The organism is Natronolimnobius sp. AArcel1 (assembly GCF_011043775.1).
GTDB lineage: Archaea > Halobacteriota > Halobacteria > Halobacteriales > Natrialbaceae > Natronolimnobius.
Genome location: NZ_JAAKXY010000005.1, coordinates 115,343 through 172,557 on the forward strand (window position 1 = coordinate 115,343; position 57,215 = coordinate 172,557).

Here is a 57,215-nt window from a genome sequence, read left to right on the forward strand (position 1 = left end):
GGAAGCTGTACACGACTGGGTACAGAAAGCAAAGCTACAGCCGGCCAGCAACGCGAATCCGGATCACGTTGCGCTCGACGACACGGTGGTCCGAATCAACGGCCAACAGTTCTAGCTGTATACTGCGGTCGATCCCGACGCACCCAATTTCCTGCACAGACGGCTGTTTGTGACGACTACGACGGCATTGACACAGCAGTTCCTGTGAGAACGTCGTGAGAAACACGACGTCGATGACGCCCATCATCTAGCGACAGCACTCCAGCGAATCGGGCTCCGATTTCGACCCGAACGACACGGAAATCGGAACGCTACCGAACATGTCTTTCGAAAGGTAAAATAGCATATCCCTCGTTGTATAATGAGTTTATCCACACCTACCTATCAACCATTTGTACTGGGTGCGAGTGTCACGCACTACCCCGTATCAAAGATCACACCAGAAACTACTGATCGAGCCCTGATTTCGACGGCCAGACCACAGGTGCTATTTTCCTCACGGTCGAAGTGTGGCTGTGTCCGTATCGATCCGGAAGGTCGCAATGGTCGTCATCCTCCTTGCTGTCGTGGGTGGAACCGCTAGCCTGTTCGTTGGCGATGTCGACCCCGCGACCCCAGAGGTGGCTTCGTTTGACGATACCGTCACCGTGGGACTCACACTCGAGTCCGAACGGAGCCTCGAGGACGATGTGGCCCTCCCACAAGCCCAGGTGTTTTACTCCCAGTATGAGTACGTTGTGGGGTACTACGGTATCGAAACGTTCGTCGAGGACCGCCGCCAGGAGGGTCACGAACAGCGATTCGGGTATCCACTCACGGTGTACGTGACTGATTACGGTGACAGCACGCTCGAGTTGGACGATGACGGCTATCCTGTGGTCGATGAGTCTCCGCCATGGATCGATGCAGAAGACGCCTGGTTCGTTGTTGGCAGCGATGCACAGACGCCATCGGGTGATACCGTGCTCTCGTTTGCCGACCACGAGGATGCAACGGCGTTTGCAGACAGCAACGGGGGCGAGGTCTACACCTGGGAAGAAACGCTCGAGCAGTCGTTCGAGACCGACGATGCAGCTGCCGTTCGCGACCAGATCGACGAACAGCACCGCGAAGGCGACTCGATCCGCGAGACGACGACTTCGGCAGTTGACCGACCAGTGTCACTCACCGTTGGCGACGATGTCGACACTATTCAGGAAGGAATTGACGAAGCACCCGAGAATACCACCGTGGTCGTTCCTCCGGGAACGTACGAGGAAACGATCGAAATCAATCGGTCGATCACACTCGAGGGAGATGGCTCAGCGACCATCAGTGGCGACGGGAACGGCTCGGTCGTGACGGTGACAGAATCAGCGGTCGGAATCCGAAACCTCGAGATCACTGGTGTCGGGACGACAACCTCTGGGACGGAAGACGTTCCCGGTGACCCGGTCGATGAAGACGACTGGGATGATCAGTTCCAGGTCCACTACACTGGCGCTGATGCCGGTATCTCAGCACACGTCGCACCTGGCCTTGCAGTCGAGGATGTCACGATAGAGACGCCAGCAAACGGAGTCATCACCCGCGAGAGTCCAGAGATGGTCGTCCGCAACACGACTATCGAGGGCAACGAAGAGTGGGAAGATGGCTTTGCTGGCGTCATGGCGTTTGGCTCGCCCGGCGTGATCGAGGACTCGACGTTCGTCAATGGGAGAGATGCAATCTACGCCTACCGATCCGAAGGAACCGTTATTCGAGAGAATACCTTCGATGAGAGCCTGTTGGGAGTGCATCTGATGCACACGGATGGCGCGTTACTCGCCGACAATCGCATGACGAACGTAATCGACACGGGAGTCTACATCATGACTGGCCCCGAGCAGAACGCAATCGTCGGAAATGAGATTAGAGGATCCGAGACCGGGGCCTATATTGGTGGCACAGATTCGTACGTCGCTGAAAACATCTTCGAGGGCAACGATGTCGGGCTGGAACTTGCCGCATCCAGCTCGCTCTATGAGCAAAACGTCTTCGCAGGGAACCAACTGGGAGTCAACGAGCGGGAACTGCTCCCAACGAACCGCGTCCTCGGCAACGACTTCCTCGAAAACGACGCACACGCCGATGCTGGCTCCGGACCGCTTCGGATCTGGTCACACGACGACGAGGGCAACTATTGGCAGGGCGGAACCAGCATTGCAGATGGCGACCCACCCTCGAGATCGTACTCACCGACTGACACAGTCGATGGGCAAATGCACCGAACTGATGGCGCAATAACGCTCGGCCGGGGACCAGCACTCGATGCTCTCTCTGGACTCGAGGAATCCGTCTCCGGAATGCAAACAGGAAGTATTACCGACATGAACCCAACCTGTGAACCGAACAACCCGGAACTGATCGAACAAACCGCGCAAGCAGACCGCGCCTGGACCTGTACAGGTACGCTCGCGACCGACGTTGAACCATAACCATGACAACAGAGACACCCCTACTCGAGGCATCGGACATCGACTTCGCGTACGGAGACGTCACGATTCTTGAAGACGTCTCAGTCGCGGCCCACTCCGCAGCCGTGACAGCACTGGTCGGACCAAACGGAACCGGGAAAACGACACTCCTGCGGACGCTTGCCGGCCTCCAGGAACCCACAGATGGGACCGTGACGTATCACGGCCCTTCGAGCGAGCGAACAGTTGGGTATCTGCCACAGCACCCACAGTTTCGGCCAGGGTTCACCGTCAGTGAAACACTCGAGTTCTATGCCTCACTCGTCGGCGGAGACCAAGAAGCCGCCTTGCACCAACTCGAGCGTGTTGGGCTTGCAGACGCCGCTGAGCGGCCAGTCGAGGCACTCTCTGGCGGGATGACGCGACTTGTCGGCATTGCACAGGCAACGATCGGTGATCCGCCACTCATTGTCCTCGACGAACCGGCTTCCGGACTTGATCCAGGGATGAGCAAACACGTCTTCGATGTTGCCAACGAACTCGCCGAAGCAGGTACCGGGGTGTTGCTCAGCTCACACGATCTCGAGCTCGTCGATCGAACAGCCGACCAAGTGTTTGTCCTTGATGAGGGCTCCGTTGTCACGCGTGGACACCCGAATACATTGTGTAACCAACTCGGTGTTGACTCCCTTCAAAACGTCTACGAAGAGTTGATCGCAGGCGACCTTCGGAGCGTTCGTGTCCAAGGTGAGACTGCATGACTGATACGTCCTCGGGAACCAACCAACCATCACCGTCGGATACCGGAGCTAACAGTGTCGAATCGGACGACTCCACAACGCACGCAGCATCGGCGTTCGGGCCGACGACGTCGACCGAGCGGATCAAACGGGTTTTCATCCGCGAACTCAGAACCGTTGCCCGAACCAGAACCTATCTCATCCTTGGCCTGGCACTCACCGCCGTCCTGGTCGGAATCGCATGGATCGGCGGCGGCATCGAAGCCGGCTACGTCCCGACCGTTGTCGACCTGTTAACCCCACTCGAGTTGCTCGTCCCGATTGTCGCTATCGCGTTCGGCTACCGAGCAATCCTCGGTGATCGGCGTCGTGGCGAACTTGACGTACTCGAGACGTATCCGCTGACGCCTCGAGAACTCGTTGTTGGCGTCTATACTGGCCGGGCTGTTGGCCTACTGGGTACGGTGGTACTTGCGCTTGGACTCGTCGGCGGAGCAGTCGTCGTTGGTCGTGCAGAGCCACTTGGACGCTACGCCTCACACGCCGGTGCTGACTCCCCGCTGCTGTACGCCCGATTTGTCGTCCTCACCGCGCTGTTTGCACTGTCGATGCTTGCGGTTGCGCTCGCTATTTCGGCGCTCGTAAGCGGGACGCGAAGCGCACTCGCACTGGCTGTCGTCGCGCTCGTCGTCCTCCTTGTTGGACTCGATCTTGCACTTGTGTATGGGCTCGCAAGTGGCTATATCGGCGACTCCTCGCTTATTCACGCACTCGCAGTGAGTCCACTCAGTGCATATCGGGGACTCGTCTTCGAGACGACGGTACTCACAGCAACAGGAACTGGGCCACGGGCTGCTTCACCCGCAGCGAGTCTGCTCGGTCTCACCGTCTGGACCGTTGGCTCACTGGCGATCACGATGTGGGCAGTCAAACGCTAAGTGTCGGTTTGGCTACGCTGTGAACCCTATTCGCGCTACATTAACGACATGACGAGGTCGTGGTCAACATCGTCGTGGTCGTAGTGGTCCCCGCCGTACTCCTCCTGGAAGGCGTCTGCATCATCGCTCTCCGAGAAACCGATCATCGAGGCCCCCATTGCGCCTTCGACCTCACTGCCGACGACTAGCGTCAGTTCGTTTACTGACGCAAAATCGTCTGCGTCGACGTGGCTCGAAATAGTCGGCGTCTCGCTATCGGAGTCAACCTCATACTCGACGGTCGAATAGTCCGTGATGTACGTTGCGAGTGGCTCGTACTCGTCTTCGTGGTCGAACGTGTGCGTGTACGTACACAGCGAACTACAGAACTGTGCTGGGCGATCCTCGCCAAATAGTTCCTCGGCATCGTCGTAAAACGCCTGACCGACTGGTCCGGGGTGATCAACGATCGGCATCGTACAGTTATCGCAGTTCGGTCCATCCTCGATTGCCATCGGGTCTGGGGCCTCCCCGTCGCCGTCACCAAGACACCCAGCAACTGCCGTCAAACTCACAGCTGCCGATCCGAGAAGAACTGTCCGACGCGAGACGTGCCGATCAGTGGGGCTGCTGCCAGAGCCATTCATAGGAGGTATTGCTCGCCGAGAGCCTAAGGAATTGGCGAAACCTACAAATTGATGCAAAAAAGGTGAGACGATCACCACTCAGGGTTTGTCGTCGGGGGTATCCCACTCGAGAAGCGGTGACTCCGAATTCCCACATTCGGGACTGCCACAAACACCGGCATCGGCACCGGCCTGTTCGACACCCGGTGCAAGTCCGTTGATCTCCCAGTCGGCGGTATGACCTGTTGTACTCTCGTGCTCCGCAAGTGCAACGCGTGCATCTCTAAGCGTCGAGAACGACTCACGAAATCCACAGTCAGTACAAGTGACGACGATATTTTCCGTTCCCATACAAGATGTGTATCGGAGTCCGACGAAAGAGTATGGTTGCACTCGTCGGCGACGGTTACAGAGATACCAGGAGAAAGCCCACGGCTTTAGCCGTGTGGATGGGTCTGTCACTGCTGAATTAAATCATAATACCGTAGCACACTTGCAATTCCAACGTTTACAATCCATTCTGCCAACATATATCATGTGAGCGACCGGCCACAACGGACGAACGAATACATTGCCGAAGCCACCACCGAGCGGTATCGGCAGTGCGTGTTCGAATGGTTGGCCGCCCACGCCCACTTGTGGAACCAGATCACCTACCGACGCCGACAAGCATACTTCGCCGAAGACGGTGACGTCTGGAACGCCGAATACACGGACCTCTACGATCAATACGCACCGATACTTGGCAAAGCCACGTGCCAGCAAGTCACCCGCAAGAACAGCGAGGCGTGGCGGAGCCACTTTCGCCTTCTCGAGAGATACCACGACGACTCAGACCCAACGGTCACAGAGAAACCCAACCCACCAGGATACTGGGGCAATCGCAACGACGGCTACGAGCTACACGGCCTCGTCCGGAACGACCTCTATGACCTTGATTGGGGCGAAGACCGGAGTGCGCTTGAGTTCGGCGTCGGTGAAACACGCCGCAGACTGGTTGTTGGAACAGAACGTCGACACGGTGTACGTTGGCGATCTAACCAATGTGTTAGACACCCATTGGTCGGCAGAAGTGAACGAGAAGACACACGCGTTCTGGTCACACAGACAGTTGATTGATCGGATCGAACTCACGATGGGAGACGTCGGAATCAGCGTCACCCAAATAAGCGAACGCGATTCGAGTAGCGAGTGTCCCGAGTGCGGAAGTGACGATGTCGTTCGGGATGGCGACGAGTTTCGGTGTCATGACTGCAAGTTGGACGCGCATAGCGATATTGCAGGGGCGTGGAACCTGCTGCAAACTGAGGTTGGGCCGATGGCGCGGCCCGCCGCCCTATCTGCTGAACGCGACAGGGACGCACCCACCGATGGGACGTACTGGGAGTGGAATGGACACGATTGGACACCCACCCGTTTTGGGAACCAATCGTGTCCGCTTGACCAAACTAGCGTCGGCGAGCCCGCAAGTTCACAGCTGGGGTAATCTACTGGCCGGATTGCCCACGGAGGAATCCCACGAATTCAGTCGTGTGGAGGACGTCAAGTTGTCAGGTACACATCTGGGAGAAACGTTATTTCACCGAGAGGTTGCAAGTTTTAGTAGTTGTGCTGAATACAGAGCGCACATTTTGTATAGTAAGCGTGTATCACGTGAGTCGCGATTTCATTTCGGCGTCTTCAATGAGGGAGGGTATGTTTCGCGAATCACTCATGCCGAGCAAGTTATGAATCGGTAGATGGTTATTAGCAAATGTGAATATAGGAGAAGCTATAACTGCCGTAGCAATCCTGTGGGCCGGAATCATACTGATAGCGTATTCTATCAAACTATTTCGAAGAATAAGAGTGATTAAAAATTCAGACGAAGTGTCCATATCCGAATCTATCCATCGAAATGATATCGTACAGATCGGTGGGAAAGTGCACGATTATGAGGAGTTGTTGAAATCACCAGTAGAGAATCAAGTATGTGTTGCATATGACTATACTATTTCAAAAAGTACGCGGGACCACGCAGATCCAGAAAACGACATATATTGGAAGGATTTAGAGGAAGAAAAAGAAATCGTCGATTTTATCCTTGAAGATCATACCGGAACAGCTCATATACAGACGGATGGTTCCGAGGTTTCACTCACACATGACTCGAGACACACAACTTCTGATTCATCCTCAGCCACGACTACTGTCACAGGGGACCCGATTCCGTTTGATCTGATGAAATTCGATTTTGATGATAGGCTACGATTTAAAGAGGGTACAATAAAGCCAGGTGACTGGATATTTGTCATCGGAAAATTCGGTGATGGGGAAATGAAAAATGGCCCAGTGATTGATTCGAATTCCAAGGAGATAGTGTACATTTGTGATAAAGATGCAAAAAATGAGATTGGCAATTTACGAACACCGGCAGTTACGGGGTTCATATTTGGCTCAGTTTTCATACTCTTCTTAGCCACATATATTATTTTGGAAGTATTATAGTGATGTTCAGCATCATGGAGAGCTATATTATTTGAGTTTAAAAGTTAGTATTGTCTACAAACCCGAGTTCCTCATCCGTTTCAGAAAGCGACTTGACATCCTCCCCTCCCTGAGGAGCGGGGCTTTCTCCTTGGTTCACCGTAAACGAGCTGTTGCGATCACGCGGTTTCTCTCGACCGAAACGTACAGACCCGTGGTCGCTGTTTCCACCGTATGGCAGAAACTGTTGCTGATCTCCGAAACGAAATCCGCCAAGCCGTGGGACGGTACGAACGAATCGAATCAACCGCGTTCACCAAAGAAGCACTCGCCGCAATCTGTGAGGCGTTTGGAGCCGAAATTACGGACTCGAGATTACCACCAAAATCGGAGATGCGATCCACTATCCTGAGTGAAATAGACTCCGCAAACACGGCCAGTCCGGACACCCTCGAGCGATCCTTCCGGAAAGCAGAACTCGAGGCTATCAGAGACGCACTGCAAGACGAGTGACTGGACGATATTAGATTCCGTTCTGTTAGTGAGCGTTCCGCCTCGAGAATCGGTTTAACGACTGTATAGGTAACCATTGGGAGCCGAAACCGTGCTCATAATGCAACCATCGACACACCGAGACGACCGACTGGAGACTGCCCTCGAGCCACCAGCACAGACGACCACCGGATAACAGGGTGACCGTTTCAAACGCATTATGAGCCGACATAGCCGCGGACAGAACGCAAAGACGCGATCGATCCAGAACAGCGTACAGGCCCTGCTGGTGCTCGCCGGTATTGGACTGCTTGTCGCCGGACTGGCACTCGCTGCAAGCGGTGCCTCGATCAACGGTGCAATGAGTACCGTTAGCGAGGAGTGGGGCGACTCTGAGAGTACACCAACGGAGTCACCGGCGGACGACGACGAAGATGCTGACGCCGACGAGGATACCAGCGAAGACGACAGCGGCGACAGTGACGATGGAGCGGATGACAACCAGGAAGACGACACCGACAGTGGCGACGACGAACAGGAACAAAGTGACCCCGATGAAGACGAGGAGGATGCAGTTGACGACGGAGATGAAGACGGGGACGAAAGTGATGCAGACGATAATGAATCCACAACCGATACCCAGACAGTAACGACGGTCATCGAAGACGACTCCGGTGACCCGCTCGAGAACGCCACCGTGGCGGTCACTGGAACAGACAATGTCAGCAACGAAAGCGACGTCAACGACGATGGTGAAGCCGTCTTCGAACTCCCTGATGGCGAGTACGAACTCACGGCGATGGCTGACGGCTACGAAGACGCCGATGACGATGTCGAAATTGATGGCGAGGATGAGGTCGTCGTGTTGACGCTCGAGGCCGAAGACGCAGATGAAGACGACAGCGATGACGACGAACAGGAAACCGATGATGATGACGGTGAGAGTGACGACGATGCGGATGAAGACGACTCGAGTATGCTCACAGCGCTCGTCGTCGACGATGATGGAGACGCAATCGATAACGCGACCGTAGACGTCGACGAGGGCGGACTGTTCGGTGAGAGCGAACGTGAAGACGTAAACGATGATGGCGAAGCCGTCTTCGAACTCGAGGATGGGACGTACGAACTCACAGCAACTGCAGGTGACTACGAGGACGCCACAGACGAAGTCGAAATCGACGGCGATGACGAGGTTGTTGTGCTGACGCTCGAGGGCACAGAGGAATAACAGTTGCCGATTTCGGTGAGCTGAGCCATCAGCGAGTGATTCCAGCCCCTGTGTTGGATGCAGGGCGCGAATTGGGTAGCGCTACGCAGCGACTCTACGCTTTTTCCTCTTTCAACTGGAACTGGATACCACAGTGAGCGGGTCTGAAAAATCCTCGAGGTTTGTGAGTGAGTCGGCTGAGCGGGCGTTCAGAGGTCGCTAAACGCCTCTTGCAAGATGTAGTAAGACTGTTTCCGGCGCTCGTGGTATGGCGGCTCTTCCCATGTCTCCCAACTGAACTCGACTGCGGAATCGAACGTGAGTGTTCCGTCTTCAATTGCCGAGAGCGAATCCGTGATATTGAGGTTGGATTCGAGGTCGGTTGCGTCGCCGTCATCATCGGGATTGAACGTCACCGCAGTGAGAGAGATGTGGTCGATGGATCCACCGATGAACTCGCCCATCTCGAGGTCTTCTTCCCAGAAGTCAGCGATGACCTCCCGCTGGCTTGGGTCCCCGAAATTGAGGAGAAGCCACGGGAGTCGGATCTCGATCATGTTTTCTTCGGGGGTGACACAGACGTCCGTCAGTGAATCGAAGTCGTCGCTTGCTGGGTCGCCATTTCCAAAGTGTAGGGCACCAGTATCATAGCTCTCGAAGTCAATCGTTTCGCCCGTGCTCGGGATCGTGAGTTCCTTGTTCAGCGCGAGTTGTATATCATGGAACTCACCGGTGTCTTTCTCGCCAGCGTACTCCTCCTGAGGGAGCATCTCGAGTTGGTCTGCGTAAAAGTAGTAGAAAATGTCGTAGTAGGCGTCAACAACCACTCGAGAGTCGTCTGGACCGGAGAGGTGAACGAGAAAGTCTACTCCGTTGTTCGTCTCGAGATCCGTGTTGTATGGGATTGTCGTGTTTCCCTGGTTGGGGATTGTGTCAAGGAGAACAAGCGTGTTCATCGCGTCCCAGTCGACCTCGGACCCGAGGTCCTCGTAGTCAAGTCGGAGGGACAGATACCGACAGTCCGCAGCCGCGGTAAGCCGAGTCAGTGTTCGACCCGCGTCGTACCCATCGTCGAGTGAAACAGGGCTGAACGCGTCGCTGGCCGTGTCGAGGGGAGTTGCACTCTCCCACTCTTCAGGGTCTCCGGAGAGCGTGATCATGGAATCTTGATCCTCACCAGGATCGAACGTCAGGACGCCAAACATCTGCTCGTTGGTTTGTACGTCAGACCAGAATGGACGACGATACGGGTCCATGTAGTCCATTGTGTTCCAAGTGCGCTTGAACCACTCATCCTGCCACGTGAAGACGAGGCCGCCAAGCGTCTCTGCGTCGACGATCTGTTCGTAGAGTTCGACAACCATCTCACCCTGCGTGCGTTCGTTGTGCCCCCCTTGGTGAAACCCGTGGACGTGTGTGTGTGCGTTCTCCCTCGCGAAGAGGGAATACCGAACTCACCGATGAGAACAGGATAGTCGTTTGCCCCAACGAGGTCCTCGAGGTAGCCCCGATAACTACTTTCCTCGCCGGCGTCCGTGACGTAATTGACGTACTCCGGTTCGTGATTCAAAAAATCCGGGTAGTAGGGGTAGACATGGTATGTTGCGAAAAGACCACGATCGAACTCGTCAGTCGGATAGATATGATTAAGCGTGATGCTCGAGAGATCTTCCGTCTCAGAGGGTTCAGCAGGCTGGTCTAAGTGGTCCGTTGTCGGCCAGTTTGTGAAACTCAGGGGGCGTAGATCGCCGTATTCCTCATATTCGTATGTCGCCGTATCATCCATCCGTGCAGCTAACCAGTGTTCGAACGGTGTCGCGTCTTCCGTCTGGATGAAGGTCCCGTCGTACTCACCGAGGTCATCCCCATGCGTTTCGTCCGTATCGTAGACTACTTCAGGGTCCCATTCGATGCCAATGATGTAGCCGAGGACATATGGTGACACGTCGGCTTGGTACTCTCCACTCGCGTGTCCAGCTTCTGCGGGCAGAGACAGATTCCCGTGAACCGCGTCAATAATGTGTTGGATCCCCTCTCGGTGGTCGTCAATAATCGCAGAATCGAACGCATCACGTTTCTCGTGCAGTGTCGCTTCAGTGATCCAGTTACCGTGCAAGAGGAAGAGGGGATCCTCGTTACTCTCGTTATGTTCTGCTAACGCCTCGTAAAACACCGGTGGGTGAAGGGTATATGTTCTGATGACATTAGCGTTCATCTCCGAAATTCCGTCCAGCCATCGACTGTATTCCGATTTGGAGATTGCTGCCTCGCCGGGAAATCGCCCGGGTTTCGCCATACCGAGGTTTACGCCATGAGCGAGAACCTCTTGCCAATCTTCGTCATCTCGTCTTACCAGAAACGTATCGTCAGTCACTCTCGACTCGAGGTTCTGTGGTTCTGGTGGTGGCGACATGTCAGCACAGCCGACAACAACTGATCCAAGAGAGGCTGCCCCGACCATTTGAAGGTACTCGCGACTATTCATATCCTATTACAGTAATTGAGATAGAGGCATAATTATTGCGCATATGCCGCTCAGACCCCAGTATAATGGCCATCGAGTATTTCATAAAGTAATTAATGTTCGTAAAGAGTTACTTCGAACACAACCCATAATTGACTCACTACTCCCATGTTAGATCAAGTCAGCTAGAGGTCACATTCACACGCTGTACTTGTCAGCTAGAAGTTGTCATGTGTGAAGAGGTTCTGCAGTTCATAACTAACAAAATATCAATTAATCAAACTACGCCACATTCTTTGCTAGTGTTGGAATGTGAAGACGGGTCAAAACTCATCGGTCGCAGCACAGCCACGAAAAAGCGGACGTGAGTCACTCCACAGTGACGCTCTTCGCGAGGTTCCGTGGCTTATCGATCGACCGCTCGAGAAGCGTCGCAGCGTGATACGACACCAGCTGTAACTGGACGTTCGCGAGCAGCCCTGCCCAGACGGGGTGCGTGTCGGGAACCGACAGATGTGCGTCGGCAACATCGACCAATGGAGACGTAGCAGGGCCAACAGCGACGATCGGTGCCCCTCGAGACTGTGCCTCGATTGCGTTGGTTTTCGTCTTCTCGTCGGCGTCACCAGTCGAGACGGCAAAGAGCGGTGACTTCTCGGTGACGAGTGCGAGCGGGCCGTGTTTGAGTTCGCCCGAAGCGAATCCTTCGGCGTGTTCGTAAGTGATTTCCTTAAACTTCAGTGCACCCTCGAGTGCGACCGAGTGGCTGAGGCCGTTGCCGATGAAGAAGTAGGACGTGCTGTTCATGAACTCACGAGCAAGCAGGCGCGCTTGAGACGTTTCGAGGACGGTTTCGACGTGCTGTGGGAAGTCCTCCAACGTCTCGAGGAGTTCTTCGGAATCGTCGACGGGAGTTGCCTCAGGCACGTCTGCAGCAAGCCGCTGGGTGAGCAGCGTGAGCGTGACTGCCTGCGAAGAGTAGGTTTTCGTCGCGGCGACGCCGACTTCCGGGCCAGCACGGATGTAGATCGCGGTATCGGCTTCGCGTGCAGCAGTCGATCCCACGACGTTCGTCACGGCAAGCGTCTGTGCGTCGTGGCTGGCGGCCGTCCGAACGGCATCGAGCGTATCGGCGGTTTCACCACTCTGGGTGACGGCGATGACGAGCGTTGACTCGTCGATGGGGCCCGCCGAGGTCTCGTACTCGCTTGCACGAATCACAGCAGTCTGGAGTCCCGCTGTGCGCAACTGCTGGCCGGCGTACATCGCCGCATGGTAGGACGTCCCGCAAGCGACGAACTGAACCGTGTCAATATCTGCAAACTTCCCTGGCTCGAGGTCGTCGAACGAAACCGTTCCATTCTCGATGCGACCCTCAATGGTGTTTGCAAGCGCCGTCGGCTGGGAATGAATCTCCTTTTCCATATAATGGTCGTACTCGCCTTTTCCGGCATCGTCCGGGTCCCAGTCGACGGTATCGACAGGACGCTCGACAGGCGTTCCACCGAGATCGGTGATCCGGTATGAATCAGGCTCGAGAACAACGAGATCGCCATCCTCGAGGTAAATCACCTGATCCGTGTAATCGAGAAACGCCGGGACATCACTCGCGAGGAACCACTCGTCATCGTCGAGGCCGAGCACGAGTGGGGACCCCTTCCGTGCTGCATAGACGCGCTCTTCGCCGTCGACGAGCGCGGCAATGGCGTAACTGCCCTCGAGTGTGTCGATGGCCTTGCGGATTGCCTGCTCGGTACTGGCGCTATCCTGGCGGTACTCGTCGATGAGATGCGGAATAACCTCAGTGTCAGTATCGCTGTGGAACTCATGTCCCTGTGACTGCAACTGGGCTCTGAGTTCGTCGTAGTTGTCGATGACACCATTGTGAACGACTGCGACGTCGCCGGCAGTGTCCGTATGCGGATGGGCGTTTTCGTCAGTCGGCGGCCCATGCGTACTCCAGCGAGTATGCCCGATTCCGATATTGCCACTCGGTCGGGTATCGAGCGTTGCTTTGAGGTCTGCAACCTCGCCGGAGGTCTTGTGGACTTTCACGCCCGAACCGTTCTGGACGGCGATCCCTGCTGAGTCATACCCCCGATACTCGAGGTTCTCGAGGCCCGAGAGCAGTGTCTCAGTTGCGTCACCGTGGCCAATGCGGGCGATGATGCCACACATTAGTGAGCTACCTCCGTCCGAGAGACGGCTCCGGTGATCCAATCGGTGCGGTTCGGGGTCGACATCCAGCGTAGGGTACTAGGTCGTGTCATTGCTGTCACCTGCCCGCAGCCGTCGTCTCTGAGACGGGCGGGTCGCTACCTATCGCAAGGCTCGTCGCTCCCATTACTATATGAGAGATAAGCAGGATGCTATAGGGTGCAATAGACGGTTTCAGCCTGTGCAAGTCTCGAGGGACAAGAACGAATCAGACACGGCATACTCACGGCAGTCGGGACAGCCACTGCATAGACCACAGCCCGCTAAACAGCCGTTCGGGTAGCTGAAATCTGCAGTTGTTCAGCGTGCAACTGACTCGAACAGATGGGTCACTAAGATACGACTCACCGACAGTTAGTAGTACACAGATGTCGTAGTACAACATAGTATGTCTAGTAGTACTCGAGACCCAGAGGTCGTCCGCGTCTCGCAGAAGGGACAGGCAACGATTCCGAAGACGCTCCGAGAGAAGTTTGGGATCGATACTCCCGGCGAGGTGTTCATTTACGAAGAAGATGAGCGAATCATTGTTGAACCAGTCCCGTCACTCGAGGAACTGAGCGGAATTCACGCCGATACCGATCGCGAGCGTGGCGACGTGCTCGAGCAGGTTCGCGAACTGAAAGATGAGGACCACCAGCGTGAAGCGGCCCGTGCTGACCGACTCCGACCGGCTGACTCGGAGGATGAATGAGCGAGCGGTACGTCTTTGACACCGAAGCGATCATCGCATATCTCTACGATGAGCCAGGTCGGAGCATCGTCGAAGAGTATCTTCGAGACGTTCGTGACGGGAATGTCGAAGGATTGCTGGCAGAGACCAACGCTGGGGAAGTACTCTATCTCGTTGCACGCTTTGAAGGAGTCGACGACAAACCCACGACAGACTCACTTCGGACTGCCGATCGCGATCTCCGCGCGCTCGAGCGGTGGGGGATTCAAATCAAACGAGCTGACTGGCGACTTGCCGCCGAGGTGAAGGCGGATGGCCACATCTCGTTCGCGGACGCACATGGCGTTGCACTCGCCTACGAGACGGATGCGACACTCATTGCCGGTGCTGATGACGACTTTGAGATGCTTCCAATTGACGTCGACGTAGTCCGGTTTCGTGAGGATGGCGTTTGACATCCTCTCACGATTAAACTCGTGGGCCTTCTCGCCTAATCTGTTTGACATCCTCCCCGCGCTAAAGCGCGAGGATTCCCGACCGCGTTGGGATATTAAGGTTCGCGGTTAGCAACCTGTTCTCGTGGGGCGAAAACACCCTCACTACGGTCGAACAGGTGAACCGCTGGCTGTGCCAACCAGCCGTTATCCCTATCACCGCCATCCGTGGCGAGACTCGGGAGTACCTTTTGTCGAATGTTCTCCGCGCCGTTTACGTCTGCGTTCGCAACCGTATCACACTTTTCACACACGTACAATCCGCGTTCGACGCGCTGATTGTCGTCGGTGTGGCCACACGCCGAACACGACTTCGACGTATCGCGTTCCGACACCAACTCCATGTCGATGCCCTCGGCTTCCGCCTTGTAGTCGAGAAGCGTTGTGAAGCGGTTAAACGCCCATCCGTGCAAATCCAAGTTGCCGTGGTCACCCCAATTCCGAGGTTCGCCGTTCTCGTTGTCCTCTCGGATACCGCCGAGGTCGCCAACCACGAGTGTTCCGATATCTCGTTCGACGCACTCCTCTACGATTGCTTTCGAGAGTGCGTGCAAGAAGTGCGTCCGACGGCCCGTTCGCTTACGGTCAAGACGTGTAGCCTCTCGGGACGAGGAATCGTCGCACCTGGCCTTCTTCTTCGTAAAGTAGTATTCGTCCTCTTTGAGTGCGCCACCGGGGTACAACACCGCTTCGCCGCCGAACGAGACAGCGGCGAAGTTGCAAATCCCGAGATCAACACCACCTACTTCTTCACCCGGCGGTTCCGGGTCGATAGTGGTGCGACAGACGAATTGAAGTCGCCACTCGTCGCGCTTGTAGACGGCGCGAACCTGTTGAATGTCCCACTCGGTCAGGTCAACATCAGAGCGGGTCTGGTACTCACACAGGACGAAGTCTGACCGGTGTTCTTTGAGATTACGGCCTTTCGAGAGGCGGACACGGGTGAACTGTGCGTCGTGTTTGAAGCCAGCCGCTTTGAACGACACAGTTGAACGCGGGTGGGAGTCTCCGTTTTTGCGGTAGCCGGGCGGTCGGGCACGATCGTCGTCGTTCCGACGCTTGCCGAACCAGCCGTTGAACGCTTCAGCGAGTTCTTCGAGAACGCGCTGACTGGATTGAGAATGTAAGTCCGTGTAGCGTTCGTGACCTTTGAGTTCGGCTTTGAGTTCTCCATCATCGGGAATCTCGCCCGTTTCATCCCACTGTTCTTGTACGTAGTAGCGACCGACGTTCCAGAGTTTTGAGGCGGCCCATCCGAGTTGGTCGAGGTCGTCACGAACCTGTTGCTGGTTCGTAATCGTCGCCTCGAACGTTCGGACGGTTCGACTCATTTTCTGGCTCCATAACCAGTTATGAACGCTGATTTCTTAATAGTGTCGGTTGACGTGGAATATCCGACAATGCTACTGTCGGTGGAGTGTGTCATATAGTGACGGCGTGTATCCTCGCCCTGAAGGGCGAGGTTTTGCGCCTGCTCATCACATAAGCCAAAATGCCGAGACGGTTATACTGTTGTATAGAGTACGTATAGCTATGAGCACCGATAGACACTCTGTGCCGGTATCGCTCCCACCGGAATTGGTGAAAGAACTTGATTCGCTTGTCGAGGACGGCGTGTTTAGTTCACGGTCCGAAGCCCTCCGATATGGTGCCCGCCTCATCGTTCGCGAAGAACGACAAGCACGGCTTCATGACCAAACCGACGGTGAGGCGCGTGAAGAGGTTAAGAAACGCTTGGAGCGAAAGCGTGTATCTTGATACCGATCCCATCCTTGCGCTCCTGAAAACCGGCGCCGCGGGAGAGTTGCGACGGAAATACGACCGACTCACTGTCTTCGACGCGGTCCATCTTGGGACTACCTACACGCTCGAGGAGCCAATTGTGTCGACCGATACGCTCTACCCAGATATTGAGGAAGTCAGCCACGTCGATCCACGTGACCTCGAGTGATGGCACGTCTCAACGGTGGTCGTACAAACCGGAGTACTCACCACGAGGTGCGGAAAATTGCTTCTGCGAAGCGACAGAGTGTGACATCCCGATGGAGGGATCCCACGATTTCAGTCGTGAGAAGAAGTCAAGCCAGCGGGTTTTCGGATTCGTCCGATTGATCCGACAGCTCTTCGTCGTCCATTGGTGGGGTGGATTCGGACAGGACGATAATGTTCTCCCGGCCGATCGATCGCTTCTCGATCGTGTCATCAGCGTGCATCTGCGAGCAGATCCGACTGACCTTCGACTTCGACCAGCCGGTCTCGTCCGTAATCTCGTGTTGACGGATTCGACCGTGGTTTGCGACTAACAATCTGACGACTTTTCCTTCATCGCTCAGGAATTTTGGCGGCGTCTCGGGTGAGAGTGTGTGTTCGTACCCCTGATGATCGGTCGTGTCTGCGCTGTGTGTCTGTGGCGCATCATGATTTTCCGAGTCGCCAGCGGGAGCATCGGTGTCGGTATCGGTGTCCGAGCGAATCGAACTGTCCGAACCCACATATGCACGGTCCGATGCACTCTCCAATAGGCGGAGGACGACGAGTCCGCCAATGAAGAGGAATAAAACCGCGAGCATGGCACCCTCCCAGGACGACGTGACGTCAGACAAGTGCAACCAGGTCCACGAGCCACCGAGGATCTCGGTGGGCCATGCAATGATCGCGTGTACGTCGTGCTGGGGGGTCGTCACCGGAATTGACTCACGGTGGGTTGTGAGGGCGATTCCGGCGTCGGTTGGGACGGTTGAGGCCATGTGATATCGCGGTTCTGTTGCGGTCGACGGATCAGGTAGGGGTGGATGGGGTGGTGGAACCGTCGACCGCACTCGAGACGATGCCAGAAACCCACTTCATTATAGAGCACTACAACCGGGCTTAACAACAGTTTAAATCCCTGCAACCGGGTGTGATTGAATTCTCTCGAGAACGGCACCAAGCGCGCCTCGAGGCGCCTATTTCTCGCCGATGTAGCCGCTGCAACGGTTTATTCGCGCTATAGTAAACGGCCCCCATCGGGTTGGTGAGAGTCGAGGCACGCCCCGGTTGCGGGTGTCCTGCAACCAACACTCGCTGTCACAGGCAGTCTGTGGCGGCTACGCGACACGGGCATGTTCACTATGACAACGACACTCACCAATTCGGACACTCGAGCGGACGACGGAGAGCGCGACCAGACCGCCCGCGAATCGTCAGCCGGCGGACGAACGCTGACACACACTAGCGAGGCAATCTCGCGCGAAGCGACTGTCTGCGTCGTTGGCCTTGGCTACGTTGGCCTCCCGCTTGCAGTCGGGTTCGCACAGTCGAACTACCGCGTGATCGGCTTCGATATCGACGAGAACACCGTCGAAACCCTGCAGTCGGGTATCGATACGACGGGAGATCTCTCAAACGAGGCGGTCCGTGATGACGACATCTCGTACACGACGAATGCGGGCCAGATCGCCGAGGCCGATTACGTCATCATCACCGTCCCGACGCCAATCGACGACGACGAGCAACCGGATCTCAGCTACGTCGAACAGGCCGGACGAACCGTCGGCTCGAGAATGGACCCTGGAACGACTGTTATCCTCGAGTCGACCGTCTACCCAGGAACGACTCGAGAGGTGCTCGTACCGGCGCTCGAAGCCGCTTCCGACCTCACCGCAGGCGAGGACTTCTTCGTTGGCTACTCGCCAGAACGAGCAACCCCGGGCGACCCTGAGCACGGCCTCTCAGACGTTATCAAGGTCGTCAGCGGCCAGAACGAGAAAGTGCTCGAGGATGTGGCGACGCTGTATGAGTCAGTTGTCGACGCGGGCGTCCATCGTGCGCCCTCGATCGAGGTCGCTGAAGCCTGTAAGGTCGTAGAGAACGCCCAGCGCGACGTGAACATTGCGTTCGTCAACGAACTCTCGATGGCGCTCGAGCGACTCGATGTTGACTCGCACGCGGTGCTCGAGGCAGCAGGGACGAAGTGGAACTTCCACGACTACCGACCGGGACTGGTCGGTGGCCACTGCATCCCCGTCGACCCGTACTTCCTGGCCCATCGGTCGGCTCGCGAAGGGTTCGAACCCGACCTCCTTACTACCGGTCGGGCGGTCAACGAGTCAGTCCCTGAGCACATTGCAGAGCTGACGATCAAAGCACTCAACGACTGCTACAAGACACTTCGAGACAGTCGCGTACTGGTTCTCGGGCTGGCCTACAAGCCGGGCGTCGGCGATATCCGAAGCTCGAAAGTCGCGGCCGTTGTCGACGAACTGGCTGAGTACGGCGTCGACGTCGAGGGCTTCGATCCGTTCGCAGACAACGAGGCAGTAGAAGCGGCGTTCTCCCTCGAGGCACAGGAGACGCTGTCGTTCGATGGCGTCGACGCGGTCTTGCTGGCGACACCCCACGCTGAGTTCGAACAGCTCGATCTCGAGGCCGTCGCGTCCGAACTCGCGGATCGACCGGCACTAGTCGACGTAACCGGCGCACTCGAGGAAGAGGCTGCAACGACGGCCGGCTTCGTCTATCGGAGGTTGTGAACCGATGCGCATCGTCGTCACGATTCAACACCCCGGCCACGTCCACTTCTTTCGCCATCCGATCACGGAGTTAGAAGCACGCGGCCACGAGGTCTTCGTCTTCGCCCGGGAGAACGACGTGGCAATCGACCTCCTCGAGGCCTACGACATCGATCACGAGGTGCTGGCCGGCGAGTCGGGCTCGCTGGTCTCGCTGGCGGCGGTGCAAGCCACCTACGAGACGCGTCTTCTGGCTCGTGCCCGTCGAATCGATCCGGACGTGATTACGGCAATCGGCGGCGTCGCCGCCGCCCACGTCTCCTCGCTGTTGCGGGCCAAGAGCCTCGTCTTCTACGATACTGAGCACGCGACGCTCATTACGACACTTGGCTATCCGTTTGCCGACGTGATCTGCACCCCCGAGTGCTACCGTGAGGACATTGGCACAAAGCAGGTGACGTATCCAGGCTACCACGAACTCGCCTATCTCCACCCTGAGCGGTTCGATCCGGAGCCATCGATCCGTGAGTCAGTCGGCCTCGAGCCCGACGCGTCGTTCGCCGTTGTTCGACTCAGCAGTTGGGAGGCCTCGCACGACGTTGGCCACGGCGGATTCAACGATCCAAGTGACCTCATCAATCGACTCGAGGAAGTCGGACTCGAGGTGTTGCTTTCCGTCGAAGGCGAGCCACCGGCCGAACTCGAGGCGTACCAGTTCTCGACGGCACCCGACCGAATGCACGACCTGCTTGCTGAGGCCGACGTAGTGTTGAGCGAAGGAGCGACGACGGCGGCAGAGGCTGCCGTTCTCGGTACGCCAGCAGTCTACGTAAATCCGCTCTCGCTCGGCTATACGCGAGAACTCGATGCTGAATATGGCCTCCTCTTCGAGTACAGCGGCGAGAATCGCCACGTTCGCGGCCTCGAGCGAGCCGTCTCGATTGTCGAACACCCAACTGATGAGTGGGAGCGACGACGTGAACGACTGCTCGAGGAGCGCCTCGACGTGACGGCGTTCGTTGTTCGCCAGATTGAATCACTCGCCCAGCCACAGATGGCCGCCGGAACACCAGCGACGAATCCAGGGTAGCTATGAAGGTACTGCAACTGGTTACATCGCCGAGACCGTTCTTCGAACAGCAAGTCACCGCACTCGAGGAGCGCGGTGTCGAGTGTACAGTCCTCGCCGTACCCGGATCATACGACGGTGACTCCTCGCGCTCGCCGCTCGAGTATCTGCGATACTATCCACAGATACTCAAGGCTGTTCGCACGATGGAGTTCGACCTCGTCCACGCCAATTATGGACTCGTCGTTCCGTTTGCATTCACACAGCCGACGCGGCCACTCGTCACGACCCTGTGGGGAACCGACCTAATGAGCAATCGGACGTGGCTGCGGTCGATGAGTCGATTCGGTGCACGCTATACAGACGCGACGATCGTTCCGAGTCCGGCCATGTCCGATGCGCTCGAGACGGACCATGAACTGATTCCCTTCGGTGTCGACACCGAGTTGTTCCGCCCGATTCCACAGGCTGAGGCCCGCGAACGTATCGGCTGGGAGACGGATCGCCCGATTGCGCTCTTTCCGTACGACCGCACGCGGTCGGTAAAGGACTTCCCGCGAGCGACACGGCTCGTCGACGAAGCCGAGACTGATCTCGATATTCGACCCATCTCTGGCGTCGACCACGCAACGATGCCGTACTACATGAACGCCAGCGACGTCCTGTTGCTCACCTCGCGGCGTGAAAGCGGCCCGATGGTGATCAAGGAAGCTGCGGCGTGTCAGCTCCCGGTCGTCTCGACCGACGTCGGCTTCGTTCGCGAAACGCTTGCAGACGTAGACAACTGCGTCGTCAGCGACGCAGATGCTGAGTTGATCGCCGGCCTCGAGCGAATCATTTCAGGCAGCGGCCGGACGAACGGCCGCGACGTAATCGACGACTTGAGCCTCGAGGAGATGGGCGACCAACTGCTCGAAGTGTATCAGACCGTGCTCGAACGCCGCGCTGGTGGCGAGCCGGACGAAGCGAACGAGAGACACCACCAGACCGAGGTGGACCATGGTGTATAGAAAACTGGCCGACGCTCGGCCGTTTCGGCTGGATACGGTCGCTGCACTCCTTGGGCTCACGATTGCAATCGGGTTGCTCCCGCTGCAGTTGCTTGCCTCGCAGGTGTATCTCAACACCGTCCCGATTGTTCTCGGGACGGCCTGTGGGTTGTACCTCCTCTCGCTGTACCAGGAAGATGAGGCCGGGACAGTTCCGACACTTCCCTCGAGCGTGGCGATGGCACTGCCAGGGATTGTGCTGGCGGCGACCGCGGGACTCGTGGCCATTGTCATCGTTCAGGAGACGCGGACGCCGCTGTTTTTCGCAGCAGCGAGCCTCGTCGCGACGACGATCGTCGGCCAGATTTTCTTCACCAGTGACGACGACTTCCATCCCGGCGTCCTGGTCCTTCAGATCGTCCTGTTCGCGTTCGTCTTCCGCTTTACGGCACTGTATGCGACACCCGGCTACATTGGAATCGATATCTGGACGCACGCAGAACTCACAGAGGCGATTCTACTCGAGGAGTCCCTGAGTGGCATTGCGGACGATAAACACTACGCAGCGCCGTTCTATCACCTGTTGGTCGCCGCATCCGCGCTGGTGTACGACGTGCCGATTCGACTTGCAGTCTATCTCTCCGTCGGTCTCGTGATGCCATTATCAGTCCTGCTGGTCTATGCGACGACAAACCTGCTCGTCCCAGCGCGTTGGGCAACGCTTTCGGCGGCGTGTTATGCCGTCGCCAGCCACGTCACACTGTGGGGACTCCATCCAATCCCGACCAGTCTCGGCCTCGTCTTCTTCCTCGGGATGCTGTACGCACTCATCCGCGTGATGCGCATCGAGTACACCATCCGTGATTTCTCGCTGTTGGTCCTGATGAGCGTCGCCGTTGTCCTCACACACCAGGTATCGACGTTCATCATGCTCGTCTTGCTCCTGGCCGCATTCGTCGCCCAACTTGTCTTCGTCGCCGGCCCGCTCGGGCTCACACGACTCGATACGAGCGTCTTCCGGGCGAAAAAGCCGGTCAACCTCGTCGGCCTCGTCGTCTTCAACATCGGGCTCACCATCTTCGCCTGGTCGCTGACGCCCTACCGACAGGATTCGTTCCTCGAGACCATCCTGAGTTTCTTCACCGAAACCCTCGAGGAGAGTGCCGGATTCCTCAACATCGCAAGCGGCTCGACCGCGAGCGACGAGCAAGCAGCCGAGGAGGCAGCCACCTCACCAACGCTGCTCGAGCAACTGGTCCCCTACCTCGATATCCTTGGCTTCCTGTTCTTGCTGGGAGCGACGTTTGTCGGCTGTCTGTACGTCGTCCACCGACGCCGTGCAGAGCAGTCTGTGTTCACCCTGTTGCTCGCCTCGGCGTTCATGCTCGTGTTCGTCCTCGGATTCCCGATGTTTGGCATCCATAACTTCATCCCGAATCGGTGGTTCGCGTTCCTCTTCGCACCGATGGCGATTCTAGGCGCAATCGGCCTGCGAACGCTCAGCACGAATCTGAACCCGACAGTCGTCACCGCCGTTCTGTTGGTGTTCGCGCTGGTCTTCCCGGGCGCGATGATTGTCGCTGCCGAAAGCAACATCGACAATCCGATCTTTGGCGATCAACACGAACGACTTGCCTACGACGAACCCGATCTCGCAGCAGCCAACTCGATCGCCGATCTGACGGGGTCGCCCGCCGGCAGTGAGATCCGCCCCGACCAACAACTCCATACGGACCACCCGTATCAGACGGTCATCACACGAACCGGGGCCTATCCGTCGACGACAACCGCCTCAGTTCCCGAGGATGGCGTGACAGACCACGACTACACGGTCTATCGCTCTGCCCAGTCATCCGATGGCGTCTACTTCACCGACGAATACGGCGACAGCCGTATCGATCACATCGACCAGACCCAACTGTGTCGCGCCGACCACGCAACGGTCTACACAAACGGTGACGTGACAATGTGTACGCCCTCACCCGCCTCGAGTTCGTAGAAGAATCACAGCACTTCCCGCTTCGATTCACACCTGCCGAACACTCAGTCCTCGAAGTGGGCTGGCTGTTCGGACGCAGTCTGTGAACTGTCCACCGAGACGGTACTGTCTTCGACGGAGATACTCACTTCGGGGCCGCTTTCGACCCGAACGACGTACTCTCGATAGTGAAATGTGATTTCTACCGGTGTGCTCGAGTCCCCGTCAGGCTGAGCGAGTGCATCTAGTGCCTCTGGGTCGACGACGTGAAACAGTGGTGGAGATAATTCGCTTGGTGAAACCCCTTCTTTCTGAGCGACTGCCTCGACAACCTGATACGACGGGGCATGTGAATCCATTACTTGCCACTGAGGGTGCGATTACGCATAAATATTTGCCCCAGAGTGAGCAGAATCGCAAACTGAGTCGACAATTGTGTGCAATTCGCATCTTAATAGGCATCGTAGCAGTTCGATGTATCCACAGTCGAAACTACTGCTCGCTGACGAAGATTCTCGCAGCACGAACGAAGGTTTACACAGATGGCGGGCCTGTACGAAGCTATGAGTGAAGTTGCACTCGACAATGTCGATCGCGGGATCTTATTCATGTTACAAAAAGATGCCTGAAACATCACGATCGCCGAGATTGCAGCACAGGTCGACGTTGCTGCCAGCACCGTTCGCAACCGTATCGAGAGCATGGAGGAGACAGGCATCATTGAGGGATACTTCCCGAAGATCGATTACGAGAAGGCGAACTATCCGCTGCATGTACTGTTCGTCTGTAGCGCCCCCGCTGATGAGCGCGAACAGTTGGCCGCAACTATACTGGACCAGCATGGTGTCGTTGATGTCCGCGAGATGCTCACCAGCAAGCGCAACATCTACGTTGAAGTCGTCGCCACCGACACCCAAGACTTGACTGAGATCACCAACGAGTTTACGACGACAGGATTCAGTATCGAGTCCTCTGAGATCATTACTAACCACTACACTCGGCCCTGGGCAGAGTTCGAGTTCGATGATGAGAACTAATTCAGCTGACCGATTGTCAAATCAGTTGGAGAGAAAGACGCTTTTGCAACTCAGTGCGCCAAAAGTGCGAAAATCGCAACCAATAAACTGCGTTTCCCGCAACTTTTTTGCGTACTGGAGCCGATTCGTTGGACGAGACAGATGAAGCAGTAACAGACACTCATCTGTTCCTTGGAAACTATGACCATCCATTCGCCACGCGATTCGACTATTCACCGAGAGCGTGCGACACTTGACGACCTCTTCGAGGTACTCAGCAAGCCCATTCGACGCTGTATCCTGACCATGCTTGCCGACGCGAACCCAAGAGACGAACCCTCGTTCAGTCCACGTGACTTTACTTCCACCGAGCAACGCGAAGATATCATGGCACGGCTGCACCACACTGACCTCCCGAAACTCGACGATGCGGGATTTATCGAGTGGGAACCTGATTCAAAGACGATCACGCGTGGGCCGCGCTTCGATGAAGTCGAACCGCTGATAACGCTGCTGACCGACAACCAAGATGAGCTTCCAGCAGGGTGGCCCTAAGCTGCCGCAACCGCCTGAAAATTCAGGTAATCAAAGAACTGGATTAAGAGAGTCGATTTGACGGAGCAAGACGACTAGAAGAGTTCGTCAAGTGGCCGGTCTGCACCAGCTTCAGTCTCGGTATCTTGAGGCGGCTCAATGGGGGGCGCATCAAAGAGTCGGTCACCCTGTTCTCGAGCAGCGAGCGCATCATCGATAGCGTCCGCCGTTTCGCTATCTATGTATGGAATCTCGAGGGCTCCACGAACGCTCTCCGGCAGGGCTGGTCGGGGCGCATCCTGATGCCGTTCAATTTTGGCGGTGAGATAGAGATTTTCCTGAAGGGCACGCAGAACCGGGACGTACCGCAGGTAGTGATACTCATCTAAGAGAGTGATTCCGTAGCTGGTTACTCCCCAAAACTCTCGTGGATCGTTATGTTCAGCCTCGTCGCCACGGTATGTGTACTTCGACATCACCTGCTTCTCTGCAAGTCGGTCGAGATGTTCGCGGATGGTGGAGCGGTTCTTGGGTACGAGGTACTCGAGTTCGTCAAGCGTCGCTAGGTGTGTCGGATGGCCAAGCACGGCTTGGATAATATGATAGCGGGTTTCCTGAGTGAGAAATTGGTGTGCCCGTCTCTGTTTCTCGATCGGCAAGACGTCGTCACCCCCAAAGGGATCTGTCCCGCTGCCGAGCGGGTTTTGTGGGTCCCCCGTGCTATTGCTCATACGTATTTGTTCCGTCTCAACTCATGTAACTGTTCGGGCAATAGAGGTTGGGTTTGTCGGATATTTCCAACCTGGGAATGAATCTTTAAGTCGAACACATATGTAGTCGTGAACATGAGTGATTCACGAGTACCGCGAAATTCATACGTGGTCTATCGGGCTGTCAGCCGGATTTTCGAGGGGATCAACTCTCCACCACAAGGGGACTATCACGAGGTCGTACGGTATATGAACGAAGAACTCCCGCGGTTTGAACAGGCAGATAGTAGCTACCTGGTTCTTGGAAGTTATCGCAGTGGGTACGGACGGCGCCTTCGAGAGTTTGCTAATTGTCTCAATATGCCAACAAACGCAGAAGCAATCGTCCTGGGAGATACAACGAACCTGGAGACCGAAGTCATTCCTGAGTTTGACATAAAGATTAATTTGCTCGGTGAGGCGGCAGATTATATCGCTGGTGTATATGAAAAAGAAGACGGTGGTGAGAGCCCAGAACTCGGGATCATCAGGGCGCTTTTTGTGACTAAAACCTCCATATTCCCACGCGATTATACTGGCCTGACCCACGAAAGTGTAGAGACCCGAGAAGATGTTATTCAGGCCGCTCTGGCGGTCTACTACGCTGATTTCGGTCAAACTGAGAGTGAGCAAGAAGTCGCGGAAAAGAAGAAAGCCGAACTCGCTTCACTACTGACAATAGCACAAGCGGAAGGTATTGAGATCAGCGAGCGGGAACTCACAGATATCATCAAAGAGCGCCAGAGCAGAATCGATGAGCCTCCGGCCGAATATAGCTGGGTTCATCTGAGCTTCTTTAAACGGTTTGAGTCAATGGATCAGTGCCACCCCTGGACGACAATGGCAGAACTGCGAGACCTCGCTGACGAGATGCCAGGACCAGAACGCCCACGATGGGAAACTGAATTCGACGTAGAGATGGTTCGCGACCAGTGACATCCTTTGTGCCGTTCACAGCGGGTGAGGGCGCCACTTCGAGTACTTACTCGAGTCGAGAGCGGAGTGCGTGCCAGCAGTCACTGGCGAGTGGGGCACCGTCGTATAGCCAGAGGGCACTCACGGCAAGCACAATAGTGAGTTGCACGAGAGCGGCCTCGGAGAGACCGCCGCTCACGAGTTGATTGAGATACCGAACGAAGTAGACAACGAAATGATCGAGGAAGCCGCCGTGATCGTGGGCTGGCGGCGATTCGAGCGGCCAGAGGATCACGCGTAACTCCGGGTCGCGACCCATACGCATCGGGTTGAGGACATCGGTGATAAGATGGGAGAGGTACGCCAGCGAAAACGCCCCTGTTAGGAGTCGACCGTCTGGAATGCGGTCCATCATCGCAAACACGGCAAGACAGACGACTGGAAACACAAAAATCGAATGCCCGATTGCATAGCCGGTCTCGGTGATACCGAACGTCCATGCGAGGGGCTTATCGATCAGATCGGGAAGCTGTGAGCCAACGACAACGGCTATTGTTTCTCGAGTTGTGGGCGGTCGCCGCCAGGTAACGTGGACCAGCAGCGAATACAGCACGTACGCGAAAATGAGGTGCTCCCACGGCCACATTATGTTCCCTCCATCGGAAGTTGGATTGCGCGATAGGCGTTTTCGGCCGTCGGCTCCGATGGCGGCTCATCATCGTACAGCAACAGCGTCAGTCGGAGTTCCGAGTCGGTCATCGTCGGCGTCACATCGAGCGTCTGGTGAACGGTTTCGCCATCAGCGACCGTCTCCGTCTGTCGGTCCACCTCATCCTGCTCATGGACAGTGACAGAGCTTTCGTTCCCATCGCCGTAACTCACGTCCTCGAGCAAGACGACGGTTGTGTACGTCCGTTCTTCGTGCTCGTGGTTCGTAATCGTCGTCTCGAGTTCGTGTGAGTCCTCGTCCTCGAACGTTGCCTCGTACATTGTCTCTTGGTCACCGTCGACGCCCTCGCTCTCGATTGCAAATTCGGTGAAGCCGTCATGCTGTGGCGGGTTAGCAACGGCAAAGCCAACGGTCCCAGCAACAAGAACCAGACCGACGACGATTGCAATGTTGTACGCTCGAGTACTGGGACGGTCATACAGCGTCGCTTGAGCCGTGAATACTGGGACCATGGACCGAACCGATGGTGTATAGCGACGAGTAGGTGTGCAACGGTATCGAGCGACGATTGAGACGAGTGCACACAGAATGGTTACACCCGCGATCCCGAACAGTACCGGTTCGAGGGTCACACCCCTAGGGGACACGGACGCAAAAAGGGTGATCGTGGGAACGATAGCAACGCTAAAAACAATTGATAAGACTATTCGTTCGATTGACTCGAGGCCGCCGCTTGCGAGTAACGGATTTCCGAGTCCGGTTTTGCCCTCATCAAACAACTGGTATGCCTCGTTTGGCTCATCTGGAAACAGCGCTGAAACGAGCGCATACCCCGGAAGGAAGCAGATGAGCGGAATCGCAAGGAGGATTCGTCCGATGCCACTGATTCCGGAAATAATGCCAAACGAAAGGCCGCCAGCGATGACGATCACCAGTGTGAGGTCGAAAAACCACCAGTTGGTGTTGCTCATATACGTGCTACGAGGAGTGGTGGGTGGTTTATTATCGGCCCAGTAAGCCCCAGTGAGTGGGGGTCGTCGGACGGCCGTCTGACGCCATCATATACTATTTCCGACAGAGATTATTTTGACGTTCTCAGCGGCCGCTCTGGACGGTTCCAGAAAGTGCAACAGACGGAAATCGTGGATAATCGTACAGCATAATACTAGCTCGATATAGCCAGGAAGAAACACCCCACCCCATATTCCATATTCCAAATAGAGCTGCTCAGAACAGCGTTTATGGAGTTTAAAAATGACTAGAAATCATTCACGGGGCTGTTAAAATCTGGTAAATTGAACCGTCACGAAATACACTGTTTCTATGCTTTATTACCCACCTGTGGATAGGGGAAATCGACGCGATGAGATCGACACATATCACCATGGAAGAACAGTCCAACCGGGAATCGGACACAGAAGAAACGGACGCCGGTTCGGAGCCGACGGTGTCGAAGGACGATCTGTTTCACCTGCTGCAAAACGAGCGCAGACGCATGGTCATCCGGTATCTTCGCGGGACCGAAGGGCCTGTACGCATGCGCGATGTTGCAGAACAGGTTGCAGCCTGGGAGCACGAGACGACCGTTGAGGAGCTCACGTCGAAACAGCGCCAGCGCGTCTATATTCCACTCTACCAGTCACACCTCACGAAACTTGACGAGGCGGGCGTCATCGACTATCAGAAAGATCGCGGGATCGTCGAACGAAAACCGTTCGCCGACACGGTAGATGCCTATCTCGATATCGACGTGAACGAGGACCAACCAGACGAATCAGCCACCACAGAAGAGAGCTGGGACGACTACTATATCGTCGCAACAGCTGTCTGTTATATGGTCCTATTCGGCGCCGTAATAGAACTGCCCTTCATGTCAATCCTGTCAGGGATCGGCCTCAGTGCACTGATCCTGTTCCTCTTCACTGTGCTCACGATTACCCGACTTGTTAACTAACACAGGGACTCAGCCGACTGTTCTAGACGACACTCGGAACGAACCAGACGATCGTCGTCGTCACGACCGTCACCGTAAGCGCCGTCATCAGTGAAACCGAAATCAGTGTGAGCAACGCAAACAACACGACGAGCGACACCGTTCCGAAAACAGCCGGTGAAAGCGCTGGCCCCTCGTTCCTGTCCGTCATCGACCGTTCGACAACCCCCTGTGTTTCATCGAACTCGATTTCACCTGCTGCCTCGAGTGCTGGCAGTCGTTCTTGGTGAAGGCGCTCGTGGACGCCAGCCCAGGTATCGAGTGGCGGTTGTGCGGGAGCGATCAACTGATCCGTGAGTTCATCGACGGTTGCTGGCAACTGTACATCCTCGAGGACCACACGCAATTCGTCATCGTCGTCGGGAACGAACGCGTCAACCTCGGTGGCCCCTACTGCGTGAGGGCCTTGCAGGTTATGATAAATCGGGATATCCGGACCAGGAGGGGGTTCAGAGCCTTCTGAACACTCATCGGGGGGAGTGTTCGATGAAGGGCGCAACCAAGACGGCGTCAGACGCATATTGCGCGCTACCCCCTCGTTGCATATAAGCATTTTCACGGTTTATCCGGCTCAAACCATTTCAGCCGAGCCTAGAGCGGATTTTACCGGCAAACGAGGCGTGCGCGAAACGTCTGTGAGAACTAATACGTGCATAATGCAGCCGATGACTACGGATTGATCGACTGGATGGGCTGGAGCCATCGTTGAAGTGTAGGGTCCGTCTCGGCCCACGGATCGAACCAGCCACGGAGATCGGTGATCCGAAGTTTGTGTCGGGCTGGCAGTGGATGAGCCGACTCGAGATCATCCAACAGTCGCTGGTCGAAGTCATGTGTTTCGAAGAGGTGTTCACGATTCGGCCATGGCGGTTCGAAGGAGGGGAGAAACGGTGTCTTCCGACGAACAAAGCCTTCGATTTCGTTGAGAAGTGCGACATCATGGGGGCGGTCCGGTGGCCGATGGCGAAGAATCGAATCATCGACCTGCTCGCAGGCCTCGAGGAACGTCGCCGTCGTCCGATGGGCTGGTGGCGTCCGGAGATGCCAGTCGATCAGTTCGCGATCTGTCGCCAGAAACGACGTGATGAAGTGATCCGAAAGCTGGGCGTGGAACGGAATCGATGGCTGATTGGCGATGCCACAACACGTCAGTGTGTTCTGGACATCCCCCGCCCGTGATTGACAGGCATCGAACGCATCGCCAACAGCAGCTCTAACGAACGACTCTGGCGATTCGTCAAATGCCGTTCGGTCAGCGAGTTCGAGACTTGCCGCCTGACTGTATCCAAACTTCTCGAGGAGAGTATCGATAGGGTTTGGATCAGACTCGAGTCCACCGACCGGGATGCGCTTGTCGAGGACATCGACCGTCTCTCGTGCGGTGAAGTGACCGCGGAAGAAGGTATCACAGAGCAGGCCGTGATACATGGTATCGACGCCGATATCGTCGGTATAGCCGGCGTGGTGAATGTGCAGCGACTCTTTGATCCCCTGTGAGTACCGAATCTTTGTGTCATCGGGACGAAGGTAGCGTTCGTCCGGTGGAAACGCAGTGTGGGCTGCACCGTACTGAGCAGCGAGACGCTTTGCGCCCCGTACCTCCTGTGCATCTGGTGAGCCGACCGTGTACGCGTGGTCGATTTGATCGACCTGAGAGAGGATGATCCGGGAGTCATAGCCAGCCGACAACAGAACTCCCTTTTTGCCAGGAAGTCTCGAGCGACGCCTGAGCGCACGTTCGAGCCGGGTTGCCAGTTCGTCTACGTAGTCGAACGGTTCGGGCTGATAGACGAATCGGTCGAGTGGGGTGTATCCGGACAACTCGAGTCGGCTATCGATCGGGAGTCGATGCAATCCCTCGAGCGCCGTCTTTTCTCCGAGGATGACGCCAAGATGCAGGTACTCGAGCACGCCGGTTCGATCTGGTGTTGGGTCCGGTACCGTCTGACCAACGGCTGCAGCGTCAGTACCGAACACTCGAGTCCCGGGATCGTCGGTGTAGAAACACTCTCGCGAGCGAACCGGGTCGGTTGCGACGAATGCCTCAGCAACTTCCTCGTGGTCGAGGACAACGAGATACGACCCGTTGAGGTCTCGAAGAACGCCGTGGCCGCGGCGTTCGTACTGGTCAACGAGCCACTCGGCCGAGTTCACGGGATCGTCACTGTTAGATTCAGGGACGTACAGTTCGCCCCAAACGACACAACAGCACTTGTCGTCGCTGTACTGTGCGCTCCAACCAGGTGCGCCGAGGTCGTCGTCTCTGAGTCCGACCGTTAGCCGCGGGCCGGAACAGACCACATCGAACGCGTCGGTCGATCTGACGCGGTCAAACTGCTCGCGATCACCGAAGACGCCAAAGAGTTCCCTATGCATTGTCATCGTTTCAATCACTCCATGCGCTCGTCAGCGTACGAAGTCGGGGTGCCCGACTGGAGTGCTCTCACGTACGCCTCATACAGTGTATTGTAGCGTGTTACCGACGATCGCTCGAACGGAAACGGCGATCCCAAGTACCGAACTACAACGTTCCGTATCACTAGCAGTCCGTCTGCAGTACCAGCCAATAACTATGGTATCGATAAGCCTCGAGAGCAGCATAGTCGCCTGTTTCAGCGAATCGAATAGGCAGTGGCGTCGGGGCCTATCGGCTCTATAATAATGGCGTCACTGTCGGTAGCAGCGACTACTATGTCACAGCACCGTTCGACACGCCGACGACTCCTTGCACTCTCGGGCGCAGCAGGACTCACCGGTATCGCAGGCTGTGCAGACCGACTTGACTCGATTACCGGCGACAACGGCGATGTCGGAGCTGACAACGGCAACGAAAGCGAGAACGAGTCCGAAACCGGCGCCGATATCGATGATGGCGACGGACCGGCCGCGCCCGTCGACGGCGTCCCGGAACTCGAAACCGAGTACGACAGTCGCGAGCAGTACCGCCAACCTGGCCACCAACTCGACGATTTCAGTGACCTCGACCAGTGGGAAGTCGTGCAGGGATCTGGCGAGGCAGATGAAGACGTCGTCTTCGATGGCGACCAGAGCTTCCGACTCGAGTCCGACGGCGAGGAGAATATCGTTGCAGAGCGCAGTCTCGAGGGCGAAGACCTGACGGAAATGGACCTGTCGGTTGCCGTTCGAACGTCGACACCGCAGAACATCACGATCAACCTGCGACTCGTCGATCAGTTCGGAAGCGAGCGTGTGCACTCGCTGCGCGAGGTTACCTATCGCGAACCCGATATCGGCTGGTTCCGCGCAAGTCCTGGCGTTTTCGAGCAAGACGACTACGAACCCACAATGGACCATCTTGACCGTCTTGAAATTCAGGTACTGCACTCAATGGATGAGGCTGAGGTCTGGATTGACGACGTACGAACGCACGAGCGCCCCGATCAGGGGTACGTGATGCTAGTCTGGGATGACGGGTTCTCGGACTACTACGAGACTGCATCACCTCTCCACGACGAGTTCGACTTCCAGACGGTACAGGCACCGGTCCCACAGTGGACCGAGCAAGGTCGTGACGGGATTATGTCCGTCTCCGAACTCCAAGAGCGCCAGGAGGCAGGCGACCAGATCGTCGTCCACGGAACGCATGAGCCAATTCACGAGTACGACGATGAGGACGCAATCGACGCCCGACTTCGACAGGACAAACACTGGTTCATCCAGAACGACTTCGAAGGTGCGAACTACATCGTCTTCCCGCACAACAGCTTCGATAACACGAGCCTCGAGTACACCACACAGTATCACTACTGCGGCGGGTTCAACCAGGCAGGCGACGTCAACACGACGAGTGTCTACGGCTTCGATCCGCTGGTGCTTCCCCGAACAATCGGCCACGACCTCGAGATCTCGAAACGCTGTGTGGATCTCGCCGCAGAGCACAACCAGTGTACCATCCTGAACTTCCACGCCTTCGACGAAGACAACACGATGCCCGCGGACGACTACGAGGAACTCCTCGAGCACATCGACGACGCCGATGTCGAGGTTATCACGTTCGACGACCTCTGGGAGATGCGGACAGAACCACACTATTAACCGCCTCACGTTGCCGAACAGCACCGTCGTGCTGACGCACACATGAGTTTTCTGAGGACATCAGCAACAGCGTTGAGTGCTGGAACGCAGTGATACGGGACAAGACAGCCATAGCCACAGTGGATCAAAAACCATACTTTGGATAATCATACTTCAAAGTACGATATTGGCTGCAGTGTCGTCCACAGAAATCTGACTCTCGAGTACGCCAGAATAGTATCAGAGACAGGGAAACGGGGCGCAAAACAGGGAACCGACCATGGAAGCCGACTGTTCTGAGAGAGCGTCGTGGTCAGTCCGTCGAGAGCGTGATCGATTCGGTTGCCGTTCGACCGGCGTCGTCGGTCACCCGTAACACGATCGAGTCCCGGCCGTTGTCGCCAGCCGTAACCTCGAGAAGTTCGCCAGTCTCGTCGAACGAACCAGTGGCACCAATATCCCACTCGGCGGAAACCAGGGTTCCCGTTTGGGCACTCGAGCAGGTCCCATCAAGGGTAACACTCTGGCCTGCCTCGAGAGCAAGTTCTGAACCAGTTTCAGGTTCGGGCCTGATTTCGGCGATGGGTGCGTCCGCGTCGTCTGGGCCATTGTCGTCGTCCGTGTCATCCGCTGGAGATGACTCACTGTCATCGTCCTGGTCTGCTGTCTCCTCATCCACGTCAGGTGCGTGTCCGTTGTCGGGATCATCCTCGAATACCGTATCGGCGACGAGTCGTTCGGTGATCGCGAGGTGCCACTTGACGCGAGTCTCGAGAGCGACGTCAGTCGAAAGTGTCTCGACAAGATACGCATCAGCATCTAGGTCTCGTGCAGCCTTATGGACGAGCAAGCCACTCGGTTCGGTGTTCGGCCCGGAGAAGGGACCAGTTTCGAACGCGAGTGTCGAATCATCAACGTACTGTTCAGTCGCGAAGTCAGCCGCCGCTGTGGCGGTTTCGACCGCGGTCGGTCCACTCGAGTGAAAGATTGCCTGCCCGACGCCATCGACCGGATCGCCAGCATAGAGGCCCGTTGATTCGTGAAGGTCGACAACGACGTCAGGGTCGTACTCGCGGAGGACATCCCAGATTCCCTGGGCAAGGTCAGACTCCGGATCCGCACCTTCGGGGAACTGCCGATTGAGATCACTCCAGTCGTCACCACTGCGAGTGCCCTGTTCGACAGCGACTGCGTGAGCTTCTGGAATTACAACGAGCGTTCCGGCATCGATCCGCCAGTCAACGATTTCGCCTGCAGCCTCGTAGCCAGCGACTTCGTTGCCGTGGATTCCACCAATAACAACAGCGGTCCCCCCGTCAACCGGTGCGTCGATAACGTGTGCTGTCGTTTCGTGGACTGTTCCCTCCAGAATCGGAACCGAGTCTCGTGAAAGGTCTTCCTCACCCGTTTCAGCGCTAGTCATCTCCTCGAGTTCGCCACTGACTGTCCCAGCACCAACGCCGGTGACCGCGCAGCCAGTTGCGATAGCCAATACAGATCGTCGCGAAAGCGTCTCGCGTTGCATGCGACCGCTGATACGAACGAGGTGGTGTTTACTATCCCAGCGATAATGACTGAAGGCATGCCATTTCAGCGCTGAAACGGTCGGTTTCGTACTCGAGAACAGTTTCGAGGGCAACGACCGACCCGCGACTCGAGTGTTGCGATGTGGTCAACAGTTTCGAGGACGAAGTGACGTCAGGCTACAACGGTGCACTGGTCAACAGACGCCGTGGCGCTCGTAAAACCGCCGCACACGATCATCCGTCAGCAGCGGGCCGTGCACCTGAATTGATTTCAGTCCGGGGTAGCTGTTGGCCTCGATGACGGTGAACGACCCGTCATCATCGGCAACGAGGATGTCCCAGCCGACGTAGGGAACGAACGAGCAGGCGTCAGCCATCTCGAGGATGCGCTCTCGAATGTGGGACCAGCCGGGAACGTGAGCGCCCTCGACCTGTGCGTCGGTGTCTGGATGTCGAGAGTGCCACGCAACCGTCCCGTCGATGGGCAGTTGCGCGCCATTGCTAAGCTCCCCGGTCTCGGGATCGATGGCCGCCGAAAGACCGCCCTGAGAGAAGTTATCGAGTGGGACGGAGTCACTCGTCCCCATCCGATGGATCGCTGCGGCGATGAACGGCTCACCGGCTGCCGCGTCGTACATAGTGATGATGCGAAGCGTGTTCGGCGTCTCCGGATACAGACCGGCCGCGAACGGGCCCTGTTCGACGTACTCACAGACAAGGTACTCCTCGAGAGTGGAGACTAGCGACCGAAACTCGGCCTCAGTGTAGGAGTCGCCGTTGACCCGATAGCCCGCCTCGGTGCGAGTACACAGCAAGACGTTGTTCCCGCCACCGCCTCGAACCCACTTGAGGACGAGACGGCCTTCGGCTTCGAGGCGTTCGACGACCCGCTGGGCAGCGTTTCGAGTTGTGACATTGTCCGCTTGCGTCCCCTGCGTGTCCACGGATTGATCCTGTTCTCCGTCTTGTTGGTGGCTCACGCTGGGCTCAGGCACACCCGTGATGGCCGGTCCGCCGTCAGTCAATTCTTGCGGGCCGACACTCTCAGCACTGTCGTCGATTGGATGGTACGTCCCATCTCGAAGCATGCCGTAGACCGCCATCCGATGGGCGTCGAACGGCTGCATCACCCGGTGAAAGAGGAGTTTGTTCGAGAGCGCGACCGACCACGTTCCATTGACCCGCTTCGAACGGACAAACCGCCGGTAGTCGGTGACGTAGTCTCGATACGTCGATTCCTCGAGGTCATAGAGGGCATCAGAACGGGTCAAGAACCCGCGACGCCAGAGCCAAAGGCGGCGTTTGAGTGGCCTCGAGACGGTGGATGAACGCTCGGTCGCCGCCAAATCCTGTACGCCTCTGACCGTGTGATAGAGCTGTCGGACGTTCACAGCTGTCGCTGCCTGACGCTCGGCGATAGTTATCGGTCGGTCAAGACCGTTGCACTCTCGAGAACGGTCGTCGATAGGTTCGCTCCCGCACCCATCAAATAGAGGGTGTTCGATCATCGTCGTGGGGCCCCTCTGTACAAATACAAGAGCTGACCCACAATGTCCACAACAACGCAAAACAAACTCGAAAGCCGATACGCGGGAATTACACTTGAAGGACACCCTCACGCGCTGACTGCGTGGTTCGTCGTCGCCCTCCGACTCGTGATGGGCGGCATGATTCTGTTCGCGGGATTGGGCAAGTTCGCAATCGTTAGCGGCGAAGCGTTCGACGCCAGTGGCTTTCTGATTCATGGTGTCGACCCAGCCAGCCCCGTCAGCGGCCTCTTCGCCGCGATGGCCGGTAACGCGGCCCTCCTCGAGGTCATCAACGTCATCGTGCCAGTTACGCAGGTGCTGATCGGCGTTGCGCTGATCGCCGGCGCGTTCGTCCGTCTGGCTGCCCTCGGCGGCGCAATCCAGATGGCAATGTTCTACCTCGGCGGCTGGGAAGGCCAGTGGCTCGCGTTGTTCGACTCGACGCTGATCTACGCCGTCCTGTTCCTGGCACTGGGCGCGTTCGCCGCCGGTCGAATCGCCGGCCTCGACCGCTACATCGAACAACTCACCGTCGGCGGCCAACCGCTCCTCGAGCGGTTCCCCAAACTCCGGTACGTCTTGGGCTAAGAGAGGCGTCTCGAGCCACGTTCAGAAGTGGCTCTCTGGTATCTTCTTCTCCGAACGGTCCACTGGACCAAAACACCCAAGTCATTATCGCGATAATCATTATCCAACGTATGACCTTCTACGACCGGGAGGACGAACTCGCGTCACTTGAGACAGCATATTCATCGCCTGGTCACGCTTTCTACGTGGTTTACGGACGCCGACGCGTCGGAAAGACTGCGCTTCTCAAAGCGTTTTGTGCTGATCGCCCCCATCTGTATTATCTCGCCGCGCAGGAGGCAGAAGATCGTCAACGTGAAAAGTTCGTCGAACAGGTCGCCGATGCGTTCGATGATCGTGTGCCTAGAATCGACGGTTGGGACGACGCATTCGAGTATCTCGGTGAGAAGCTCGAGACAGAGAGTCGAGTCGTTGTCATTGACGAATTTCCGTACTTAGTCGACGAAAACGACTCGCTCCCGTCGTATATTCAATCGTTCGTCGACGAGCAACTCCAAAACACCGACTCGATGCTCGTCTTGTGTGGCTCGAGCGTGAGTACGATGGAATCTGAGGTACTCGGCCATGAAAGCCCGCTGTACGGTCGTCGAACTGGACAGATCGACCTTCAGCCGTTTTCGTTCCAGCAAGCCTACGACGTGATCTCTGACGATATCGCGGATGCGATCCGGTCGTACTCCATCACCGGAGGGACACCGATGTATCTCACGCTCTTCGACTACGACGACTCACTAGCCGAGAATATCCAGACGCACATCCTTTCGCCGACAGCAATGCTGTACAACGAGCCGGAGTTTCTACTTCGAACCGAGCTTCGAAATCCGGCCCGCTACTTGAGTATCCTCGAGGCGGTGGCACTCGGGCAGACGACACCGAACGAAATAGCAGGAGCGACTGGCATCGATTCCGGGCCGCTTTCGAAGTATCTCCAGACGCTTCGTCGCCTTCGACTCCTCGAGCGTGAGGTTCCGGTCACAGCAACCAGAAAAAAGTCCAAGCGCTCCCGGTACCGAGTTGCGGATGAGTTTCTCCGATTCTGGTTCCGCTACGTCGAGCCAAATCGCTCGAGTATCGAAGAAGCGCCGTCTATCGTTTTTGAGGGGACAATTGAGCCAGATTTACCAACACACGTTGCGACAACGTTCGAGGATATTTGCAACGAGGCCGTCTGGGAGCTCATCAGACGAGGTGAACTGGAGCCGTACTCCGAGGTGGGTCGATGGTGGTACGGGGAAGACGAGATCGATATCGTCGGCCTCGCACCCAACGACGACCGGGTACTCCTCGCCGAATGCAAATGGACCACTGATCCGGTTGGCTACGGGCTCGTTGATGACCTTCAAAAAAAGGCCACAAACGTTCGCTGGGGGCCGAAAGATCGATCCGAGCACTTTGTCCTGTTTTCGAAAAGCGGCTTCGTCGATGGCCTCGCTTCGGAACTCGACGAGAGTTGGTTGCTGGTCGACTTGGACGACCTCGAGCAGGTGTTCTCAGGCCCTCCCAACGCTTGAAAGTCACTGTATTGACTTACTCTCGTGAATCTACTGTACACTACAAATCGAGTATCAAACGGTAGCCCTGGAAACAGCACCCATTGGGTTTTGTCTCTTTTTCCAGCGACTCGGTTTGAACGAAGCGAAGTCAGAAAACGGCCGAAAGCATCGCTAAGAGATCGATCTTCACGCCTACCCACTCAACTCCCTTATATCCCAGAAAGATTCCGATAATTCCGAGGACACCGGGGAGACTTGGTGGGGCTGGGATGGGGATTTGTATCACACTAAATAGGGCCCCGACGAAGACCCCTGCCAGCAAGGCCAAAACGAGTGTTGAACCCATATGCATACCTGTTGTTCGCGTACAATAGAGTATTCGGTGTGCCGCGCTCGTGAGCGAGTCACTATACAGTAGCTGGTAGAAGTGCATGTAAGATACAGGCGAACCTCTTTTCGCCTCGGGTGCGCTTCGCGCACCGCTCGACGAAAACCCGTTCATGCCAAAAAGCCGGCCTCGCTTCGCTCGACCGGGGAATCGCGCTCACTACCGGGTCCTTCGGACCGCTCATTCGCACGAATGCTCGTGTTCGATTCGCACCCAGTATTCAGCACGGATGCTAAAACCTATCACCCGTTGAGGATTTCAACAGACCCACTGCATACCCATCCGGGACGGCAGTTGTTGACAGCGTAGACGCCGACCCCAACGAGTGGACGATGACCGCTATACAGTTGCTCGGAGGCGACTCGAGAGTGCCCCCATACCCACGACGGTCACGACGAGAAGAACGACGAACGGCACCAACATCGCTGCTGGGCGCCGACGGATGCCGGCCCCAGCGCACCAGCAGAGTCCGGGGACATGACGTGCAGACACCGATGCCGCTCGCAAGTGCCACGTGGCTTTGAGTGGGCGGCCCTCTGCGAGGAACCGCTTTGCGAGAATGAGGTGGTGAGTGGCGCGGATGTCGTAGCCCTTCGCCTCGAACCGGTCGACGGCAGCCTCATACGCTGAGAGGTACTGCTCGCTCGCCTGTTCGATGACGGCTGCCGGTGGGTGGCCAGTCGGTTCCCGCCGGACCAGTTCCTCGTCGACGTAGGCGAGTTTGCCGTGCTCGAGGACGCGCAGACAGAACTCCGGGTCCTGGAATCGGTCGAGCGTCTCGTCGAACCCGCCAGCCTCCCGTGCGATGGCCGTCTCGACGAGCAGTGTCGACCCGGCACCGGGCTGGACGTTGTCCGCGAGGATTTCGCCGATGAGTTTCTCGCCGCCCTCTCTGGTCGGTTCGGTATCGGCGTTCGAAAGGGCAGACGCAGCGACACGCTGTACGCGCCCGCTCGCACCGGAGAGTTCGAAGCCTGCATCGCAGTAGACCCCAACCCACTCGTCCGGGCGGTCCTCGAGAGCGGCGAGTTGACGCTCGAGTTTCTCGGGATGCCACTCGTCGTCCGAATCGAGAAAGGCGATATACTCGCCGCGGGCGTGTTCGATGCCCGTGTTTCGGGCGACGTTTGCCCCCTGATTGGTTGCATGGACGACCGGCCGGACCCGTGAGTCCACGTCCTGGTAGGTCGCAAGCACCGAGGCAGTATCGTCGGTCGAACCGTCGTCGACGACGAGTATCTCGAGATCGTCGATGGTCTGTGCAAGTGTGCTCTCGAGCGCCCGAGGAAGCGTTGGCGCTCTGTTATACGTCGGAATGACGACGCTAACGCGAGTCATTTCCCGGTGGTTGCCCCTCGAGTGGGTTTATTATCACGTCGATAAACCACGTCTTGAGCCGGTATCGGAGCCATCTCGACAGTTCTCACTGGCACCGGTGGACTCGAGAGCCACGCACGGGAGTCGTCGGTCGCGAGAGCGCTGCTAATGGCTCTATAAGAAAGAGGAACTGATTCGTCGCCTCGAGTAATGACGCATCGAAGCCGACGAACAGTCGTGACGTCAATTGCAACGGCCGGGACGCTCGGTCTTGCGGGCTGTCTCTCGAGCGTTTCCGAGTGGCGCGACAGGGACGATGATGATGAGGAGGCACCGCCTGACGGTCCGATGCCGGAGTCGGAAACGGACGATACAGACGAGGAGCCGACCGGAACCGACGCAACGGTCGGCCTGCCCGGCGAGCCAATCGACTCGTTCGAAGACCTCGACGGCTGGGTGTCGATGATCGACGCGGGCACACTCGAGGCCACGACGGACGAGCCGTACGCCGGAACGCAATCGGCCCAGCTCACAGCCGGTGACGACACCGAACACGCAACGATTTATCGGACGTTCTCGGGAGGGATTGACCTCTCCGAGTCGAATCTCTCGCTGGCGGTGTTGTTCAGCGGGCGCGAGCAACTCCATCTCACGCTCGAGTTGTTCGCCCCGAACGTGCGGGCCGTCCACACCATGGAACGGACGCTCGTCGGACCGACCGACCGCTGGATGCGCGTCGACTTCGGGACGACTCAGGTCGAGGGCGACCCCGATCTCAGTGATATCCGCGAGATACGCCTGCGCGCTCGCCGTCGTGGCGACCCCTCCGGCTCGATAGACTGTCGGATCGACGATCTTCGGGCGGTCGACCGACCGGAGACGGGCGCAGTCATGATGCTATTCGACGGCACTCTCGAGAGTCACCACGAGGTCGCGCTCTCGCATATGGAGGGTTACGATTTCACGGGCGTTGAGGCCGTTATTCCCGACGCTGTCGGCGACGGTGGGCGACTCACGATCACCCAACTCGAGGACCTCGTCGACGCTGGCTGGGACGTGGCCGCCCGGCCCCGAACCGGCGCGCAGTCGCTTCCTGAGTTTACCCCCGAACAGCAGGAAGGCGCACTCGAGCGGACGAACGCCTACCTCGAGAATCGTGGGTTCTCGGATGGGACGAACCACTTCGTCACGCCCCGAAACATCCTCGGTCCAGAGACGATCGATCTTGTCAGAGAGCACCACAAACAGGCGTTCCGCTACGGCGGCGCACCGAACGCCCTGCCACTGACGGACCCACACAACGTTGGCTTTTTCGACGCCGATGCTGGCGAGACGACACAAGCGTATCTCGAGCACGCTGCAGACTACGGCCAACTCGCTGTCTTGCACGTCGAAGAGATCGGCGACGAGGGCATGAGCGAGGCTGCCTTCGTCGACCTGCTCGAGTACATCGACGACCTCAGTCTCGAGGTCATCACGGCGTCGGAACTCTTGGCGGACCGGGGTGAGCCCTGATGTATCGCGATCTCTCCGTCGGCGTCGTGATGCCCGCGTACAACGAGGAAGGATTCGTCGGCGACGTACTCTGTGAGATGCCCGACTTCGTCGACCGGCTCTACGTGATCGACGACCGCTCGAGCGACGGTACCTGGGAGGAGATTCTCGAGGCCGCTCGCGAGGACGCACACAGCGATTCGAACGGTGATTCCAGCGCGAGCCGCGAGGATACCGGGAGACTGGTCGCTGATGGCGGGACCTCCGCGCTCTCGAGGCGGGCGTCGGTCGGCGAGCCAATTGGTCGCGTCGTCCCAATTCAACACCGATCAAATCGGGGCGCTGGCGGGGCGATCAAAACCGGGTATCTGGCAGCACTCGAGGAGGATATCGACGCAACGGTCACCGTCGATGCAGACGGGCAGATGGACCTCTCGCAGATGCCTCGCTTGCTCGATCCGCTCGCTGAGGGAGAAGCTGACTACGCGAAAGGGAATCGACTTCTCTCGGCGGAGTATCGGGCGGCGATGCCCCGTTTTCGGTTCGTCGGCAACGCACTCCTGACGTTCCTCACGAAGATTGCGTCGGGCTACTGGAAAACGATGGACCCCCAAAACGGGTACACGGCCATCTCTAACGTCGCACTCGAGGCGATCAACGTCGAGGGACTCTACGAGTACTACGGCTACTGTAACGACCTGCTGGTGACGTTGAACGTCCACAACCTGCGCGTTGCAGACGTGGCAATGCCAGCCGTCTACGGCGACGAAGAGTCGAGCATCCAGTACTCGGAGTACATCCCGAAGGTGTCGACCATGCTACTTCGGAACTTCCTCTGGCGGCTCAAAACGAAACACCTCGTCCTCGATTTCCACCCCCTCGCGTTGTTCTACCTTATCGGCGCGGGACTGGGCGCGGCCGGAGTCGTCGCGACAGGACTGACGATGATTACGGCGCTTTTGAGCATTGGAATCGGCGTTTCAGCCTCGAGCATCCTGCTTCTGTTCGTCGCCAGCGCCGCCTTCCTCCTGTTTGCGATGGTGTTCGATATGGGCGAGCACGAACACCTCGAGATGCAAGTTCGATAGGCAGGGATTTCGGAGAGGCGGGCGCTGTCAACCACAGACTTGGCTCAGCTGCAACCGTTAGGAAGAGATGTAGTCGATTGTTTGTGTTGCCACGTCTGTGAGGCGTTCGTCGGTGAGGCAAGTCAGATAGAATTCCACTTCGGCAGCGCTGTTGAGAGTTGCAAGCGACCACGGAAGGACGTGGCTTTGTTCTCCAAGCGGATCACCCGCGTAGTCACCGTCTCTGAGCGTGATCGAGTCTTTGTGGTAGGTTTTCGAAGAGAGCAACACAGTGATGAGTTGTAACCCGTGGGTAGAGAACTGAGGAGTCCCCAAAACGAGCAGTGGGCGACCTTTTTCAGAGAGCGGGTCGATCCCCCAGACGATATCACCACGTTCCAGTTCTTCGAACGCAGTCACTGCACGGTCTCCATCTCATCAGTCTGTAGCTCCTCGAGGCGTTCGGCTCCGTACTGCTCGTCTGCACCCTCGTGATACTGATGGAGCTGGTATGCAGATCGAAGTCGGTTCTCGTCGTCTGTAATCGCCCAATATGGGCGCTTGTGTCGGACAAGACCGCGCTCTTTCAGTCGTGAAAGGATTGCACTGACAGTGTCTGTCTCGAGGTCAAGACGGTCAGCGATCATTGCTGCCTTCCACGCACGGTCGTTGTTCTCGTCGAGGAACGATACGATCCGCTCGGTGTCGTTTCGCTCCTCGAATGCGTCGTCGTCGGCGTTCTCGAACTCGTCGATATCGATGGTGCCGCTCGACATAATCTGATGTTGGTACTGTTGGAACATAGCTGTTTGGAACGTTGGTTACGCTAGTCTTGATGTGACTACCCCCGAGGAAATACGCCTCCCACGTTATCGGTTCCAAAATAGGGTGATCTCAACTCGCGATCGCGGATAAAAATCCTCGCTCAGTGTTAATTAGCCCTGATTGATCAGCGGAGTAGTTACATTTTCGATGGCAAATATAATTATAGAGGTGTTGACCATGGCAGTAGTTACAAACAGTACGCCAAATTTTACTGACCGATTTGCCGGGTCTGCTCGTCTCAGATGACCAGCCGCCGTATTACAAAGCAGACCCGCTGCCGCTACTGTATCGAGGAACTCGAGCACAACGATATCCTCGAGGAGACAACGGGGAACGAGCGCAATCGCGAATTCCGTGCGATCGAGATTTTCGAAATTCTCGAGCGGCCACCTCAGACATACTGAGAACCCAAGGTGTGTACGAACGCGACGGCAGGCCTATGCTCGCTAGCACCAGTGACTACTCGAGATGACGCTTGACGTGGACGGGAGCGACGACTATCACGTAGTCTGGGAATCGGAGTCGTTCCGGAAGTGGACGGGGATCGTCACGGCTGAGTCCGAGCGGATTCTCACTGCGAGACTCACGCGGTTAGACGGCACTCTGGACGTCCACTTCGAAACACCTGGCGGGGCCCGTCTCTATCGCGCCCGCGCCGACAGACAACACGGAATGTGGGGGACATACACGATCACCGAGGAATCAACTGGAAGGCCGCTTGGATACGTCGAAAAGCACGTTCCTCGAGTACGAGAACGGTGGGAGATTCGCGACTCGGCGGACGTCCACGTCGCGGATATCACGGAAGGGGTCGTGCGTGGGATACTGACGAGACAGCTGAACGCGCCTGCAAAGTGGGCGCTCGTCGACACCGATGGAAACCCTCTCGGTGCGGTCTCCGATGATTTTCGTCTGTGGGGGTACTCGTGTACGCTCCATTTCAGTTCGTCTCAGCGCCGATCAGAACTGCGACAACTGCTTCTCCTAGGGACGGTCGTGCGCTACTCGAGATTCCTTCAGTAGGGCAGCAGGTACCTGGCTCAGGGCAATACGACTGAAGCGTCGATCCCCAAAACCCCCACGGCAAGCCCCGACGCGAACAAAGACAGCCCAACGCCGACCAGCAGGAGTTGGAGCCAGTTTTGCGGAGAGCCACCCCCGAAACCCTCGAGTTGCGTCTGGAGTGTACTGGCACTCGAGCCGAGTGGACCCGGAAACGCCGACAGAATCTTGAGTGGCTCTGTCAGGTCGAGTGCGCCGACCAGCAAGGCAAACCCGAGGTAAAGGACGAAGCCGACCGGTGGGACGACGAGGAGAGCGAGCCACGGATTCGAAATCGTAGCGGCAAGCGCGAAGATCGGAACGGCAGCAAAGAGCGTTGCCAGTGTTGCTCGACCCAGTCGAGCGTCTGCGAGCGGGTCGAAACCGACCTGCCGTGCGCTCCAGCAGTGGAGGACGAACATCGAGCCGTAGCCAATACTGGTCGCGATTGCTGCGCCGTGCATACCGTACGTCGGGATCAACAGGATATTGAGGACGACGTTGACACCGGCTGCGACACCGGTTGCAGCGACGGGATAGCGAAGCGTTCCGTTCCCCTGTGAGACAGCCAGAACCGGCCTGGCGAGGGCAAACCCAAGCGCGCCGGGCAAGAGTAACAACAGCGGGTCGATAGCCGGCTCAGCCTCAGCGCCGAAGTACAGTGGAATCGCAACATCGGCAAGCGCCGCAAGTCCGACTGCCATGACGCCTGTCAGGAGAAACGTATACCGAGTCGTTCGAGATGCGAGATCCGTGATCTTCCAGGTTTGGTTTTTCGACCACAGTTCAGACGTTGAATGGACGAACACCGTCTGCAGCGCCAGCGGGACGAACCAGAGGAACTCGGCAATCTGGAGGGCAGCCCGGTAGTTCCCAACGTCGGAACTCTCGCGGAACTGCTGGAGCATCAGAATGTCGACGTGGTACAGCGACATCAACAAGAACACGAGGACAATACTCATCGAATTGAACGTGAGCATCTGCGTTCGCGGGAACCGGTCGGTCGGCGTCAAAAACACCGATAGAAGCGACACGCGGCTATGGACGAGCGCCAATCCGACAACCGCGACGAGCGTACTCGCGACGATGTGGCCAAGGAGCGCGCCAGCGACACCGAAGCCGACGTATGCCAGCGGAATCGTGACGACGACGAAGCCGACCTTATCCAGGATTTTCAGCGGTTCCGAGTAGCGCTCGAGGCCGAATCCCATGAGCGTCTTTCGGGCATAGTCGCGAAACTGGGCCGTCACGACGAGGATTGCGAGGATGTAGAAGTACACTGCTCGGTCCTCGCCGAAGGCGAGCGAGACGTAACCGAACTCGGTGGCGGCGACCATAACGAGGATGCCGATTGCCCCGAGCCAGATCGCAAGCCGCAGGTAAAAGCCGACGACGTGTTCCTGCCAGTTGGCGACGGAGCGGTCCTCAGCGAGATACTTCCGGACGCCATCGGTGATGCCAGAGCTGACGAAGATCATGTAGATGGCAAACACCGAGAGCAAGACCGCGTAGTCACCGTAGGCCGACGCGCCGAGGAATCGGTACAGAAGCGGCGTCGAGACGGCAGTAACGATCAAGACGATGACCTTCGCGCTGACGACCGAGAAGATGCCACTCGCGAGGCTTCTGTTCATCGCCACGGCCGTGGGTCACCCCCGTTCGAAACGTGGCGAGTCACGGTGCCGGGCGGACAGCGATGAGCGCAGAGAGAGACCACAATATCAGTGGCGTGTCGCTCTTGGGACCTTATTATAGCCGTGTTAAACGCCACAGTGACTGTCTTCGACGGCGGAGATCGACCAAGCCACTCGGTCTCGAGTCAGCATCATCGCTTCGAGCGTCTCCAGAGCTACCGAATGCACACCCCAGTAGGACAGACTAGTTTCGTTCGCAAAACCGCAAGACGGTGTGGAGAATCGCTCTCACAGCCATTAACCGAAATATAAATATAGAGTCGACGGGCCGACAGTAGTGCGAAGATGGATCAGCAATCGACGCGTCGGCGACTCATCGAGGCGACCGGTGTCGGTATGCTCGGACTGACGGCCGGCTGTGTCAGTCGCTGGACTGAACGCGACGAAAACGGCGACTCGAGCGAGGAGTCGGAGTCTCGAGAGAGTGCCGCGGACGGCGGCACTGATACTGAGACAAGCACAGACGACGCCGCAAGCGAAGATGAGAGGGACGAAGACGAGAATACAGACGACGTCCCGAGCATTGATGGCGGGGCTGTCGTGTTCGTCTACGACGATGGGCCAATCGAAGACTACGAGCAGGCGTTTCCGGTCCATCAGGAGTTCGACGCCCCCGCAACTGCCGGCATCGTCTCGGAGTGGATCGGCCGCGAAGACTACAACGGCACCGACTGGATGGCCGTCGACCACCTGGAGAAACTCGCCGATGCAGGCTGGGAAATCGCGTCACACACGACCGCCCACACCGCACTCGGTGCGTTCGACCTCGTCGAAGACGTCGAGTCGAACGAGACGCGAATCTATCCCGAACAGCGAAATCACGGCTTTCACCACGGCTACGAAATTGAAATCACGGACGGCAACGAGAGCGTGCGTCGGACTGTTGTCGACTCCGACACCGACGAGATCGGTGGTTACCTCGAGTTCGACGAGCCGGTTGGGGTAGCGTTCGACGCTAGCGAGACAGTCGAACAATATCCGGATGACGTCATGCACGAGTTCCTCGAGGAGTCGAAACAGGACCTCGAGGAGTACGGCTTCGACGTCGACACGCTATTGGCACCGTACGATATCGTCGACGAACGAACAGTCGAGATCGCTCGAGAGTACTACGACGGTATTTCGAACGTCCACCCGGGGTCGATGCACAACGATCCCGAAGCGTTCGATCCGTTCGGAACAAACCGTGACTATTTCATCGAGTTCACGACCCGTGAGGAAGTACAAGCAGAACTCGATCAGGTCGCCGAGCAAGAGGCCCTCAGCATACTTGGCGCCCACACGTTCAAAGACGAAGTGACCGAAGAGCGAATCCGTGAAACCCTCGAGTGGGTCGACGAACGCGATCTCGATGTAGTGACGTTCCGTGAAGCGATTGCAGCAACCGAGGCACTCGATCTCGAGTTAGTTCACACGCGCACACCACGTTTCCGGTGAAATGATGAGTTAGCAGGGACTGGTGCTGGTTGGCTATCGGTGATTCTACAGGTGGAACAGGCCAAGTGCCTCGGAGTTGGCCGAAGACGTTGCTTCCCGTGACTGAGCAAAGCGAAGCTAACAGGAACTGCGCTCCTGCAAGGTCAGCGGAACTTCGCTCCGCCAAAGCCAACAATGACCCCAAGACCCCGATATCATTTAATGACGAGACGGCTCTCGTCTTGAACAGCCTGACCTGAAGCGATTTGTGAGGGACTGAAAGGGAGACAGAAACTCGGACAGACACACCGGATTTCCGGTGAAAGCATTCGAAACTGTGACCGTCGCTTGAGGGAATGGGAACTGGTCACCCAAGTAGCAGTGTTTTGGATTGTACTATCATCTCATCTCTACCCTAGTTATATATACCTCTAAAGAGTATAGTCCATTAAGTCAATTGCATTCAAAATAAAGCAACAATTGCTTTTTGGTTGGACCTGAACAACTTCTTACGAATGGGCTCTGTCTCGGAGAGTACCTTCAACTGCTCTGTTTGCCTTCTTTCGCTGTTCTGTCTCTCTTTCACACAACGTTTCCGTTGTAAGCTAACCCCCATTTCCCCTGGACCACCCACACTCTCGAGACCGGTTTCACCGGAAACGTGGTGTGTGTGTCTCGGCGAAACGTTCAAGAGATTTCACCGGAAACACGGTGTCTAAGTAAATGTCTGACTCCGACGACCTCTTTGTCCGTACGGATCCAATCTTTGTCAATAAGGAACTCCTAGAGATTAGCCACGTTCCCGATGAGGGTCGTATCGTGGGTCGAGACGACGAAATTGGCCAACTCGCGAATGCAGTTAACCCCGCAATTTTCGGCCAAAGTCCGAGCAACGTCTTGATTTACGGGAAAACAGGGACCGGGAAATCACTGTGTGCGAAACACGTCTCGAGCCGACTTGTCGATACGGCCAAGGAAGAAGGGACGAACGTCACCTACGTATACGTTGATTGTGCGCAGGATAGTACCGAAACCCAAACTGTCCAGACAATCGCTAGCTCAGTGAACAACGACGAGACTGAGATCTACATTCCGGACAAAGGAATCAGTACGGCGACGTACTACAAACGACTCTGGCGAATCCTCGACCAAGCGTACGATGTGGTGCTGGTGATTCTTGACGAGATTGACAAACTCGAGGACGATGCGATTCTCATGCAACTCTCTCGTGCGGGCGAAGCTGGGAAACTCACGAACTGCAAGGTTGGTGTCGTTGGAATTAGTAACAAGATCAAGTATCGAGATCGGATGGACGAGCGCGTTAAATCGAGCCTCTGTGAACGCGAGTTCGTGTTCCCGCCGTATGATGCGAACCAGCTCAACGATATTATGTCCGCCCGGAGTGATGCGTTCCGTGAGGGCGTTCTTGGTGAGGGTGTTATTCCTCGTGCAGCAGCACTCGCTGCTCGAGAGCACGGTGATGCACGCAAGGCAATTGATATTCTTCGGTATGCTGGTGAGATTGCTCAGTCATCGGGCGCTGATATGGTTCGCGAAGAGTTCGTCGTCCAGGCTCGAGAACGGGCCGAAGTCGATCGATTCAGAGAGTTAATCCGTGGTTCGACACCGCATTCGAAATACGTGTTACAGGCACTGACGGTGCTTTCGCTCGAGCAGAATACCGCAACAGACGGTCCGGAACAGGGATTCCGGACAACCCGAATTTACGAAGTTTACGAGCAGATTTGCCGTCAAGAGGGTGTCGACACGCTCTCACTGCGACGCGTACGTGATCTGTTAAAAGAGCATGCGTTTTTGGATGTCATCGAACAGTCTCGCCACAGTGGCGGCAGTGCCGAAGGCAGCTATACGGAACACATGCTTCTCGAGGACCCCGAAGTCGTCAAAAACGTTCTTGCAGACTCTCTCGAGTAATCCTTCTAGGTTGGTGATCAGACCGACTGAATTCGACTTTTGGTACCTACTCTGCTTGAGTTCGTCTCGTTCACCGGAAATCCGGTGTGTTGTGTTCGTTTCCGTCACAGAGACACCGTGTTTCCGGTGTAAATGAGTGTCTCGATACCTGTATTTTCTCTTGGTCGCTTTTTGAGACGCCGTCTTGTTCACCGGAAACCTGGTGTGTCCCAGTGGAGTATTATATAACAACTGAAACGGTTTACACACCAATCGCACAGCCTTCGTGCGATTGGGTGTGCACTGACTTTCAGTGGCTACTATAGCTGTTTCATGCTTTCCCGGACACTGGGCTTCCGGTGAAATACACTGGTATCGTCTGGAACTTGTGGATAGATTCAATTCAGTTCTGGAAGGTACGCAGCGTTCGCCTCGAGCAACGCTTGGGTCATTTCGTAAAAATCTGATTCCCACGACTTTAGGCGCGGGAGGAGGTCAAGTCCTGGTCACAGCTAATTGCTACTGCAGGTATCGATTTCCCTTTCGAAGGCCTTGCCACCCGTCTTATATCGCTCTGACTCGAATGGACTGTGGCGAGGTATGGGGTCTGTCGTTGCCACCGGCCGCACCCCGTGGTGTCGGGCCACCTCGCCGCTTATCACTCACAGGCATGAGTCCGATCTTCCCCAGAAACACACCACGTTTCCGGTGGAACGCTGCACACCTATACCGACAGAAGAGACACCGAGTTTCCGGTGAAACAAATTCTATTATTTATCATTGCTTGTAATTATCACACTTTGATGAGTCGATCTGGCAGTTCGACCCTCGATAAAATGCAGCTGGTCGAACGATGGACGTTCGACCGAGGATATTCCGTCAGTAGTGCCTAGAGTTCGTCTTCCTCGTCGGATTCGTTCTCGTCTTCGTCATCGGTGTCATCATCGTCAACTTCTGTGTCATCGTCATCCTCGAGGCCGTCGTCTTCGTCACCGTTCAGATCATCATCGTCTGCATCGGTATCGTCTTCATCACCGTCCAGGTCGTCATCCATCCCGTCATCGTCGTCGATTTCGTTTTCGCCATCGACTGGCTCTTCATCATCGTCGTCCATACAGCCTGCCAGTGTTGCGACCGTACCAGCGCCGAGTACCGCTGTGAATCGTCGTCGGCTGAGGGTTGGTGCTTTCATAGTGTGCGTTTTGGGCGATGACGAATTGCTAAATAAGGCTGAGAGTCCGTTGCAGTGAATTATTTCGATTAAGACGAATTCCAACGCTTGCAGTCTTTGCAACAGACACTTATGACAACCAACATCTTTTATTCGTTTTGTGATTCTCCTTCTCGTGGGGCTTACACTCACATTAATTGGCGTTCGACGGTTGTCGTGCCATCAGATACACTGTCTGATTGCTGTACCCCACTCGAGTTTGTCTGTTTACTATCGGGTTTCCAACGCCGGTAGGATTGTCCCAGGAGTTTGTGTGGTGGGATCTGTCGAGAGCCAACTCTGGCTCGTTTTTCCGGTGCTTTCGGGGCTTACCCCTCCCATAATGAAGTACTCGGGTATCTACGCAGTCGATAGCGTATCGTGTCCCACCGACTGCTGTCGCTGCCGATGGCGTTCAACTGCGACCGATCACCTCGGTGGCGACTCTCACTTCGCATTCCGACCGATGACCCAACCAAACCGCCGAGATAAACCTGTATCGACGAGGAGTATCGATCCCGCCTCGAGCGAGCTAGAGACGTTACTTATCGGCATCGACGCGGGCAGCCTGTCGATCTTCGAACGGCTGTTCGATGCGGATCGCATTCCGACGATCGAACGACTCTGTACGGAGGGTGTTTCTGCCCCCCTCGAGTCCCAGATTCCGCCCTGGACACCGAGTGCGTGGCCATCGATCTATACCGGTGTCAACCCCGGAAAGCACGGTGCGATTGGGTTCGTTGGCTACGACGGCTACGATTGGCACGTCACGAGCAACGACGACGTCCATGAGCACTCGCTGTGGACACTGCTCGATCAACACGATCGCTCGAGTGTTGTCGTCAATGCACCCGTTACACACCCACCCGACGAGTTCGATGGCGCGGTGATTCCTGGATTTCTTGGCCCCGAAGATCCACCGTGCCATCCGGAGGGGCTCTTAGCGGACGTCCGCCAGGAAATCGGCGACTATCGTGTCTACCCGAGCTATACACGAGATTCCGACTCGCTATCGACACCGGAAAAACTCGAGGAGTACTGCAGGTTGATCGGAACGCGTGGCGCTGCCTTTCGCTATCTCGTCGACGAGTACAACCCCGAATTCGGGTTCGTCCAGTTCCAGAAGACTGATACGGTCTTTCACGAATTCGACGGCGATGAGGCGGCGGTCGATCGCGTCTATGAGGAAACTGACGACCAGATCGCTGCTATCCTCGAGCATTGCGACCCGGAGCGGGTGTTTCTCGTCAGCGACCACGGGATGGGGCCCTACGAGGGTTCTGAGTTCCGAATCAACGAGTATCTCCGCGATGCGGACTATCTCGAGACGACGACTGGTGGAAAGGGCATGCCTTCGTGGACGCCGATGCGCAGGCGGCTTCGGGAGGGCGAAGAGTGCGAGACGTGGGAGCCCGGTGTCGCCGCACGCACGCTGTCGGTCATGGCTCGTTTTGGCTTGACTGCCAGTCGCATCCGGGCTGCTCTCGAGCGGGTTGGACTGGCTGAATTTGTAATCTCCCATGCCCCGGGAGGGATTTCACGGACGGCAAACGAACAGGTTGACTTTGCTCAGTCGATTGCGTACGTCCGCGCCCGAACGGAACTTGGTGTGCGGATCAACCTTGAGGGTCGGGATCCTGCGGGTGTCGTCTCGCCAGCGGCGTACGAACGGATTCGTGAGGAACTCATCCGCGACTTGCAGTCTGTGAAGACGCCTGATGGCGAGCCATTCTTTGAAACCGTTGCACCGAGTGAGCGCTACTTCCACGGGCCGCACCACGACGCGACGGTCGATATCGTCACCATTCCAGCGAACTTCGATCACATGATAACCGAGCAACTGGGCGGTACGACCGACGGTTATTTCGACTCGGCTGAACCCTGGAATCACAAACTCGAGGGAGTGTTCGTCGCAGCGGGCGATGGCATTGATTCGGATACAGCACTCGACAGCGCCCATATTTTCGACGTTGCGCCGACGATCATGGCTGCGATGGACTTGCCTGTTAGTGACCGAATGGATGGCAGCGTCGTCCCAGTTCTGGACTCGACTGACGCAGTCGAGTCAATCAGCTATCCATCGTACGAGGACGACGAAATCAGTCGAACTGAGCCTGATGCAGACGTCACTGAGCGGCTGGCTGATCTTGGCTACATGGAGTGAAACTCTCTCCTTATGCTCTGTTTGAGCGGCTGAAACCGTCTTACTTGGGCGATAAGTATGGGCTGTACTTGCGAGTCTCACAACACCGATCACTCGATGGGATTCATTGCAGATGTCCGTCTGGCTCACGACGCGCTTCCGCTGGTCCCGACGATGAAGCGCCAGCCCGATCTCACGCTGAGGCGTGAGTACGAGACGACCTATAATGGCACTCAGATGCAGTTCATTTCCGTCTTCGGTGACGAAACCGACACCCTCGAGGAGGTCCTTGCAGACGATGCGACCGTTTCTGCGGCAACGGAAGTCGCCACGTTTGGACAGCGGTCGATCTATCGGTTGACCATTGACACCCATCTTGAGATCGTCCCGGGCGAGTGTAGCGAGTGTGGCGTATTCGTCTTTACTGCGACGAGCACCAACGCTGCGTGGAGTGTCCGACTGTATCTGCCTGACAGAGAGTCGTTGGCGGCGATTCGACACTGGTACCGCGACCACGGCGTCTCGTTCCGGGTGACAAAGCTGTGTGACTCTGGTGTCTCCGACGAAGGCACGTACTTCTTGACCGACAATCAGCGTGAAATCCTCCTTTTGGCATACGAGGCTGGCTACTTCGATATCCCGCGGGATATCACACAGGATGACCTGGCTGATCGGCTCGACGTGACCGATTCAGCCGTCTCCCAGCAACTTCGGCGGGCCATCTCGATGTTGATTGCAGCCACACTCGAGAACGACCGAACTGCCGACACAACTATCTAATCTGTGATAACAGCACTAACTCTACTCTCGAGGTATCCCGTTGTCGGCTCCGAAGAGACTTCTTCTGGTTATAAACGCCTCTACAGAGGCTATACGTCGAGAATCGAGATCGATATCTCACCACTGTTGATCACAGTGAAACCGTTTTAGACTGTGGAAAAATCATAATTCTCAGTTCGAGGGAACGATTAGTACTTAAAAACTTGCTATCCGAACCCCTAGTTACTCGGCCGCCTCGTTACTTCAATAGCAGTGACTATCAATGACGGAACGACGCGGGATGCGAGATGCGGAGTTGGGGGATGAGGCGCGGAGGCGACCGACGACGGATTCTCACTCTGCCACGATGTCGACCCGATCTCGGCGGACGTTTTTGCGGGGAGTCGCCGTAACGGGGGCAACGACACTGGGTGTTCTCTCGAGTGCAAGCTCACCAGCAGCAGCGTTTCACGAGAACTACGACACTGTCGTCGATGTCGTCGACGCCGGAGCGGACAACACCGGTGGAGACTCGATTACGCCGGTTCTCGAGGAACTGCGGGCGGATAATACGGCGTTCGTCTTTCCGGAAGGGAGGTACTCTATGGACTCTCAGTTCCGATTTACCGGGTTCGAGAACATCGGCTTTTTCGGACGGGACGCGACGATTGTTCCTGCGCCGTACCACGAGTTCGATGGACCACGGTTCCGCCTGTTTCGGCTCGGCGTTTCGTACAACCCTGGTCAGCGCCTCCGATTCGAGGGATTCGATGTCGATCAGACGGCGGCTGAGACAGGTATCCGCGTCATCGAGGCGACGATTGCACAGGATCTGCAGGTACGCAATATTACAATTGACGGCGAACACGACAGTGGGACGTGGGGTCCGGGCATGTTCGCGATCAGCGATCCGAACGGCCAGGGTGTCGTCGAACGCTTCCGTGCGCCTGATGGCGGCCGCCATGCTGATGACACGCCGAACGCGGGGAATCTCTGGCGCGGCCCAATCGGGATCGAGGCGAATACGAACGTCGGTCACCTCGAGTTTAGAGACTGTGAACTTGGCGGCTTTCCGGATAACGGCTTGTATGCGGTCAACGAGGAGGGAACGGTCATCATCGACGGTGGCCGATTTGCAAACAGCAACGGCGCGAACGTCCGCCTCGGTGGGCAGGACAGCGTCATTCGAGATGCCACCGTCGCTGTTAACCGAACGCGGTCGTACGACAACAGCCAGCGAGGGATTCGCCTCGAGAACGGCGACAACCTCGGGATTTCTGATGTCGATATCTCAATCTCGTCGCCACAGTCGACCAGCCACGCGATTTCGGTAATGAACACGTGCAGTCAGTCACGAGTCGACGGGGCCTCACTCGAACTCCGCGGTGACGATGTCAATCATGGAATCGTCGTCTCGCCTGATGCTGGGTTCTCTCATATCGTCGACTGTGATATCGTCCACGAAACGGCCGGTGGCTACCCGCTGTGGATCCGGGAGACAGACAAACAGGACCGCGTCCTGGTCGAACTCACTGACATTTCCGGTGAGGCTGGCGTCACCGGCGCTGGACTCCGTGACGGCATCCGTTGTGGCCGGGATAACTGTCGATTCAGTCACGTAAACGTCGATCAGCTAGGCCGAAACGGTGCCGACCGCAATGGCCTCGTGATCACCGGTGATGACGCTACTGTCTATAGAAGCGATCTCCATGCGAGTCAGTATCCGTACGTTGACCAGGGCAACGGCAATCACCTCCGGAATTCGACTGCTGAGTCCGCCACTAGTTCTCTCGAGGGTGTCCGACTGTATCCCGATATCGAGGGTCCCGAATTGCGAGAAAACCACATCGGGAACGGAATCGATGATCTCGGTGCTACTGACGTACTGGCGTGGCGCAATACAATCTCGTAGACCTGTCCAACTTGGGTGCCGATGGCTCTTCTTCGTTCTCTGCTCGAACGTTTCCAACTACTCGTCCCATCTCATCTTCGCTGTCTACTCTATCTCTCTTGGCTATTCTCCCTCTCGCATCTCTTTTACCTATTGTGACTATCTCACCTATTGTATCTGTCTCGTCTATTTCGCCTATCTCATCTACTTCGCTTGTCGCTTCTATTGTGACTCTTCATTTCCTTTTTCAGATGGCCGATCTAGCTGGACATATGTCTCCAATAGGTATCTTAGGTACTTTTTCTTCTGTAGCTATTGTGTCTATTGCATCTAATATGGCTATTGTACGTGCTCTATCTATCTTTTTTATTTCTCCTCTTGCCCCTTCACAGCGCGCTTCTACTCGACTTCCTCATCTGCAATAGGTGGCTTGTACAACCCATCTATTTCACCTATTGTATCTTTGCTACCTAAGGTACCTACCGAAGTTAGCTGCGGTATTATTAAGTGGAACCAATCATATTCTGTTATTGTCCGTTGAAACAGGCATTTGTGGAATAATAGGTGCCTATTCAAACCCTAGCGGGCAGCGCCAACAATGTCAGCAGCAACTCCCCCACGCGCTGTGAGCGTGGTCATCCTGAAAGGCGGTGTCGGTAAATCAACGACCTCGATGAATCTTGCGCGTCAGCTCGCTGAACGCGGGCGGGTCCTGTTTGCAGACCTTGACCCAAATGGGCACGCAACGAACGGCTTGGGGTTCACCGAGGCTTACCAGGCGACGGTCAATCTTGGAGACGTAATTCTTGAGGGTGATGCCACACCACACGATTTGATTCAACCAACTGATCACGAGTTCGACCTCCTCCCATCATCGAATACACTCGAGGATGTCGAAAAGGATCTCGCGGGTGCAATGCAGGGGTCGGCACGAGTCAAGTCGAAGATTGTCGACCCATTGCTTGGTGAGGAATACGATTACGTCGTCTTTGATTGTCCAGCCTATCCGGGAATGTTAAACAACAACGCACTCGTCGCAACGGGGAACGTGATGATTCCGCTCGAGCCTGGTTCGAGTGCAATCGGTGGGTACAAGCGAACGATGGAGCGACTGATCGAACCAGCGCGTGAGTATATCGACGTCGACGTCCTTGCGGTTGTTCCAAACAAACTCTCGGATCGGATCGATCAACAGACCGAAGACCGTGAACTTCTCGAGAATCTCAACACGGCGACCTATGAGGTTAATCCTGGTCAGCCGCTTCAAGAGGCAGTCCCACCGTTTGCTCGGATCACGAGCGAAGAATTTGAGGCGATCGACGCTGGTGAAATGACGACACCGAAGCCAGGAATTCGGCATCGATCGGCACTGTCGCGGTCGCTTCAACACAACCAGCCGCTACAGGACTACGATCCCGAAAGTGACCAAATCGAGTATTACGAGGAACTCGCTGAAATCGTTGCGGGCGGAGGGATCGATCGATGAGCAATCCATTTGATGATCTCAAGAGTGATGACGACGACTCAGCGTCTGAGACTGACTCGAGTGCGTCGTCAGCGACTGACACTGCCGATGCGGAGTCAACAGACGACGCGTCGCCACCAACAGATGGACCGTCTGAATCTGAATCGCCAGCATCGTCGTCATCACCGTCACCATCGCCGTCGGTGCCGGAAGAGTCAACGCCTTCGCAGGATGAATCCACGAGCGTGGCTGCCGATAGTTCTGCTGACAACTCGTCGGAATC

General features: G+C 56.6%; 54 protein-coding genes and 2 pseudogenes (2 of these 56 running past the window's edge). 35 read left to right on the top strand and 21 right to left on the bottom strand.

The features are described from left to right. The 4 genes and pseudogenes from G6M89_RS15670 to G6M89_RS15685 all read left to right on the top strand — a co-directional run. Positions 1-453 (top strand): annotated as a pseudogene (locus tag G6M89_RS15670) (IS6 family transposase); it begins 119 nt to the left of the window's first position. Between the two features lie 89 nt (positions 454-542). After that, the gene (locus G6M89_RS15675) at positions 543-2,456 is read left to right on the top strand and encodes a NosD domain-containing protein (RefSeq protein ID WP_165163185.1); all 1,914 of its coding nucleotides are present in this window, start codon (positions 543-545) and stop codon (positions 2,454-2,456) included. A gap of 2 nt (positions 2,457-2,458) precedes the next feature. Next, positions 2,459-3,196, top strand: coding sequence for an ABC transporter ATP-binding protein (locus G6M89_RS15680; RefSeq protein WP_165162827.1), 738 nt, complete (start codon positions 2,459-2,461; stop codon positions 3,194-3,196). Then, on the top strand, positions 3,193-4,113 hold the full coding sequence (locus G6M89_RS15685) for an ABC transporter permease (protein WP_165162828.1): 921 nt from the start codon (positions 3,193-3,195) through the stop codon (positions 4,111-4,113). The genes G6M89_RS15680 and G6M89_RS15685 overlap by 4 nt, the downstream gene beginning before the upstream one ends. A gap of 35 nt (positions 4,114-4,148) precedes the next feature. Here G6M89_RS15685 and G6M89_RS15690 read toward each other — a convergent pair whose 3' ends face one another. Beyond that, positions 4,149-4,739 carry a nitrous oxide reductase accessory protein NosL gene (locus G6M89_RS15690; RefSeq protein ID WP_165162829.1) on the bottom strand — a complete coding sequence of 197 codons (591 nt, stop codon included), beginning with the start codon at positions 4,737-4,739 and terminating at the stop codon, positions 4,149-4,151. Between the two features lie 78 nt (positions 4,740-4,817). Then, entirely contained in the window at positions 4,818-5,069 is a 252-nt protein-coding gene (locus G6M89_RS15695; protein ID WP_165162830.1) for a hypothetical protein, read from the bottom strand. Positions 5,070-5,255: 186 nt separating this feature from the next. Here G6M89_RS15695 and G6M89_RS22880 point away from each other — a divergent pair. From G6M89_RS22880 to G6M89_RS15715, 4 genes and pseudogenes are all read left to right on the top strand, one after another. Next, a pseudogene (locus tag G6M89_RS22880) lies at positions 5,256-6,204 on the top strand (zinc ribbon domain-containing protein). A 269-nt stretch (positions 6,205-6,473) separates the two neighbouring features. Beyond that, the gene (locus tag G6M89_RS15705; protein ID WP_165162831.1) at positions 6,474-7,205 is read left to right on the top strand and encodes a hypothetical protein; all 732 of its coding nucleotides are present in this window, start codon (positions 6,474-6,476) and stop codon (positions 7,203-7,205) included. A 213-nt stretch (positions 7,206-7,418) separates the two neighbouring features. After that, positions 7,419-7,697: a hypothetical protein gene (locus G6M89_RS15710; RefSeq protein WP_165162832.1), complete on the top strand. Its 279-nt coding sequence runs from the start codon at positions 7,419-7,421 to the stop codon at positions 7,695-7,697. Between the two features lie 199 nt (positions 7,698-7,896). Beyond that, positions 7,897-8,907, top strand: a complete 1,011-nt coding sequence (locus G6M89_RS15715) for a carboxypeptidase regulatory-like domain-containing protein (protein WP_165162833.1) — start codon at positions 7,897-7,899, stop codon at positions 8,905-8,907. A 188-nt stretch (positions 8,908-9,095) separates the two neighbouring features. On the opposite strand, the gene G6M89_RS15720 is transcribed toward G6M89_RS15715, so the two are convergent. After that, positions 9,096-10,091 carry a hypothetical protein gene (locus G6M89_RS15720; RefSeq protein WP_165162834.1) on the bottom strand — a complete coding sequence of 332 codons (996 nt, stop codon included), beginning with the start codon at positions 10,089-10,091 and terminating at the stop codon, positions 9,096-9,098. Further along, the gene (locus tag G6M89_RS15725) at positions 10,076-11,182 is read right to left on the bottom strand and encodes a hypothetical protein (protein ID WP_165162835.1); all 1,107 of its coding nucleotides are present in this window, start codon (positions 11,180-11,182) and stop codon (positions 10,076-10,078) included. The genes G6M89_RS15720 and G6M89_RS15725 overlap by 16 nt, the downstream gene beginning before the upstream one ends. Before the next feature lie 15 nt (positions 11,183-11,197). Here G6M89_RS15725 and G6M89_RS22590 point away from each other — a divergent pair, with 15 nt between their 5' ends. After that, a complete protein-coding gene (locus G6M89_RS22590) occupies positions 11,198-11,323 on the top strand; it encodes a hypothetical protein (protein WP_255488231.1) in 126 nt (41 codons plus the stop codon). Positions 11,324-11,719: 396 nt separating this feature from the next. Here the strand turns inward: G6M89_RS22590 and glmS are convergent, their stop codons facing one another. Then, the gene (gene glmS / locus G6M89_RS15730) at positions 11,720-13,528 is read right to left on the bottom strand and encodes a glutamine--fructose-6-phosphate transaminase (isomerizing) (protein ID WP_165162836.1); all 1,809 of its coding nucleotides are present in this window, start codon (positions 13,526-13,528) and stop codon (positions 11,720-11,722) included. 427 nt (positions 13,529-13,955) lie between these two features. Between glmS and G6M89_RS15735 the strand changes: the two genes are divergently transcribed. Continuing rightward, positions 13,956-14,261, top strand: a complete 306-nt coding sequence (locus G6M89_RS15735; protein WP_165162837.1) for an AbrB/MazE/SpoVT family DNA-binding domain-containing protein — start codon at positions 13,956-13,958, stop codon at positions 14,259-14,261. Beyond that, positions 14,258-14,695 carry a PIN domain-containing protein gene (locus tag G6M89_RS15740; protein WP_165162838.1) on the top strand — a complete coding sequence of 146 codons (438 nt, stop codon included), beginning with the start codon at positions 14,258-14,260 and terminating at the stop codon, positions 14,693-14,695. The genes G6M89_RS15735 and G6M89_RS15740 overlap by 4 nt, the downstream gene beginning before the upstream one ends. Before the next feature lie 95 nt (positions 14,696-14,790). Here the strand turns inward: G6M89_RS15740 and G6M89_RS15745 are convergent, their stop codons facing one another. Further along, complete coding sequence (locus G6M89_RS15745; protein WP_165162839.1) at positions 14,791-16,065, bottom strand: RNA-guided endonuclease TnpB family protein; 1,275 nt, start codon at positions 16,063-16,065, stop codon at positions 14,791-14,793. A 202-nt stretch (positions 16,066-16,267) separates the two neighbouring features. On the opposite strand from G6M89_RS15745, the gene G6M89_RS15750 reads away from it, so the two are divergent. Both G6M89_RS15750 and G6M89_RS15755 read left to right on the top strand, forming a co-directional pair. Continuing rightward, complete coding sequence (locus G6M89_RS15750) at positions 16,268-16,492, top strand: ribbon-helix-helix domain-containing protein (RefSeq protein ID WP_165162840.1); 225 nt, start codon at positions 16,268-16,270, stop codon at positions 16,490-16,492. Next, positions 16,482-16,685, top strand: coding sequence for a hypothetical protein (locus tag G6M89_RS15755; protein WP_343162651.1), 204 nt, complete (start codon positions 16,482-16,484; stop codon positions 16,683-16,685). The genes G6M89_RS15750 and G6M89_RS15755 overlap by 11 nt, the downstream gene beginning before the upstream one ends. Before the next feature lie 127 nt (positions 16,686-16,812). On the opposite strand, the gene G6M89_RS15760 is transcribed toward G6M89_RS15755, so the two are convergent. Beyond that, complete coding sequence (locus G6M89_RS15760; RefSeq protein ID WP_241175377.1) at positions 16,813-17,481, bottom strand: MarR family transcriptional regulator; 669 nt, start codon at positions 17,479-17,481, stop codon at positions 16,813-16,815. A 363-nt stretch (positions 17,482-17,844) separates the two neighbouring features. On the opposite strand from G6M89_RS15760, the gene G6M89_RS15765 reads away from it, so the two are divergent. The 4 genes from G6M89_RS15765 to G6M89_RS15780 are packed head-to-tail and all read left to right on the top strand — an operon-like array spanning position 17,845 to position 23,281. Continuing rightward, positions 17,845-19,245 carry a nucleotide sugar dehydrogenase gene (locus G6M89_RS15765; RefSeq protein ID WP_165162842.1) on the top strand — a complete coding sequence of 467 codons (1,401 nt, stop codon included), beginning with the start codon at positions 17,845-17,847 and terminating at the stop codon, positions 19,243-19,245. A 4-nt stretch (positions 19,246-19,249) separates the two neighbouring features. Further along, positions 19,250-20,314 (top strand): DUF354 domain-containing protein, encoded by a 1,065-nt coding sequence (locus tag G6M89_RS15770; RefSeq protein WP_165162843.1) that lies wholly within the window; start codon positions 19,250-19,252, stop codon positions 20,312-20,314. 2 nt (positions 20,315-20,316) lie between these two features. Then, on the top strand, positions 20,317-21,303 hold the full coding sequence (locus G6M89_RS15775; protein ID WP_165162844.1) for a glycosyltransferase: 987 nt from the start codon (positions 20,317-20,319) through the stop codon (positions 21,301-21,303). Then, positions 21,293-23,281 carry a glycosyltransferase family 39 protein gene (locus tag G6M89_RS15780; RefSeq protein WP_165162845.1) on the top strand — a complete coding sequence of 663 codons (1,989 nt, stop codon included), beginning with the start codon at positions 21,293-21,295 and terminating at the stop codon, positions 23,279-23,281. Before G6M89_RS15775 ends, G6M89_RS15780 begins: the two co-directional genes overlap by 11 nt. A 44-nt stretch (positions 23,282-23,325) precedes the next feature. Here the strand turns inward: G6M89_RS15780 and G6M89_RS15785 are convergent, their stop codons facing one another. Then, positions 23,326-23,619, bottom strand: a complete 294-nt coding sequence (locus tag G6M89_RS15785; protein WP_165162846.1) for a HalOD1 output domain-containing protein — start codon at positions 23,617-23,619, stop codon at positions 23,326-23,328. Positions 23,620-23,898: 279 nt separating this feature from the next. On the opposite strand from G6M89_RS15785, the gene G6M89_RS15790 reads away from it, so the two are divergent. Together G6M89_RS15790 and G6M89_RS15795 are read left to right on the top strand one after the other, a co-directional pair. Then, positions 23,899-24,297 carry an Lrp/AsnC family transcriptional regulator gene (locus G6M89_RS15790; protein WP_343162660.1) on the top strand — a complete coding sequence of 133 codons (399 nt, stop codon included), beginning with the start codon at positions 23,899-23,901 and terminating at the stop codon, positions 24,295-24,297. 180 nt (positions 24,298-24,477) lie between these two features. Then, positions 24,478-24,831 (top strand): transcriptional regulator, encoded by a 354-nt coding sequence (locus tag G6M89_RS15795; protein WP_165162847.1) that lies wholly within the window; start codon positions 24,478-24,480, stop codon positions 24,829-24,831. Between the two features lie 74 nt (positions 24,832-24,905). Here the strand turns inward: G6M89_RS15795 and G6M89_RS15800 are convergent, their stop codons facing one another. Next, positions 24,906-25,541 carry a hypothetical protein gene (locus G6M89_RS15800; protein ID WP_206335588.1) on the bottom strand — a complete coding sequence of 212 codons (636 nt, stop codon included), beginning with the start codon at positions 25,539-25,541 and terminating at the stop codon, positions 24,906-24,908. 228 nt (positions 25,542-25,769) lie between these two features. Between G6M89_RS15800 and G6M89_RS15805 the strand changes: the two genes are divergently transcribed. Then, positions 25,770-26,495 (top strand): hypothetical protein, encoded by a 726-nt coding sequence (locus G6M89_RS15805; RefSeq protein WP_241175381.1) that lies wholly within the window; start codon positions 25,770-25,772, stop codon positions 26,493-26,495. Positions 26,496-26,541: 46 nt separating this feature from the next. Here G6M89_RS15805 and G6M89_RS15810 read toward each other — a convergent pair whose 3' ends face one another. Both G6M89_RS15810 and G6M89_RS15815 read right to left on the bottom strand, forming a co-directional pair. Then, positions 26,542-27,120, bottom strand: coding sequence for a metal-dependent hydrolase (locus G6M89_RS15810; protein ID WP_165162849.1), 579 nt, complete (start codon positions 27,118-27,120; stop codon positions 26,542-26,544). Beyond that, complete coding sequence (locus G6M89_RS15815) at positions 27,120-28,115, bottom strand: DUF1616 domain-containing protein (protein ID WP_165162850.1); 996 nt, start codon at positions 28,113-28,115, stop codon at positions 27,120-27,122. Before G6M89_RS15815 ends, G6M89_RS15810 begins: the two co-directional genes overlap by 1 nt. A gap of 392 nt (positions 28,116-28,507) precedes the next feature. Between G6M89_RS15815 and G6M89_RS15820 the strand changes: the two genes are divergently transcribed. Further along, a complete protein-coding gene (locus G6M89_RS15820; RefSeq protein ID WP_165162851.1) occupies positions 28,508-29,098 on the top strand; it encodes a hypothetical protein in 591 nt (196 codons plus the stop codon). Between the two features lie 22 nt (positions 29,099-29,120). Here G6M89_RS15820 and G6M89_RS15825 read toward each other — a convergent pair whose 3' ends face one another. Beyond that, positions 29,121-29,657 carry a hypothetical protein gene (locus tag G6M89_RS15825; RefSeq protein ID WP_165162852.1) on the bottom strand — a complete coding sequence of 179 codons (537 nt, stop codon included), beginning with the start codon at positions 29,655-29,657 and terminating at the stop codon, positions 29,121-29,123. Between the two features lie 149 nt (positions 29,658-29,806). Further along, a complete protein-coding gene (locus G6M89_RS15830) occupies positions 29,807-31,513 on the bottom strand; it encodes an asparagine synthase-related protein (protein WP_165163189.1) in 1,707 nt (568 codons plus the stop codon). 315 nt (positions 31,514-31,828) lie between these two features. Here G6M89_RS15830 and G6M89_RS15835 point away from each other — a divergent pair, with 315 nt between their 5' ends. After that, positions 31,829-33,193 (top strand): polysaccharide deacetylase family protein, encoded by a 1,365-nt coding sequence (locus G6M89_RS15835; RefSeq protein WP_165162853.1) that lies wholly within the window; start codon positions 31,829-31,831, stop codon positions 33,191-33,193. A gap of 292 nt (positions 33,194-33,485) precedes the next feature. Here G6M89_RS15835 and G6M89_RS15840 read toward each other — a convergent pair whose 3' ends face one another. After that, entirely contained in the window at positions 33,486-34,697 is a 1,212-nt protein-coding gene (locus G6M89_RS15840; protein ID WP_165162854.1) for a succinylglutamate desuccinylase/aspartoacylase family protein, read from the bottom strand. Positions 34,698-34,892: 195 nt separating this feature from the next. Continuing rightward, a complete protein-coding gene (locus G6M89_RS15845; RefSeq protein WP_165162855.1) occupies positions 34,893-36,089 on the bottom strand; it encodes a sugar-transfer associated ATP-grasp domain-containing protein in 1,197 nt (398 codons plus the stop codon). Between the two features lie 159 nt (positions 36,090-36,248). On the opposite strand from G6M89_RS15845, the gene G6M89_RS15850 reads away from it, so the two are divergent. Beyond that, complete coding sequence (locus tag G6M89_RS15850; protein WP_165162856.1) at positions 36,249-36,815, top strand: DoxX family protein; 567 nt, start codon at positions 36,249-36,251, stop codon at positions 36,813-36,815. Between the two features lie 110 nt (positions 36,816-36,925). Further along, on the top strand, positions 36,926-38,326 hold the full coding sequence (locus G6M89_RS15855; protein ID WP_165162857.1) for an ATP-binding protein: 1,401 nt from the start codon (positions 36,926-36,928) through the stop codon (positions 38,324-38,326). Between the two features lie 130 nt (positions 38,327-38,456). On the opposite strand, the gene G6M89_RS15860 is transcribed toward G6M89_RS15855, so the two are convergent. Both G6M89_RS15860 and G6M89_RS15865 read right to left on the bottom strand, forming a co-directional pair. Further along, positions 38,457-38,654 carry a XapX domain-containing protein gene (locus G6M89_RS15860; protein WP_165162858.1) on the bottom strand — a complete coding sequence of 66 codons (198 nt, stop codon included), beginning with the start codon at positions 38,652-38,654 and terminating at the stop codon, positions 38,457-38,459. Between the two features lie 381 nt (positions 38,655-39,035). Further along, complete coding sequence (locus tag G6M89_RS15865) at positions 39,036-40,034, bottom strand: glycosyltransferase family 2 protein (RefSeq protein ID WP_165162859.1); 999 nt, start codon at positions 40,032-40,034, stop codon at positions 39,036-39,038. 189 nt (positions 40,035-40,223) lie between these two features. On the opposite strand from G6M89_RS15865, the gene G6M89_RS15870 reads away from it, so the two are divergent. Both G6M89_RS15870 and G6M89_RS15875 read left to right on the top strand, forming a co-directional pair. Next, positions 40,224-41,528, top strand: a complete 1,305-nt coding sequence (locus tag G6M89_RS15870) for a hypothetical protein (RefSeq protein ID WP_165162860.1) — start codon at positions 40,224-40,226, stop codon at positions 41,526-41,528. Further along, complete coding sequence (locus G6M89_RS15875) at positions 41,528-42,595, top strand: glycosyltransferase family 2 protein (RefSeq protein ID WP_165162861.1); 1,068 nt, start codon at positions 41,528-41,530, stop codon at positions 42,593-42,595. Before G6M89_RS15870 ends, G6M89_RS15875 begins: the two co-directional genes overlap by 1 nt. A 57-nt stretch (positions 42,596-42,652) precedes the next feature. Here the strand turns inward: G6M89_RS15875 and G6M89_RS15880 are convergent, their stop codons facing one another. Both G6M89_RS15880 and G6M89_RS15885 read right to left on the bottom strand, forming a co-directional pair. Beyond that, positions 42,653-42,994: a PemK-like protein gene (locus G6M89_RS15880; RefSeq protein WP_165162862.1), complete on the bottom strand. Its 342-nt coding sequence runs from the start codon at positions 42,992-42,994 to the stop codon at positions 42,653-42,655. Next, positions 42,991-43,350 carry a winged helix DNA-binding protein gene (locus G6M89_RS15885; RefSeq protein WP_165162863.1) on the bottom strand — a complete coding sequence of 120 codons (360 nt, stop codon included), beginning with the start codon at positions 43,348-43,350 and terminating at the stop codon, positions 42,991-42,993. The genes G6M89_RS15880 and G6M89_RS15885 overlap by 4 nt, the downstream gene beginning before the upstream one ends. A gap of 291 nt (positions 43,351-43,641) precedes the next feature. On the opposite strand from G6M89_RS15885, the gene G6M89_RS15890 reads away from it, so the two are divergent. After that, on the top strand, positions 43,642-43,803 hold the full coding sequence (locus G6M89_RS15890) for a hypothetical protein (protein ID WP_165162739.1): 162 nt from the start codon (positions 43,642-43,644) through the stop codon (positions 43,801-43,803). A 64-nt stretch (positions 43,804-43,867) separates the two neighbouring features. After that, positions 43,868-44,422: a hypothetical protein gene (locus G6M89_RS15895; protein ID WP_165162864.1), complete on the top strand. Its 555-nt coding sequence runs from the start codon at positions 43,868-43,870 to the stop codon at positions 44,420-44,422. A 17-nt stretch (positions 44,423-44,439) separates the two neighbouring features. Here G6M89_RS15895 and G6M89_RS15900 read toward each other — a convergent pair whose 3' ends face one another. Beyond that, positions 44,440-46,074, bottom strand: a complete 1,635-nt coding sequence (locus G6M89_RS15900) for a flippase (RefSeq protein ID WP_165162865.1) — start codon at positions 46,072-46,074, stop codon at positions 44,440-44,442. A 345-nt stretch (positions 46,075-46,419) separates the two neighbouring features. On the opposite strand from G6M89_RS15900, the gene G6M89_RS15905 reads away from it, so the two are divergent. Then, positions 46,420-47,571 carry a polysaccharide deacetylase family protein gene (locus G6M89_RS15905; protein WP_165162866.1) on the top strand — a complete coding sequence of 384 codons (1,152 nt, stop codon included), beginning with the start codon at positions 46,420-46,422 and terminating at the stop codon, positions 47,569-47,571. 702 nt (positions 47,572-48,273) lie between these two features. Further along, positions 48,274-49,485: a Cdc6/Cdc18 family protein gene (locus tag G6M89_RS15910; protein WP_165162867.1), complete on the top strand. Its 1,212-nt coding sequence runs from the start codon at positions 48,274-48,276 to the stop codon at positions 49,483-49,485. Between the two features lie 868 nt (positions 49,486-50,353). On the opposite strand, the gene G6M89_RS15915 is transcribed toward G6M89_RS15910, so the two are convergent. Then, positions 50,354-50,656, bottom strand: coding sequence for a hypothetical protein (locus tag G6M89_RS15915; protein WP_165162868.1), 303 nt, complete (start codon positions 50,654-50,656; stop codon positions 50,354-50,356). A 484-nt stretch (positions 50,657-51,140) separates the two neighbouring features. On the opposite strand from G6M89_RS15915, the gene G6M89_RS15920 reads away from it, so the two are divergent. The 5 genes from G6M89_RS15920 to G6M89_RS15940 all read left to right on the top strand — a co-directional run. Then, a complete protein-coding gene (locus G6M89_RS15920) occupies positions 51,141-52,838 on the top strand; it encodes an alkaline phosphatase family protein (protein WP_165162869.1) in 1,698 nt (565 codons plus the stop codon). A gap of 96 nt (positions 52,839-52,934) precedes the next feature. Then, entirely contained in the window at positions 52,935-53,597 is a 663-nt protein-coding gene (locus tag G6M89_RS15925) for a helix-turn-helix domain-containing protein (protein ID WP_165162870.1), read from the top strand. A gap of 280 nt (positions 53,598-53,877) precedes the next feature. Continuing rightward, positions 53,878-55,488 carry a right-handed parallel beta-helix repeat-containing protein gene (locus G6M89_RS15930; protein WP_394352372.1) on the top strand — a complete coding sequence of 537 codons (1,611 nt, stop codon included), beginning with the start codon at positions 53,878-53,880 and terminating at the stop codon, positions 55,486-55,488. Positions 55,489-56,065: 577 nt separating this feature from the next. Next, on the top strand, positions 56,066-56,953 hold the full coding sequence (locus G6M89_RS15935; protein WP_206335590.1) for a ParA family protein: 888 nt from the start codon (positions 56,066-56,068) through the stop codon (positions 56,951-56,953). After that, positions 56,950-57,215: the 5' end (the start) of a hypothetical protein gene (locus G6M89_RS15940; protein WP_165162872.1), read on the top strand. 295 nt of this gene lie beyond the right edge of the window; 266 of the gene's 561 nt are visible here — the first part of the coding sequence; its start codon is at positions 56,950-56,952; the stop codon falls past the right edge of the window. The genes G6M89_RS15935 and G6M89_RS15940 overlap by 4 nt, the downstream gene beginning before the upstream one ends.

Excerpts from the sequence above, each read along its gene's own strand:
- G6M89_RS15855 (WP_165162857.1), top strand. The coding sequence starts at position 36,926 with ATGACCTTCTACGACCGGGAGGACGAACTCGCGTCACTTGAGACAGCA.
- glmS (WP_165162836.1), bottom strand. The coding sequence starts at position 13,528 with ATGTGTGGCATCATCGCCCGCATTGGCCACGGTGACGCAACTGAGACA.
- G6M89_RS15870 (WP_165162860.1), top strand. The coding sequence starts at position 40,224 with ATGACGCATCGAAGCCGACGAACAGTCGTGACGTCAATTGCAACGGCC.
- G6M89_RS15910 (WP_165162867.1), top strand. The coding sequence starts at position 48,274 with ATGTCTGACTCCGACGACCTCTTTGTCCGTACGGATCCAATCTTTGTC.
- G6M89_RS15820 (WP_165162851.1), top strand. The coding sequence starts at position 28,508 with ATGAGATCGACACATATCACCATGGAAGAACAGTCCAACCGGGAATCG.
- G6M89_RS15840 (WP_165162854.1), bottom strand. The coding sequence starts at position 34,697 with ATGCAACGCGAGACGCTTTCGCGACGATCTGTATTGGCTATCGCAACT.
- G6M89_RS15925 (WP_165162870.1), top strand. The coding sequence starts at position 52,935 with ATGGGATTCATTGCAGATGTCCGTCTGGCTCACGACGCGCTTCCGCTG.
- G6M89_RS15825 (WP_165162852.1), bottom strand. The coding sequence starts at position 29,657 with ATGCGTCTGACGCCGTCTTGGTTGCGCCCTTCATCGAACACTCCCCCC.
- G6M89_RS15810 (WP_165162849.1), bottom strand. The coding sequence starts at position 27,120 with ATGTGGCCGTGGGAGCACCTCATTTTCGCGTACGTGCTGTATTCGCTG.
- G6M89_RS15735 (WP_165162837.1), top strand. The coding sequence starts at position 13,956 with ATGTCTAGTAGTACTCGAGACCCAGAGGTCGTCCGCGTCTCGCAGAAG.
- G6M89_RS15775 (WP_165162844.1), top strand. The coding sequence starts at position 20,317 with ATGAAGGTACTGCAACTGGTTACATCGCCGAGACCGTTCTTCGAACAG.
- G6M89_RS15770 (WP_165162843.1), top strand. The coding sequence starts at position 19,250 with ATGCGCATCGTCGTCACGATTCAACACCCCGGCCACGTCCACTTCTTT.
- G6M89_RS15760 (WP_241175377.1), bottom strand. The coding sequence starts at position 17,481 with ATGGCCTCAACCGTCCCAACCGACGCCGGAATCGCCCTCACAACCCAC.
- G6M89_RS22590 (WP_255488231.1), top strand. The coding sequence starts at position 11,198 with ATGAGCGAGAACCTCTTGCCAATCTTCGTCATCTCGTCTTACCAGAAA.
- G6M89_RS15725 (WP_165162835.1), bottom strand. The coding sequence starts at position 11,182 with ATGGCGAAACCCGGGCGATTTCCCGGCGAGGCAGCAATCTCCAAATCG.
- G6M89_RS15695 (WP_165162830.1), bottom strand. The coding sequence starts at position 5,069 with ATGGGAACGGAAAATATCGTCGTCACTTGTACTGACTGTGGATTTCGT.
- G6M89_RS15850 (WP_165162856.1), top strand. The coding sequence starts at position 36,249 with ATGTCCACAACAACGCAAAACAAACTCGAAAGCCGATACGCGGGAATT.
- G6M89_RS15830 (WP_165163189.1), bottom strand. The coding sequence starts at position 31,513 with ATGCATAGGGAACTCTTTGGCGTCTTCGGTGATCGCGAGCAGTTTGAC.
- G6M89_RS15835 (WP_165162853.1), top strand. The coding sequence starts at position 31,829 with ATGTCACAGCACCGTTCGACACGCCGACGACTCCTTGCACTCTCGGGC.
- G6M89_RS15805 (WP_241175381.1), top strand. The coding sequence starts at position 25,770 with ATGAACGAAGAACTCCCGCGGTTTGAACAGGCAGATAGTAGCTACCTG.
- G6M89_RS15900 (WP_165162865.1), bottom strand. The coding sequence starts at position 46,074 with ATGAACAGAAGCCTCGCGAGTGGCATCTTCTCGGTCGTCAGCGCGAAG.
- G6M89_RS15680 (WP_165162827.1), top strand. The coding sequence starts at position 2,459 with ATGACAACAGAGACACCCCTACTCGAGGCATCGGACATCGACTTCGCG.
- G6M89_RS15715 (WP_165162833.1), top strand. The coding sequence starts at position 7,897 with ATGAGCCGACATAGCCGCGGACAGAACGCAAAGACGCGATCGATCCAG.
- G6M89_RS15935 (WP_206335590.1), top strand. The coding sequence starts at position 56,066 with ATGTCAGCAGCAACTCCCCCACGCGCTGTGAGCGTGGTCATCCTGAAA.
- G6M89_RS15930 (WP_394352372.1), top strand. The coding sequence starts at position 53,878 with ATGCGAGATGCGGAGTTGGGGGATGAGGCGCGGAGGCGACCGACGACG.
- G6M89_RS15710 (WP_165162832.1), top strand. The coding sequence starts at position 7,419 with ATGGCAGAAACTGTTGCTGATCTCCGAAACGAAATCCGCCAAGCCGTG.
- G6M89_RS15815 (WP_165162850.1), bottom strand. The coding sequence starts at position 28,115 with ATGAGCAACACCAACTGGTGGTTTTTCGACCTCACACTGGTGATCGTC.
- G6M89_RS15860 (WP_165162858.1), bottom strand. The coding sequence starts at position 38,654 with ATGGGTTCAACACTCGTTTTGGCCTTGCTGGCAGGGGTCTTCGTCGGG.
- G6M89_RS15905 (WP_165162866.1), top strand. The coding sequence starts at position 46,420 with ATGGATCAGCAATCGACGCGTCGGCGACTCATCGAGGCGACCGGTGTC.
- G6M89_RS15920 (WP_165162869.1), top strand. The coding sequence starts at position 51,141 with ATGACCCAACCAAACCGCCGAGATAAACCTGTATCGACGAGGAGTATC.
- G6M89_RS15685 (WP_165162828.1), top strand. The coding sequence starts at position 3,193 with ATGACTGATACGTCCTCGGGAACCAACCAACCATCACCGTCGGATACC.
- G6M89_RS15675 (WP_165163185.1), top strand. The coding sequence starts at position 543 with ATGGTCGTCATCCTCCTTGCTGTCGTGGGTGGAACCGCTAGCCTGTTC.
- G6M89_RS15800 (WP_206335588.1), bottom strand. The coding sequence starts at position 25,541 with ATGAGCAATAGCACGGGGGACCCACAAAACCCGCTCGGCAGCGGGACA.
- G6M89_RS15785 (WP_165162846.1), bottom strand. The coding sequence starts at position 23,619 with ATGGATTCACATGCCCCGTCGTATCAGGTTGTCGAGGCAGTCGCTCAG.
- G6M89_RS15885 (WP_165162863.1), bottom strand. The coding sequence starts at position 43,350 with ATGTCGAGCGGCACCATCGATATCGACGAGTTCGAGAACGCCGACGAC.
- G6M89_RS15890 (WP_165162739.1), top strand. The coding sequence starts at position 43,642 with ATGACCAGCCGCCGTATTACAAAGCAGACCCGCTGCCGCTACTGTATC.
- G6M89_RS15915 (WP_165162868.1), bottom strand. The coding sequence starts at position 50,656 with ATGAAAGCACCAACCCTCAGCCGACGACGATTCACAGCGGTACTCGGC.
- G6M89_RS15720 (WP_165162834.1), bottom strand. The coding sequence starts at position 10,091 with ATGTTTGGCGTCCTGACGTTCGATCCTGGTGAGGATCAAGATTCCATG.
- G6M89_RS15745 (WP_165162839.1), bottom strand. The coding sequence starts at position 16,065 with ATGAGTCGAACCGTCCGAACGTTCGAGGCGACGATTACGAACCAGCAA.
- G6M89_RS15765 (WP_165162842.1), top strand. The coding sequence starts at position 17,845 with ATGACAACGACACTCACCAATTCGGACACTCGAGCGGACGACGGAGAG.
- G6M89_RS15750 (WP_165162840.1), top strand. The coding sequence starts at position 16,268 with ATGAGCACCGATAGACACTCTGTGCCGGTATCGCTCCCACCGGAATTG.
- G6M89_RS15780 (WP_165162845.1), top strand. The coding sequence starts at position 21,293 with ATGGTGTATAGAAAACTGGCCGACGCTCGGCCGTTTCGGCTGGATACG.
- G6M89_RS15740 (WP_165162838.1), top strand. The coding sequence starts at position 14,258 with ATGAGCGAGCGGTACGTCTTTGACACCGAAGCGATCATCGCATATCTC.
- G6M89_RS15690 (WP_165162829.1), bottom strand. The coding sequence starts at position 4,739 with ATGAATGGCTCTGGCAGCAGCCCCACTGATCGGCACGTCTCGCGTCGG.
- G6M89_RS15895 (WP_165162864.1), top strand. The coding sequence starts at position 43,868 with ATGACGCTTGACGTGGACGGGAGCGACGACTATCACGTAGTCTGGGAA.
- G6M89_RS15875 (WP_165162861.1), top strand. The coding sequence starts at position 41,528 with ATGTATCGCGATCTCTCCGTCGGCGTCGTGATGCCCGCGTACAACGAG.
- G6M89_RS15795 (WP_165162847.1), top strand. The coding sequence starts at position 24,478 with ATGACCATCCATTCGCCACGCGATTCGACTATTCACCGAGAGCGTGCG.
- G6M89_RS15865 (WP_165162859.1), bottom strand. The coding sequence starts at position 40,034 with ATGACTCGCGTTAGCGTCGTCATTCCGACGTATAACAGAGCGCCAACG.